This window comes from Kocuria sp. UBA1838 (assembly GCF_002338785.1).
GTDB lineage: Bacteria > Actinomycetota > Actinomycetes > Actinomycetales > Micrococcaceae > Kocuria > Kocuria marina.
In genome coordinates, this window is the sequence record NZ_DDIY01000008.1 from 15,273 (window position 1) to 72,943 (window position 57,671).

Below are 57,671 nucleotides of genomic sequence, written 5' to 3' on the forward strand. Positions count from 1 at the left end.
GCGGCTCATCACGTGCGACCGCTACGACCCCGCCACCGGCACCTTCGACGAGAATTTCGTGGCCTACGCGACCCTCGTCACCAGGGGAACCACCCAGCGGTTCCCGAAGTGCAGTCCGGGCGCGGAGCTCAGAGCCCCACGACCTCCCGCAGCTGTTCACTGATCCGCTCGAGCCGCGCCGCGGCCTCCTCGCGGGGAACGGCACCGCCCTCGGGAACCGGGAGGACGACCTCGAGGTAACACTTGAGCTTGGGCTCGGTCCCGGAGGGCCGCACGATCACGCGGTCATCGGCCTCGGTGCGGATGAGGATCCCCTCGGTGGGCAGCATTTCGGGCCCGCCCTTGGACAGATCCGTGTACTCGACCACGGACGAGCCCGCGATCTCCCGCGGCGGGTTCTCCCGCAACCGGTCCAGCCCGCGGGTGATGAGCGAGAGATCCGCCACCCGGAACGTCAACGGCGCGGTCGCGTAGAGCCCGTGGAGCGTGGCGAGCCGGTCCAGTTCCTGCTGCACCGTGGCGCCCCGGTCCTTGAGAGCGGCCACGTAGGAGGCCACCCGCACGGCCGTGGAGATCCCGTCCTTGTCACGCACGGCGCTGGGATCGGTGCAATAGCCGATGGCTTCCTCGTACCCGAAACGCAGCCCGGGGGTGCGGGCGATCCATTTGAACCCCGTGAGGGTCTGACGGAACGAGAGCCCGTGGTGCTCGGCGATCCGCCCGAGCAACCGCCCGGAGACGATCGAGCACGCGAGGGTGTCCCCCGCGCGATCGGGATCCGCTGCGGCGTTCTCCCCCAGCAACGCGCCGAGCTCGTCGCCGCTCAGTCGCCGCCAGTCACGTGCGGGATCGCCCGTGCCCGCGCCCGTGGGGATGGCGACGGCGCAGCGGTCCGCGTCCGGGTCCAGGGCGATCGCGACGTCCGCGTCCTGGTCCGCTGCGAGTGCCACGAGCAGGTCCATGGCCCCGGGTTCCTCCGGATTGGGAAAGGTCACAGTCGGGAAGTCGGGATCCGGCTCGGCCTGTTCGGCCACCACGGAGACCCGCTCGAAACCGGCGCCACGCAGTACGGCGAGCGCGGTGTCCAGGCCCACGCCGTGCATGGGGGTCAGCGCGATGGAGATCTCGGAACGGGCCTCGGGGTCGCGCAGGCACCCGGCGCGTTCGATGTAGCCGGCGACCAGATCGGCGTCGGCGGCTGAAACACGCGAGGAGTCCCGGGGAACGCGATCCGCGGGAGGGGCGGCGGCCATGTGCTCAGCGATCAGGGCGTCGTCCGGGGGCACGATCTGCACGCCGCGCTCGTCGTCGGAGCCCACCGCGCGACCGCCCAGGTAGACCTTGTACCCGTTGTCCGCGGGCGGATTGTGGGACGCGGTGACCATGACGCCGGCGTCCGCGCCCAGTTGGCGTACGGCGTAGGCCACGAGCGGGGTGGGCAGCCGGGACGGCAACCGCACGGCCCGGCATCCGGCGGCGGAGAAGACCGCAGCGGCGTCGGCGGCGAAGTCCTCGGAACCGTGGCGCGCATCGCACCCGACCACGACCAGGGGCGCGGGCCCCGAGCGCTCCGTGAGGAAGGAGGCGAGCCCGGCGCTCGCGCGGATCACGACCGCGCGGTTCATCCGCGATTCCCCCGCGCCCACGGCCGCGCGCAGCCCGGCGGTGCCGAACACGAGCGGTCCGGAGAAGCGCGAGTCGAGCTCGGCGAGCGCGGGCTCGTCACCGGAGGCGGCGGCGTTCGACAGCTCGGTGAGTTCGTCGCGGGTCGCGGGATCGGGGTCGTGCTCGACCCACTGCCGCACCCGCTCGAGCAGCTGGTCGCTCATCAGGAATCGAGCCCCTCGAGCACCGCGCGGGTCCCGGACAGCCCGAGGCGCGTGGCGCCGGCGTCGATCATGGCCAGCGCGGCCTCGGTCGTGCGGATCCCGCCGGAGGCCTTCACGCCCAGGCGCCCGCCCACGGTCTCGGCCATGAGGCGCACCGCCTCGACCGACGCCCCGCCCGCGGGGTGGAAGCCCGTGGACGTCTTGACGAAGTCCGCGCCGGCGGCCTCGGCCTCGCGGCACGCGGCCACGATCTGATCGTCGGTCAGGGTCGCGGACTCGATGATCACCTTGAGCACCGCGGGCGCGGGGCACGCCGCGCGCACGGCCTCGATGTCGTCGCGCACGCCGTCCCAGTCCCCCGCGACGGCGAGGCCCAGGTTGATGACCATGTCCACCTCGTCCGCGCCGTTCGCCACGGACACGGCTGCCTCCGCGGCCTTGACCTGGGCGGGGTGCGCGCCGGACGGGAAGCCGCACACGGTCGCGAGCTTGACCCCCTCGGGCAGGTCCACGTCCAGCCGGGACGGGGAGACACAGATGGAGTACGTCCCGAGTTCACCCGCCTCCCGGGCGAGCTCGGCGACCTGATCGGCGGTGGACTCGGGCTTGAGCAGGGTGTGGTCGACCATGGCGGCCAGTTCTTCACGGGTGATCATGCGGTTCTCCTCGCGGGGGTGGTGCGGCGCGGTGACAATGCACCACGGTGGGGCGACGACGCCCGGTCCCCGAGCGCCGTCGTTGCGGTCGGACGGTGGGTCAGGCGATGCGGTCCAGCACGACGTCGTCGCGCGCCCCGGTGCCCTCGGCGGCATCGGGGTCGATCGTGGCGCCGCCGTGGAGGGACTCGAGCGCGCGCTCGAAGCGGTCGGGGGTGTCGGTGTGCAGGGTGAACAGCTTCTGGCCCTTACTCACACGCTCGCCGGGCACCGCGTGGATCTCCACGCCGGCGCCGGCCTGGACGGGGTCGCCCTGCCGGGCGCGGCCAGCACCCAGTCGCCAGGACGCCACGCCCACGGACATCGCGTCCATCTCGATGAGCACGCCCGAGGTCTCGGCCAGCACGTCCTGCGTGTGCTCCGCCTGCGGCAGCTGGGCGTCCGGGTCCCCGCCCTGGGCGGCGACCATGCGCTTCCACGTGTCCATCGCGCGGCCGTCGCGCAGGGCCTCCTCGACGTCCGCGTCGTGCACGCCGGCCGCCGCGAGCATCTCGCGGGCCAACGCCACGGTCAGGCGCACGACGTCGCTCGGGCCACCCCCGGCCAGCACCTCGACCGATTCGCGCACCTCCAGGGCGTTGCCCACGGTGCGCCCCAGCGGGCGGGACATGTCGGTGAGCAGGGCCACGGTGTCCACGCCGTGGTCCTTGCCGAGCTCGACCATGGTGCGCGCGAGTTCGCGGGCGTCCTCCTCCGCTTTCATGAACGCGCCCGGGCCGGTCTTGACGTCCAGGACCAGGGCTCCGGTGCCCTCGGCGATCTTCTTGGACATGATCGAGGAGGCGATCAGCGGGATGCACTCCACCGTGGAGGTGGTGTCACGCAGCGCGTAGAGCTTCTTGTCCGCGGGGGCCAGGCCGGTTCCGGCGGCGCAGATCACCGCGCCCACGGTGTCCAGGATGTCCATCATCTCGGCGTTGCTCAGATCCGCACGCCACCCGGGGATGGCCTCCATCTTGTCCAGGGTCCCACCGGTGTGCCCGAGCCCCCGCCCGGACAGCTGCGGGACGGCCACCCCGAAGCTCGCGACGAGCGGGGCGAGCGGCAGCGTGATCTTGTCCCCCACGCCACCCGTAGAGTGCTTGTCCGCCGTGGGGCGGGACAGCTCCCCGAAATTCATGCGCTCGCCCGAATCGATCATGGCCTGGGTCCAGTGCGAGATCTCCGCTCGGTCCATCCCGTTGAGGAAGATCGCCATGGCCAGCGCGGACATCTGCTCGTCCGCGACCACGCCGCGCGTGTAGGCGTCGATCACCCAGTCGATGGCCTCGGGAGACAGCGTCTCGCGGTCCCGTTTCATGCGGATGACGTCGACGGCGTCGAACGCTTCAACCACCGTGATCACTCCCTCGTGTAGCTGCGGCACGGTGTCGTGTCGGCGCCGGGCGTCCCAGGACACGACCTGTCCTGCAATCCTAGGCGGCGTATCGGAAAATTTGTCAATTATAGTTTTGACAAATGTTCGCGCCGCGGCGGATCCCGTCGCGGCGCCGGAAGTCGAAAGCTGGGGTCACCGTGGACCGTTTCCAGGGCCTGGTGGGGATCGTCCTCATCCTGGGCATCATCATTCTCCTATCCCGCCACCGCACCGCGATCAAGTGGCGCACTCTGGCGGTGGGACTGCTGTTGCAGGTGGGTGTGGCGCTGCTGATCCTCAAGTGGGGTCCGGGCTACGAGGCCCTGAAATGGTTCTCCGGCCTGGTCCAGGGACTGATCGGGTTCACGAACGAGGGCACGCAGTTCGTCTTCGGCGGGCTGCTCAGTGACAACAACGGGTTCGTGTTCGCGCTCAGTGTGCTGCCCGTGATCATCTTCCTGGGTGCCGTGATCGGTGCGTTGTACTACCTGCGGGTCATCCAGGTCTTCGTGCACGTGTTGGGCACGACGCTGAACAAGGTCATGGGCACGTCCAAGATCGAGTCCGTGTTCGCGTCCACCGTGATCTTCCTGGGCCAGAGCGAGGCACCGCTCATGATCAAGCCGTACCTGAGCAAGCTCACCCGCTCCGAACTGTTCGCGTGTATGACCGGTGGGTTCGCCGCCGTGGCCGGATCGACCCTCGTGGGGTACTCCCTGCTGGGCGCACCGCTGCCCTATTTGCTCGCCGCGTCTGTGATGAACGCCCCCGGTTCCCTGCTCGTGGCCAAGGCCCTCATGCCCGAGACCGAGACCTCCGTGGCCTCCGTGAACACGCTGAAGGTCCGGGACACCGAGTCCAAGAACCTGATCGACGCGATCGGCAACGGCGCCATCAGCGGCGGCCGGATCGCCGTGATCGTGGGCTGCCTGCTGATCGCGTTCATCGCGCTGATCGCCTTGGTCTCCGCCGTGCTCGGCTGGGTCGGCTCACTCTTCGGTTTCGAGGGCTGGTCCCTCGAGGGGCTGTTCGGGATCATCTTCGCGCCGCTCGCGTGGGCCCTGGGCGTGCCGTGGCAGGACGCCGCACAGGTGGGCAACTTCATCGGCCAGAAGACCATCCTCAACGAGTTCGTGGGCTACACCGCGTTCGGCCCGGAGATCCCCAACCTGGATCCCCAGTCCGTGCTGATCACCACGTTCGCGCTCGCGGGCTTCGCCAACCTGTCCTCGATCGCGATCCAGATCGGTTCCATCGGCGGGCTGGCCCCGGACCGGCGCGCGGACGTGGCCCAGATGGGCTTGTTCGCCCTGTTCGGCGGGTTCCTCACGAACATGCTCAACGCCGCGCTCGTCGGCGTGATCATCGGGCTGTGACGGTGACGGCACTTCCGGTGACCGGAGCGCCGTCGTGGACCTGACCGCGCGGGACGTCCAGTCCCTGGAGGCGGCCCGGCTCTACCACGAACGCGGCCTGTCCCAGGCGGAGGTGGCCCGGACACTGGCCATGTCCCGCCCCACGGTGTCCAAACTGCTGCAGCACGCGCGCGAGCGCGGTTTCGTGAGCATCGAGATCCGGGACCCCCGCACGGTGTCCACGGACGTGGGGCGCGAGCTGTGCTCCGCGTTCGGGCTCGCCCAGGCCACCGTGGTGGCCGATGCGGAGACCGAGCACGAGTTGCTGCACAACCTGGGTGCCGCCGGGGCGCGCATGCTCGAGGAGAATGTGGCCGACGGCGATCTCGTGGGCATCACGTGGGGTCGCACCATGCGCGCCGTGGCCCAGGCGCTGACCCCCCAACCGCGTAGCGGCGTGCACATGGTCCAGCTCAAAGGCGGCAGCAGCCTGGCCTCACCGGCGGCGGGGCACTTCGAGACCGTGCGGATGTTCTGCACCGCGTTCAACGCCTACCCCCACACGCTGCCCCTCCCGGCGCTCTTCGACAGCCCCGAGGTCAAACGCCTCGTGGCGCAGGACCGGCACATCGAGTACGTCCTGGACCTGGGCCGCAGCGCCCGGGTGGCGGTGTTCACCGTGGGCTCCGCCGGACGGGACGCACCCCTGCTCGCACGCGACTACCTGACCACCGAGGAGCGGGAAGGGGTCGCGCAGCGCGCGGTGGGTGACCTGTGTTCGCACTTTATTGACGACGCCGGCAACCCCGCTGTGCCCGAGCTCGACGCCCGCACCGTGGCCATCCCCCTGGACTCCCTGCGGCACAAGGAGATCCGGATCTGCGTGGCCGGCGGAACAGCGAAGACCCCGGTCCTGCGCGCGGCACTGCGGGCCGGGTACGTGTCCCACCTCGTCACCGACGAACGCACCGCCCGCACCCTCCTGGGCTGAGCCGACGGCGCGGTTGTGGTGGGACCCGCATGGTTCGGCGCGATCCCGGCCGGGTCGACGTGATCCCGGCGGCGCCGGCCCGAGCCCACCCGTCCCGGTCCCATGGCGCGCGGTTGCTCCGCGCACGGTCACTCCCCGTATGACGCCGCCCGGACCGGATCACTGCCGGGCGCGCGGCTCCCCCAGGATCTCCCGGGCGATGGCGTCCGCGTCCGCGATGGTCCGGGCACCCAGGTGGGCCGGTGCACCGGCCTCGGCCGCGATCGACACACCCCACTGCACCGAGGACAGTTGTAGACCGATCACGTGGATGCCCGGTTCCACCGCGTCTTTGTCCCCCACGGCGCGGTAGACGAACGAGCCGGCCGCGGCGTCGTCGTCGTGGGCACCCCGCGGACGCTCGCGCGAGACGTCCAGACCCGTGCTTGTCTCGGGGCTCGCGCCGTCGCGCGTCTCCATGAGTTTCGCGCGCACCAGGCCGCGCTCGTGCATGTGCGTGAGCAGCGGGGAGATGTTGCGGTGGACGTCGTTGCTCGGGGACATGGCCTCGATCATCCACCGTGAGCGCACGGGTGCCGCCTCGACCCACGGGGACGCGGCCACGAAGTAACCCTCGGAGCGGTCCACGACGAAGCGCGGTTCGGGGCCCAGGAACCGCACGATCCCCGCGCGGGTCAGCGCGGCGAGCTGCTGGATCCGCAGCACGGGCGGTCCGGAGGCCAGCCCCTCCACGAAGGGTTCGAACTCGCGCTGCAGCTCGTGGACCCAGGACGAGTCCGAGATGCCGATCTCCGCAAGGACGCACTTGAGCACGCTGCGCGCGGCATTGAGGGACGCGATCGCCATCTTGACGGGATCGTCCTCACCCTGCAGGGACCCGTGGACGTCCCGGTCCAGGTAGTGCACCACGGCGGCCGCGTACTCGTCGTGGCTCGCGAAGCTCACGTCCTCGAAGGGCCGAGCGAGCCGGGCCTGCTGCAGTTGCCGCCCGGGGACCACCGAGTCCGAGATCAGCGCATCGCTCTTGCGCGCCCAGTTCACGTCCGTGCGATCCGTGAGGATTTCATCCAGCCGGTCCAGGAACGCCCGGGGGTCCCCCAGGAACGCGTCCGGTGCCGTGCGCGCGAGCACCACGTAGTAGTTCCACACGGCGTCCTTGCGGATCAGGGGTCCGAGTTGCCGGTCGAAGGACAGCTCGCCGGGGCTCGAGGCCGCAACGTGGCGCACCGCGTCCACGGTGAAGAAGCGGGTCTGCAACGACGCCGCGTAGTACCCCCGGAGCCGCGGCTTCGCCCGGTACGGCGTTCCGCGACGCGAGCCCGCCACGATCTTCGGTTCCCGTCCGGAGGGATGGTACACCAACCGTTCGGGGTTGTCCAGATCGGTCGTAAAGCGACCTCCCCGCCCCTCGGTGAGCTGGGCGAGCGCGTCGCAGAAGTTCAGGCCCATGCCCCGCACGAGCACCGTCTCGCCGTGCGGTAGATCGGGCCACGCGGCGTCCGCGGGCACGGTGGGCGGCCAGTACGTCAGTCCGTGTTCGGCGGCGCCGTCCACGAGTTCCTTCTGGGACGGACGCAGGTGCGCGTCCAGGTGGCCCAGCGCGAGCACGACAGCGTCCGCGGGCAGCACCACACCGCCCGCGAGTTCCACGGAGTAGCGATGACGCCCGTCCGTCCTGACCCACGCGTCCACGGCCTCGGCGCGGTGCACCGCGAGCTCCACGGTGCGCGGCAGGTTCTCCCGCAGGGTCGCGAAGACCCACGCGAGGTAGCGCCCGTACGTGGCGCGCGGCGGGTACCCCTGCGGGGTCAGCCGCGCGAGTTGGTCGCGTTGCTCGTCCGTGAGCGGGCTCACCGGGGTGATCTCCCCGGCGACGACGCCGCGGCGCCACCGTTCGAAGCTCACCCCCCGCAGGGGCTCCAGCGCGGGGACTGCCAATGCGCCGTCGGCGGCGATCACGGTGGGGAAAAGAGAAGGGGTGTTCATGAGGAACAGCTCCGACTGGTCGGTGCGCCACACGTGCCCCGGTCCGGGAGGAAAAGGATCCACCAGGTCCACGTGGACGCGGATCCCGTAGGCCGCGGAGTGCGCCGCGAGCCGTTCCACCACGGACAGGCCTCTGGGGCCCGCTCCCACCACCACCACGCGTTGCTGAATCACCACGTCCTTCAGGATAACGAAGGGTGACCGCCCCTTCGGGCCGGGCATGAATCCGACGTGGACGTCCGGCCGGTGTCGCGCTCGAGTGCTCGACGGACCGACCAGCACACCACCCGCGGGCGTGCCGCGGGCCTGGCAGACCGCTCCCGATGCGCATGTGCACGCGCTCGTCTGTGACCGTTACCCTTACAGGGGCCCGGCCCCGGAAGGCCCGCCCGACCCCGTCCGCTCCAACGCTGGGAACCTCTCCATGTCCTCTGCCGCTCCGGCCGAACCACGCACGTTCGCCCCCCAGGGCACCACCGGGACCATTGCGGTGCTGCTCGTGGCCGCGTTCGTGGTGATCCTCAACGAGACCGTCCTGAACGTGGCGCTGCCCCACATCATGGGAGACCTGCACGTGGACGCCGCCACGGTGCAGTGGGTGACCACGTCCTTCATGCTCACGATGGCCGTGGTGATCCCCACCACCGGGTTCCTGCTACAACGCTTCAGTACCCGCGCGGTCTTCGCCCTGGCCATGGGCAGTTTCGCGGCCGGGACCCTGCTGGCCGCGCTGTCCCCGAGTTTCGGGGTGCTGATCGCCGCGCGCGTGATTCAGGCCTTCGGCTCGGCGATCATGCTCCCGCTGCTGATGACCACCATCCTCATGCTCGTCCCCCAGCAGCGTCGCGGGGTGGTGATGGGCAACGTGTCCATCGTGATCTCGGTGGCCCCCGCCCTGGGTCCCACGCTATCCGGGTTGATCCTGGCGCACTTCCCGTGGCGCACGGTGTTCTGGTTCGTACTGCCCATCGTCCTGCTGGCCCTGGTGATCGGCCTGCTGCGGTTGCGGGACGTGAGCGAACGCGGGAGCCTCACACTGGACCTGCTGTCCGTGGTGCTGTCCGTGCTGGGCTTCGGTTCCCTGGTCCAGGGCCTGTCCGTGGTGGGGGCCGCCGGTTCTCACGCCGGCGCCGAGTCCGGCTGGCTTTCCACGACCGCCGGCGGTGCCACCGTGCTCGCGCTGGGCGTGGTCCTCGTGGCCCTGTTCGTGTGGCGGCAGATCCGGTTGCAGCGCAAGGACCAACCGTTCCTGGACCTGCGCACGTTCCGGCACCGGGACTTCACGGTCTCCGTGGCGGTGCTCGCGCTCGGCATGATGGCGTTGTTCGGCGGTGTGATCGTGTTGCCCCTCTACCTGCAGACGGGCCGCGGGCTGGACACCCTGCAGACCGGCCTGATCCTGCTGCCCGGTGGGCTCATCATGGGTCTGCTGGGACCGCTCGTGGGTCGGTTGTTCGACGCGTTCGGCCCCCGTCCCCTGGCTGTTCCCGGTGCCGCACTGCTGACCCTCGCGATGTTCGGCTTCTCCCGGTTGCAGTCCGACACCCCCGTGTGGTGGATCGTGACCCTGCAGATATCCATGTCCGTGGGGCTCGCGCTGATCTTCACGCCCGCGTTCACCTCCGGGCTGAACCCGCTGCCGCCGCAGTTGTACTCGCACGGTTCCGCGACGCTGTCCACGTTGCAACAGGTGGCCGGCGGCGCGGGCACGGCGTTGCTCGTGGGCGTCCTGCAGGCCGGCACCGTGATTCATGGACAGGCCGACGGCACCACCGTGACCGATTCCATCCCCGGCGTCCACGCGGCATTCGTCACCGCCACGGTGATCGCGGCGACCGTCCTCGTGCTCACGTGCTTCATGCGCCGCTCCACCCCCACGGAACTGACCCGCGTGGGGGACGACGCCGCTCGGTAATGTTCGCGCGCGGATGCCGCAGCGCTGTCGTACCCCGCCCACGAACCGCTCGAGAACATCCGAGGCCCGAAAAGGCACGCTGCCAATCGGTGGCGTGCCCTTTCGGGCCAGGAATGCAGCGGGTGGATCACCGCGGGGCGGTCACTTGATGCGGGTGACCTTGACACCCCCGCGCGGGGTCCAGGTGTACTGCGTGCGCTCGCCCGTCTTGATGTTCTGGAACCGCTGGTAGGCGCCGGTGGACGTGCGGACCTCCGGGGAGATCGGGTACCCCGCCTTGGTCTCGTACCCCTTGCGGACCCAGACTCGGCCGATGCCCGAGCTCTCGACGATCGGTTGCGCACCCGTGCGAGCGCTCCACAGGATCTTGGTGGTCTTGCCCGAACGCGGGTCCACGAAGCTCTGGTAGTAGCCTCCCGTGGCGGTGCGCTGCTCGTTGTTGAACGGGATGCCCACCGCGCGGGCACCGCCCAGGCCCTCGTGGCGCGAGCCGATGCCCGTCCACGTGCGGACCTCGCGCACCCCGGTGCGGGAGGACCAGTAGAGCTTGGTGGTGCGCCCGTTCTTCACGAAGTGCTGCACGACGCCGCCCACGCCCGTGTCCCGCTCCCCGGTGGTCGGATTGCCGTAGACGCCCGCCCCGCCGTGGGACTTGTAGTACGTGGCGATCGCCCCGCGCGTGGTGGGCGCCACCGCGCGGGCGGCGCGCACCGCGTCCACCTTGCGGTAACCGTTCACGTTCACGCCGGTGTCCCGCAGGGTCTTGCGGATGGCCTCCACGCCGATGTTCGGGTTGCGTTCCTTCATGAGCGCGATCACCCCGGACACGTGCGGCGCCGCCATGGACGTCCCGCTCAGGTCCCCGTACGAGGGAGCGCCCAGGCTGAACGCCCCCGTGTTGACCGTGGACCAGATCGGCGCGTTGGTGTCCCCGCCCGGGGCTGCGACGTCCACCATGGGCCCCCAGTTGGAGTAGCCGGTAATCCGGTTCTGGGACGACGTCGCGGCGACCACGATCGCGCCGCCACAGTTGGCGGGGGCGGCGAGATTGGCGCTCTTGCCCGCGTTCCCGGCCGCGACCACGAGCGGGACCCCGATCTTGTGCATGCGGTTGACCGCGTTCTGCATGACGGGTGCGCACGTGGGAGCGTCCCACGCCTCGGAGAGGTTCACGACCTTGGCGGGGGTCGTGTTGCGCGGGACCCCGGGGATGGCGATGCCCGCGGACCACATCACACCGTCCGCGATGTCCGAGACGTACCCGCGGCCGTCCGCTCCCAGGACGCGGGCGTGCTGGATCCGGGCGTCCGGGGCCACCCCGGCGATACCCGTGCGGTTGTTGGTGTGGGCCGCGGCGATCCCGGCCACGTGCGAACCGTGCCACCAGTTGGGCCGCCCGGGGCTCCAGTCGCCCTCGTCCTGCGGGTTGCCGTCCCGGCCGTTGCCGTCCCGCGAGTGGTACAGGTCCGAGAGGAAGTCGTACCCGCGCACCGTGCGCTGAGTGAGGTCCGGGTGGTTAATCTGGCCCGTATCCGCGATCCCGATCACCACGCCGTTACCCGTGCCGTGCGACCACGCGGAGGGCACACCGATGTTGCGGGGACCCCACTGGTAGTTCCAGTAGCGGTCGTTCGGGGCGGACGCCGTGTGCGCCGCGAGCCCGTTGACCACGATCAGGTCCGGTTCCGCCGATTCCACGGCGGGGTCCTTCTCGAGGGTCTCGACCACCGCTTGCTGCTCCGCCTTGTCGAGCATCGTGTCGGATTCCACCACCTGCTCGGCGTTGCCCGTGGTCTTGACGATCTCCGGATCCTCGATCTCGGTGGACGTCCCCACCTCGGTCAGGACCTCTTCCTTCTGCGCCTCGGGGACGTGGTCCTTGAACTTCACGACGATCCGGTCGGTTTCCGCCAGGACCTTGCCCTGGGCGCCCGTTCCCCTTCCGAGGGATTCGACGCCGCCCACGGTCGGGGGTTTCGTCTGGGCCTGTTGTTCCGGGGTGGGCCCCTCCGGGGGTGCGGCCGCCGCGGGTGCGGCCGTGGCCAGCAACAGCGCGGAGACGGACAACGTGAGAAGTGTTCGTGCGGAGCGTCGTGGCATGATTTCCCCCTCGGGAATCAGCTCGCGGAGGCGGGATCAGCACCGGATCGAGGTGGCTGACGCCCGTGGGCGGGAGCACTGGACTGCGAATGCCACGAACTTTACCAATGTAAATATTGCGGGGGTACCCCCGATACGAACGAGGGCCCCACATGACATGCAGGGCCCTCGACATTCCGCGGAGACGGGGGGATTTGAACCCCCGGTCCGGTTTAACCCGGACCCTTCATTAGCAGTGAAGTCCATTCGGCCGCTCTGGCACGTCTCCGTGTCGTTCGTGATGCTCTGTTCCATGAGAACGAGTCCATCCCAAAACAACGGACGTCAGCTTATCGGCACGGTGCGCGAGCGGTCAAAGCGGCGGGCGCGTCGTTCCCGCCTGGATGCAGCGGCAGCACACCCCGGCGTGGTAGTCATAGTGCGGGGCGTTGTGCTCCGTCCGCTTCCGCCCGAAAGGTCTTCGTCCCGTGCGATCACTCGTCGTCACCGCGTGGTTCCCCGACGCGGAAACCCCCAGCCGCACCCCCTTCATCGTGGAGCACTGCTGGGCGCTGCAGGACGCGGGCCACGACGTCGCAGTGGTGCACGTGAACATCGGTCGACGCACGCGCACCACGGAGCAAGAGGTCTACCAGCGCATCCCTGTCACCCGCGTGTGGCTCGACGTGACGGATCCGCGCTCCTACGCGCACGTGACCCGCGTTCTCTCCGCCGGGCTGCACGGCGCGGACGTGCTGCACACGATGGCGTTCTCCGCGGTCCTGCTGAGCGCACCGGCCTGGGCCGTGCGACGGCTGCCCTGGGTACACACCGAGCACTGGAACGGAGTGGTCAATCCCGCGAGTGTGAATCCGCTGTGGCAGCGGTTGGCGTGGCTGCGACATGCCTTGCGACTGCCTCACGCGGTCACGGGCGTGACCGCCGAGCTGTGCACCGAGATGGCGCGCTTCTCCCGCCCCGGGGCGACCCACGTGGTGCCGTGCGTCGTGGAGAACCCTCACCCGGCCGCCGAGTTCCCGGCGAGCCCGCCCCTGCGACTGGTGGGCGTGGGGGCACTCATCGATCGCAAACGCCCTGTCCTGGCGTTGGAGACCGTCGCGGAACTGGTGCGCCGCGGAGTGGACGTGCACTACACCCTGGTGGGCAAGGGCCCCCTCATGGAGTCCCTCCCGCAGACCGCCCGTGAGCTGGGCATCGAGGACCGGGTCGAGCTGACCGGGGCGGTCCCCCCGGCGGAGATCGCCCAGCGGCTCTCCGACGCGCACATTTTCTTCCTGCCGAGCGCCCAGGAGAACTTCTTCACCGCCGTCGCCGAGGCCATCGCGGCCGGTCGGCCCGCCGCGGTCCCCCTGAGCGGCGGGTTCGACGAATACTGCACCCCCGAGAACTCGGTACTCACCCACAGCTGGGACGTCCCCGTGCTCGCGGACGCGATCGAGACCGCGCGGGACCGCTTCCGTGAGGCCGATCCGGCCGCCATCGCCGCCACCGTGCGCTCCCGGTTCTCCCGCGCGGAGATCGGTGCGCAGTTCTCCCGCCTCTACCGTGCCGTGACGCGGGATGCGTCCGGTCGACACGCGAGTCGATAAACTCCGGGATGTGACATCCTCCCCCACCTCAGGCTCCCCCTCTCGGCGGTGGCGGGGAATCCTCTTCCCCCCGCCGAATCACGAGAACCGGGACAACCCCATCGGTTCGTCGTTCGCGTTAACCGTGATCGCCGTGTTCGTGCAGGGACTCTCCCGTTTCGGGTACAGCCTGCTGGTGGGCAACATCCTGGGCAGTGAGATCCTGGGGCGGGTCAACCTGGCCATCTCCCTGGCCCTGTTCCTGGTCCTGCTGTGGCCGCAGGCCTCGGGCAACGCGGCGGCCAAGTTCATTGCCATGGCACGCGGTCAGCAACACCGCGAGGAGCAGTTGTCCGTGGCGGTCTACGCGTCACGCACCGCGGCCCTGGCCTCGGCGGTGCTGGCCGTGGTGGCGGTCGTGGTGGCCACGTACTTCCTGCACCTGCCCCCAAGCTACGCGCTGTCCGCGGGCCTGCTGGTGATCGCGCTGTCCGCCTACAACTTCGTACGCGGTGTGCGCACCGGCAACAACCAGTTCGTGACCACGGCCGTGTGGGACTGCATCAGCTCGGGGATCACCCTGACCCTCCTGCTCGTGGTGCTGCTGGGTGGTTTCACACCGCTGCTGCTGGTGCCGCTGAGCCTGGGCTACCTGATCTACGCGATCCCGGGCTGGCCGCACCGTTCCGGCGGCCCGCTGCCCACATCCCTCAAACGGCAGATCAACTCGTTCACGGCGTGGGCGTCCATCAACATCCTCACCGCTTCGGGTCTGCTGCAACTGTCCATGATGCTCGGCAAGCACTACGACACCCCCGCCGCGGTGGGTCAGTACTCCGCCGCGGTGAGCATCGCGACGCCGGCCAGCATGCTCTCCTCCTCCATGCTCGTGGCCCTCGCGCCGGCCGTGGCCCGCATGTTCACCGCCGGGGACATGACCGGCATGAAACAGCAGCTCGATTCCATCCTGCGGGTCATGGTGCTCATGTTCCTACCCGTGTTCGGCGTGGGCATCCTCTGGGCGCCATACGTGATTCACGGGCTCTACAACGCCCGCGCCGAGGAGTTCACCGGGGCCGTCCCCTTGCTCATCGTCCTGTTCTTCGCGGTCTCCGCCACGAGCTTCAACGCCTCCAACTCGCGGCTCAACGGCGGGGAGAACTGGGGGGTCCGCGCGCTCGCGGCGTGCAACGCGCTCGGGCTGATCCTGGGCGTCGCCACCGTCCTGTGGTGGGGTCCGCGGCTCGGTGTCATGGCCGCGGCCATGGGGTACCTGGTTGGCTGCCTCATCAGTGCGGTGGGGCCGCTGATCATTGTGTGGGTCCACGACCGCATGAAATGGTTCGGTCTCATGTTCCGGGTGGTGTTGGGGTACGTGCTGATCCTGGCCGGGCTGTGGCTCGTGTTCACGCACCAGGGCGTGCTCGTGACCGTCCTGGCGACCGTGGCTTTCCTGGCGCTGTGGTGTGCGATCTCATGGCGTGATCTCGCACCGCATGTGGCCATGGTCATGCGCAGGTTCCGTCGCGGCTGACCCATCACGACGGCGGTCGGTTCAGTTCCGCGACCCCGCGGCGAGCGCCCAGCGGTAACGCAGCATCTGGACGGCGCTCGCGGCGATCACCCGTAGGGGTGCCTGCCGGCCCAGCACCCGGGTCCAGCGCTCGGTGAGCAGCGCCCCCGGCGTGGTGTAACGACGTCGCTCGGCCAGGGCCGCGAGCAACTCCCGCTCCCCCGCGCCCGGGGACAACAACCGCGCGACCCGCAGGTCCGCGCGCGAGAGCTGGTCCGTCACGTGCGGCGCGTACTGCGTCAGTTCGCCGAACACGGCGTTCGCCGACCGCGCGTAGTGGGCGTCCCAGGTCCCCGAGCGCACGGCGTGTTCCAGAGCGGGGAAGAAGTTCACGCGGATGTACTTGAGGATGTAGGACCGCTTCAGCTCGTCCGGGACCCCTGCGAACCAGGGTTCGCGACCGAGATCCAGGGCGGCTGCCACGGTTTCTCGGATCGGGAGGAGCTGGCGCGAGACCCGGTCCGTACCATCCGCATGCATCAGCACCCCGGGGAGACCGGGCGCGAGATCGATCCGGTGTGCCCCCGCATAAAGGGCCATGACGAAGGACTGGTCCTCACCCGTTCTCGCAGACTCATCAAAGCGAGCCCCCGTGCGCCTGACCGCGGACATACGGATCAGTCCGAATGCCGTGCTGCGGTACCCCAGGCGGTCCTTCACGGGATCCAGATCCGAACGGCGCAACGGCCTGACGATGGGGGTGATGTCCACCCTCGGGTTCTCGTGGTGCTGGAAGGGCATGACCAGGTCGCTACCGCGCCGCTCGGCGATCCCGAGCCACCGGGTCACCGCGCCGGGATCCAGGGTGTCGTCGCTGTCCAGGAAACTGATGTAGCGCGCGCTGGTCCGCCGCAGCGCCTCGTTGCGCGGCACGGCCGCGGTACTCCCCCGGTCCTCGGACTCGATGACGTCCACCACGGCGCGTTGCTCGACGCTCAACATGGAATGCACTTGCTCGGCGGTGAGGTGATGCGCGACCGCCGTCACCCGGCACTGACCGAGGGCCGCACCGGGGGCCGCACGCAATGCCGAAGACACGGCCCGCTGCAAAGGCCGCGAGGTGGAGTGGACCGGGATCACGATGTCCACGAGCGGCGGTTGCGGGTGTTCGACCATGTCGCAAGGATAATTTACACACGTTTCCCGTCGCCTGGGTGTCCCCTTAAGAGTGCCCGATCCATCCCGCGGCGGCCCGATTCACCCCTGGGCGGCGAGTACGAACGGTAGCACCGCGTCCGCCCCGGCGAGGCGCAACTGCCGGGCCGCGACCGTGAGGCTCCACCGGCTGTCCACGAGGTCGTCCACGAGCAGCACGCTCGCCCGCGGCGCCCGCGCCAACTGTTCCGCGAGGGGCTCCGGGACCAGGAACCGGTCCCACACCTCGGCGAGCCGGTAGGCGCTGTTGCCGCCGTGGGAGCCGCGGGGGACGTCCGGGTTCAGTTCGAGCGAGCCCCAGAACGGCAGGTGCCCCGCGGAGGCGAGCCCGCGGGCCAGCGAGTCCACGAGCTGTGGGCGGGACAGTGACGGCATGGCCACGACCGCGGTGGGCCGTTCCTGCCAGTCCCACTGCGCCAGGACGGTGATGCTCGCGCGTCCCAGGTCCGCCGTGACCACCGAATCCACGGGATCGCCGTGCTCGTCCGAGCGGAAGATTTCCCGCAACCGCTGCCCCCACCCGAGATCGGTGAGCCGGGCCAGGGCGCGGCCGCGTTCGGCGCGTTCCGTTTCCGGGATCTTCCCCTTGGCCTGCAACCCCAATCGATCCATGCCGGTGGGCCACTGCGCGCGGGGTTCCACGGGGACACCGGCCCGGTGCAGGGCGGCGTCCGCTGCGGCGGAGGCGTCGGAATGCACGGTGGTGGGGTACCACGGCCCGGCGCACACGTCGCACCGACCGCACGGCTCCGCGGTGGCGTCGTCGAGCTGACGGGTGAGGAAGCGCATGCGGCACTCGCTCGTGAACTGGTAATCCATCATGGCCTGCTGTTCCGCGATCCTGGCCTTGCGCACCCGCTCGTAACGCGGGGCGTCGTAGGTCCAGGGCCGGCCCGTGCTCTGCCAGCCGCCGGAGACCCGTTCCACCGCGCCGTCCACCGCGAGTACCTTGAGCAACAGCTCGAGCGGGGTGCGTTTGATGTTGACCCGCGGCTCGAGAGCCGCGACCGACAACGGGCCGCCGTTCTCCGCGAGCGCGGTGAGCACCGCGGTGGCCTTCTCCTCGGTGGGCATGGACGCGGTGGCGAAGTACTCCCAGATCTCCCGGTCCTCGCCGCCCGGTAGCAGCAGGACGTCCGCGGTGTCGGTCGCGCGCCCCGCGCGCCCCACCTGCTGGTAGTACGCCACCGGGGACGACGGCGCTCCCAGGTGCACCACGAAACCCAGGTCCGGTTTGTCGAAGCCCATGCCCAGCGCGGACGTGGCCACAAGGGCCTTGACCCGGTTCTCCTTCAGGGCGACCTCGAGTTCCTCGCGTTCCGCCGCGTCCGTGCGACCGGTGTAGGCCGCCACGGGATGGCCCGCCTCCGTCAGCGCTCGGGCAGTGTCCTCCGCCGCCCCGATGGTCAACGCGTAGATGATCCCGCTGCCCGGAAGCTGGTCCAGGTGTTCGAGCAACCAGGCGAGCCGTGTGGCGGTGGAGGGCAGTCGCAGCACGCCGAGCCGCAGGGACGCGCGGGACAGCGGACCGCGCAGGGTGAACACCTCACCGCGGTACCCGGAGCCCACCCCGAGCTGCTCCCGGACGTCCTCGATCACGCGTTCGTTGGCGGTGGCCGTGGTGGCCAGTACGGCCACCGAGTCCGAGAGGTCCGCGAGCAGGTCCTTGATTCGCCGGTAGTCCGGGCGGAAGTCGTGACCCCAGTCCGAGATGCAGTGGGCCTCGTCCACGACGAGCAGTCCGAGCCGGGAGACGAGCTGTGGGAGTTGCTCGTCCCGGAAACGGGGATTGTTGAGGCGTTCCGGGGACACCAACAGGACGTCGATCTCACCGCGATCCAGTGCCGCGGAGATCTCCGCCCACTCGGTGGGGTTGGCGGACGAGATGGCCGCGGCGCGCACACCCGCGCGCTGGGCCGCCGCGACCTGGTCCCGCATGAGTGCGAGCAGCGGGGAGATGATCAGCGTGGGGCCGTAGCCCTGGGCCCGCATCAACAGCGCGGACAGGAAGTACACCGCCGATTTCCCCCACCCGGTGCGCTGCACCACGAGTGCCCGCCGGTGCTCCTGGACGAGTGCGGAGATGGCCTCGAACTGACCGGGGTGGAAATCGGCGTGCGGGTTCCCCGTGAGCTCACGGAGGTGGTGCAGGGCTCGGTCCCGGAGGGGTGCGGTGTTCGCGGGCGCGGTCATGACTCGAGTGTCCCAGCAGGTTCGGACACGCAGAAGCGACCGGAGCGCCTACCACGGCGCGAGGTGCGGCCCTCTGCATCAGGCCCCGTGACGCGCCGGGTCGGGCGTACGACCCCTTAACGCGTTGCGTCCGCTGCGCCAGGACTCATTCCCCCGAAGGAGTCCATGCGGCGCAGCGGACGCATATGCCGGAGAACCGGCGCGGATCAGGTCCGCTCGAAGCACATGCCCCCCGGCATGAACCTCGTACCGTCGCGTCACGGGTGACCCGAACACACCACGCCCCCCAGCGTGGAACGCGTACGAATCCGTCATCGACGTGCGGCCCGTATTCCCCCCGGTCATGACCGCACATCACTGAATGTCCCGTGTTGCGACATGAATATGCTGACACGCCCGCACCAGGATTTCCAGCGGTCACCGCGTCGGGCAAGACCCATCGCAGTTTTGTGGACAAATCAACTCAAGCGCATGTTCTCCCATGTCGGAGGCCGATTCCCCGCTTCCATTGCGCGCAATCGACCGGACGGCGGCGCTGATTCGTAGCGCAAAATGGGGACAGCTCGGACGCCCCAAATGCCCGTCATGGGGACCCGTGTCAGCGGTCGTCGTCCTTCTCGACCCGCTCGGCGTTCCGCTGACCGTGCGTCAACCGCTCGATGTCCGCGTGGCTGTCGAAGTTCGACCCGAGAGCACCGGCGATCGTGCCGAGCGAGGCAGAGAGCCACGCGATGTCCACGTAGTTGCTCAGCGAGGGAGAGACTCCGATCACGGATTGCATGTATCCGACTTCGATCACCACCAGAGCGGCCACGAGGATCCCCGCCATGAGCACGGTGTAGAACGTGAGAACCGTCACGAGCAGCGTGGCGATCGTGGAGGCGTTGTACATCGCGGCCTCCACGCGACTGCCGAGCCGCCGGGGCGGGTCCCACAGGCGGTTGCTGAACATCAGCCACCCCACCATGGCCCCAACCGCCAGGAGCGAGATCAGGGCGAGCCGCCACGGGGGCAACGCCAGGGACATCTGCCAGATGGAGGAGTAGAACACGCCGAACGCGCCGGTGGCCGAGGCCGCCGCCCACATGCGCTTGAGCTTGGTGACGTCCTGGAACGGCTGGTTGGTGCGCACCATGCCCAGGACCAGGCGGATGCGACCTGGCCACCACCACGGCGACGCAATGAACACGGAACGCCCGGTGTCCACGTCCTGCTCGTGGACCACTCCGAAGCGCACACGCCGGTCCTGGACGTCCGGGAGGTCCTGATGGGCCAGGGTGTCCAGGCAGTCGAAGATGGCGCGTTCCAGTTTGGTCGTGAGCCCCCGCCACCCCAGCGCGGGCAGCGAGATGATCACGAGCCCGTCCTCGAAGTGCAGCTCCGCCATCTTGGGCAGCTTGCCCGCCCGCCGGGGGATCTCCGTGATCACGACCTGGAAATCGGCCTCACCCTCGCGGGACCACGCGCGCACGGCGTCCACGTCCAGGCTGTTGTCGGGGCGCAGGGGGATGGTCCTGTCCCGGCGCACGAGCTGGTAGTCCCCGGAGCCGTCCCCGCCGTGGCGGTGCTGCAATCGGCTGAAGATCGCGGAGCACAGCCCGGGATCGGTGAAGACGTCTACGCGATAGGCCGGGTCCATGCGCCCCATGATCCCAGCCCGCCGGCTCGCCCCACAATCGACAGTGGGCTTACCGTTGCGTGACGCCCCCGTCCGCGCGGATCCCGGGCACACTGGTGCCATGGACATGACCGTGACCCGCACCGGCCCCGCTCGCCCGGCGGACGTGTGGCAGCACTACGACCGCCTCGATCTGTGGACCGTGTGGGCTCCCCACCTCACGAACGTCCGCGCCGATTCCACCACCCTGGCCCCCGGCACCTCGGGCGTGGTCACGGCCCTGGGCGTGGTGCCCGCGGCGTTCCGTGTGATGAGCGTCCGCGCCAACCTGCATTCGTGGTCCTGGCGCGTGCGCGTGGGTCCCGTGACGCTGGAGCTCACGCACGATGTCGCTCCCACCCCGAGCGGCGGTTCCCGCGCGGACGTCAGGATCCAGGGCCCCGCCCCCGTCCTGCTGGCCTACCGCCCGCTCATGGGCTGGGCGCTCGCGCGCCTCGTACGGGTCGGCCCGGCGCACTGAGCGCGACTCGGCCAGAGGCGCTGCACGCGGGCAGGTCCGGGGCGCCGAAGGCCGCTCGCCCCGGGCCCCGAATGCGAGCGGACACGGAAATGCCCCGCGCGATCGTGATCGCCACGGGGCACATGGTCTCCGGTTCCGGGAGGTGGTGCGCCCTGTGGGGCTCGAACCCACGACCCATGGATTAAAAGTCCACTGCTCTACCAACTGAGCTAAAGGCGCGTGCCCAGCCGCGAGTTCCCGCCACCGAGCACGGCTACTCTACCGCAGCGCGGTCGCATTTCCAGTTCGGGAAGCGGCCTCCCGCGCGGCACCGACGGCAACCACGGGCGGACCCAGCGGGCCGCACCGCGCGGCGCGACGAGCCACCGCGGCGCGGGCGAGCGCGCGGCGTCGTCGTCGACCGGGCCCGTCCGCAATATGGGACCCTGGGAGGAGACGACACCCGGGGCGTGCGCAGCCCGCCGCGGGGTTCCCGCCGAGCCTTCGAGGAATGACCCATGAGCACCGTCGCGATGTCCAAGCTGGGCCCCTCCCCCGTCACCGAGTACCTGCGCCGCGTGGTGGAGGACCTGCGCCCGCTGACGGACGGCACGGTGAACAATTCCGTCCCGGAGCTCGCGGCCGCGGACGAGAACATCGTGGGGATCGCCGTGGCCACCGTGGACGGCGCGCTCTACCAGGCCGGGGACACCAAGCTCGAATTCTGCATCCAGTCCATCTCCAAGGCCTTCACGTATGCCCAGGCGCTCACGGACCGCGGCCCGGAGGGTGTGTTCGAGAAGATCGACGTGGAACCGAGCGGTGACGCCTTCAACGAGATCTCACTGCAGCCGGAGACGGGACGCCCCGCGAACCCCATGATCAACGCGGGCGCGATCGCGGCGACGTCCCTCGTGCGCAACACGTCCCACGGCACGCGCATGGAACGGATCCTGCGGTTGCATTCCCGATGCGCGGGCCGGCAGCTGCGGATCAACAAGAACATCCAGTCGCAGGAGCACAAGGCCGGGGACCGCAACCGCGCGCTGGGCTGGCTGCTCGCGTCCCGGGGGATCATCGAGGGGGATCCCACCGGCGCGCTCGAGGACTACTTCGGCCAGTGCTCGATCATGCTCAACTGCGTGGACCTGGCCCGCATGGGTGCCACGCTCGCGGCCGGCGGGCGCAACCCCGTGACCGGCGAGCGCGTCCTGGACCCCGAGGTCGTCTCGGACGTGCTGTCCGTGATGAGCACGTGCGGGATGTACGACGACGCCGGGCGCTGGGCCATCCGCGTGGGCCTGCCCGCCAAGTCCGGGGTCAGCGGCGGCGTGATGACCGTGCTCCCGGGGCAGCTCGCAGTCGCGGTGTTCTCCCCGCCCCTGGACCGCCACGGCAACTCCGTGCGCGGCGTGGCCGCATGCGAACGGCTCACCAAGGACCTGGACCTGCACTTCGCCCGCACGGAACGCAACGGGCACTCCACGGTGCGCTCCGAGTACACCCTGGCGGAAGCACCGTCGTTGGTGCGGCGCAACGAGGCCGCCACCGAGGTGCTCGACGCGCACGGCGAGGACGCTCGGATCATCGAGCTGCAGGGCGATCTGCGCTTCGCCGGGGCCGAGACCGCGGTGCGCACGGTGCGCGACGCCGCCCGCAGGTCCAGTTACGTGCTCGTGGACATCCGGCAGGTGGACGATATGGCCCGCTTCGTCCTGCCCATGCTCAGCCGCACCGCCGAACAGATCGAGAAGACGGGCCACCACATGGTGCTCGTCGCGGAGAAGAGCGGTGAGAACACGCGGAACCTCGAACACCCGCTCACGGTCTTCGCCACGCGCGCCGAGGCCCTCACGTGGGCCGAGGACCAGATCCTGGAGCGCTTCGGCGGCCCCGAGTGCACCCCGGACAAGGTGCACTCCACCCGTTCCGAACTGCTGAGCACGCTCGGCGAGGAGGACGTGGAGCGCATCCGCTCACGCACCGAGTCCGTGGATTGGAAGGCCGGGACCACGGTGTTGCGCACGGGCCAGAAGTTCAACGGCGTGTACATGGTCACGTCCGGCAACGTGGAGGTCTCCCGGCGCTCACCGCAGGGTGACCGCGTGGAACTGGAGGTGATCGGCCCGGGGATGAGCTTCGGTGAGATCGCCCTGGGTACCAATATGCGCCACCTGGTGAGCTTCACCGCGCTCACGGACGTCTCCGCGCGCAGGCTCTCCCCGGAGGCGATCCAGGAGATCGAGGAGGAGGACCCCCGGCTGGCCCTGCGGTGGTGGCGCGCGGTGTCCCAGCAGGCCCTGCTGCGCATCGAGGAACGCTGGCGTCAGCAGGCCGGGGAGACGCACACGGTCGACTGATCCGCCGAGCCCCGTGAAAGGTGCGCGGCGTACACTCGGGCGCATGTCCGAACGCCGCACGCATCATTCGCCCGTGAAGTTCTCCCCCGAGAAGTTCGACGCCCACGAGGGCGGCACGGACCCCGCCCGAGTGTCGGAGGCGGCCCACCTGGCCGCGCAGGCGCTCGTGTCGCGGGGCCGGGAATCCGCGGATCCGGTGGTCCACGATCGCCTCGTTCGGCTCACGGACGAGCAGGGTCTCGAGGGGATCGCAGAGATGTGGGCGCAGGCCCCCGCGGTGTCCCTCCCGGGTGCGCTGTGGCGGCTCTACGCGCTGCGCGCCGCCGCCCGCAAGGACCCCTACCGCATGGGCCGCTGGTTCGCCGCGGGCAAGCAGACCGCGCAGGTGTCCAACGTGGTCGCGGGCGTCGCGGACCCGCCCGGCGCGGAGGAGATCTGCGAGGTCGCGGACGCCATCCTCTCCGGCGCGTTCGACGGCGAGTTCGACGTCGCTCTCGAACGCTCCGCCGCGTTCTGCCGCGTGATCGCCACGGGCCAGGAACGCACGCTGGACATCTCTAGCCTCGGCGTGCGCGATCCGTGGCGCCGCATCCCCCGCCTGATCCGCACCGCGGAGGAACTCGAGTCCGCGGCCGCCGCGTGGCGCAGGGGTGCGCTCGAGTAAGGGACTGCCCCCGCGGGGCGTCCTCGTCCGGACGGGCCGCTTTGCGGCGCCCCCGGGGCCGAGGATTATAATGGAGGCAGGTGTCGGGCCGTGGCAGCCCCGGGCTCCATCATTTAGCCGCTACGAGCGGCCTTCCGCCGAGAGGCGCTCCCGGTCCGGCACCGCCCCCCTCAACAAGATCCACATGTCTCCCCGGTTAACTTTCGTTCGGTACAGTGACGGCCGAAAAGTGAACGGTTCGACGGGAGGACGAACGGATGGTCTTTCGGATCTTCCCGGAGGACGAGCGGGTAACCGAGCTCCTGGTCCAGATGTCCCAGTGCGTGGGCACCGCGGTGGATCAGCTCGCCGAACACATCGGGCAGATCGACAAGACCTGGCAGCGCCCCATCACGGACCTCCTGGACACCGAGGACCGCTGCACCAACCTTTACTTCTCCCTGATGACCACCACGCGCTCCTCGTACGTGGTGCCCATCCCGCGTCAGGACGTCTACATCCTGGGGCAGTGGCTGTTGCGAGCCGTCCAGTGCCTCGTGGCGAGTGCCGAGACCCACCAGCTGTACAAGCTGGAGCGGCCCACCTCGCACGCGACCGAGCAGCTCGCGGTGATCCAGCACATGTCGCTCATGACCACCAAGGCCATGGGCCGGCTGACCAGCTTGAACGAGCTGGACGACTACTGGTTCGAGATGATCCGTCTCACACGCCAGGCCGAACGGACCCACCGGGTGTACCGCGCGAGCTTGCTGGAGCAGTTCAAGACGGCCCAGGCCATCCGCCGCATGGACGCCGCCCGCCAGCTCTTCGATGCCGCACGCGCCCTGGGCCAGGTCTCCGCAGAGGTGGGCCGGATCCTCGTGGCAGAGTCCTGACGCGCCGTGACAGAGTTACTGGCCGTCGTAGGCATCCTCCTGACCCTGGTCTTAACGGTCGTCAACGGTTTCCACGACGCCTCCAACGCCGTGGCCCTGCCCGTACGGTTCAACGCCCTGACACCCCGTGTGGCCCTGTGGACCGGAGCGGTGTTCAACCTCATGGGCGCCCTCCTGGTGGGGCTGGTCCTGGACCGGTTGATCTCGTTCGAGATCCCCATCCCCCTCAACGACGCGGGCGTGGTGGCCCTGTTGTGCGCCCTGCTTACGGCCATCGGGTGGGACCTCCTCACGTGGTGGTGGCGCATGCCCACGTCCTCCACCGCCGCGATCGGCGGCGCCGTGGTGGGTGCTCTGCTCGGAGCACGCGCCGCGGGGCTCTACGACGAGCACCTGGCCATGGGCTCCTACTTCTCCTGGAACGTGCTGCTCCCCCTGCTGATCTCCCCCGTGATCGCGTTCGGGCTCGCGTTCCTGCTGGTCGTGCCCATCGTGTACCTGGTACGCCACGAGACCCCGGGACGCGTGAACTTCCGGGCCGGGGTCGTGCAGGCCACGGGTGCCGCGGCCATTCACTTCGGACACGGGATCCAGCACGCCCGGCGCACGCTGTGGATCCTCTTGGTCCTCCTGCTGATCGTGAACCCCAACCTCTCCCGGGACAGCATCCCCGTGTGGCTCACGGTGCTCGTGGGGGCGTGTCTCGCGTTCGGTACCCTGCTGGGCGGCTGGCGGATCTCCTACACCCTCTCCGCACGCATCGTGACGCTGGATCCCCTGCGCGGAGCGGCGGCGCAAACGGTGTCCGGCGCCCTGCTGTTCGTGGGGGGGTTCCTCTCCCCCATTCCGCTCTCTACGTCCCAGACCACCACCGCGGCGATCCTGGGCGCGGGTTCCGCCCAGAAGTTCCGCACCGTGTATCACGCCACCGTGCTGCGGGTCATCGCCTCGTGGGTCGCCACGGTCCCCGTGTGCGGCCTGGTCTCCGCCATCCTGTTCCTGGCGGCCTCCCCGCTGATCCAGGTCCCCGCGGCCTGATCCGTACCCGCGGTTCGCTCGGGGCACGCGTCACGATCGGGGGCACGCGGAGGCTGACGACGTCGCACGGTGCGGATCGCTGCGCGCTCCCGGTGCGTGCGTCGTCGTACCCCCGGGTCCCGCCGGAGCGCCGTCGTGCCCCCGGGCGTGCACGCGAACGGTGCCCTCCGAGACGGAGGGCACCGTTCGCGTGCGCGAGGACGCGGATCAGCCGAAGCGGCCGGACACGTAGTCCTCGGTGTCCTTCTTCTGCGGGTTGTTGAAGATGTCCGTGGTGGGCGCGTACTCAATCAGACGGCCGGGCTTGCCCGTGCCCTCGATGTTGAAGAACGCGGTCTTGTCCGACACACGGGACGCCTGCTGCATGTTGTGGGTCACGATCACCACGGTGTAATCGGTCTTGATCTCGTTGATCAGGTCCTCGATCGCGAGCGTGGAGATGGGGTCCAGCGCGGAGCACGGCTCGTCCATGAGGATCACGTCCGGCTTGACCGCGATTGCGCGGGCGATGCACAGCCGCTGCTGCTGACCACCGGAAAGACCGGAACCGGGCTTGTCCAAACGGTCCTTGACCTCGTTCCAGAGGTTCGCGCCGCGCAGCGAGCTCTCCACGAGCTCGTCCGCGTCCTTGCTCGAGATGCGCTTGTTGTTGAGCTTCACGCCCGCGAGCACGTTGTCGCGGATGGACATCGTGGGGAACGGGTTGGGGCGCTGGAACACCATTCCCACCATGGAGCGCACGGTCACGGGGTCCACGCCCTTGCCGTAGAGATCGTCCCCGTCCAGCAGCACCTTGCCCTGGGCGTAAGCACCCGGGATCACCTCGTGCATGCGGTTGAGGGTGCGCAGGAACGTGGACTTGCCGCAACCGGAGGGACCGATGAACGCGGTGACCGAGCGGGGTTCGATGTTCATGCTGACGTCCTGGACCGCCAGGAAATCGCCGTAGTAGACGTTGAGGTTTTCGACGTCGATTCGTTTCGACATGGGTGTGTTTCCTTAGATCGAATGGTCGGCCAGCACTCAGCGGCCGGCGGTCTTGGGAGCGAAGGCCCTGGCGATCAAGCGTGCCACGAGGTTGAGCAGCATCACGATCACGATCAGGATCAGCGCCGCGGCCCAGGCCCGCTGCAGGGACGGATCGGGGTTCGTGGGCGAGGTGGGCGTCATGATCTGGTAGTAGATGAACGTGGGCAGCGTGGTCATCCAGCCGGAGAACGAGTTCCAGTTGATGGCCGTGGCGAAGCCCGCGGTCACGAGCAGCGGCGCCGTCTCACCGATCACACGGGCGATCGCGAGGGTCACACCCGAGGCGATACCCGAGATGGCCGTGGGGATGACCACCTTGAGGATGGTCCGCCACTTGCGCACACCCAGCGCGTAGGACGCCTCGCGCAGTTCGTTGGGCACGATCCGCAGCATCTCCTCGGTGTTCTTGACCACCGTGGGGATCATCAGCACGGTCAGCGCGACCGCCGCCACGAACCCGGTACGGGTCGAGGGGCCGAAGATCATGCCGAACAGAGCGGCCGCGAACAGACCAGCCACGATGGACGGGATACCGGTCATGACGTCCACGAAGAACGTGATGGCCTTGCCGAGCCAGCCGCCCCGGGAGTACTCCACGAGGTAGATCGCGGTGAGCAACCCCACGGGCACGGACATAAGCGTGGCCCAGAACGTGATGGACACCGTACCGATGATCGCGTGGTAGGCGCCGCCCATCACCTGACTGGGCGCATCGGCCTGGTTGTCGTGGAAGCCCGTGACCCCGTTCATGGAGGTAAACAACATGTTGGAGGTCAGACCGGGGATGCCGTTGGCGAGCACCGTCCAGATCACGGAGATCAGCGGGATCACCGCGAGGATGAAGGCGGCATAGACCAGGAAGGTCATGAGCGAATCGGCCCCGGCGCGGGAACCCTCGATCATGCCCACGGCCAGCGGGCCGACCACCAGGAAGATCACGGTGGCGAACAGGGCCCACAGCGCGATGCTGAACCCCACCAGAGCGGCAAGCGCGGCCCCCGCCACGATCGCGGCCACGCCGATGACGGGGACGAGCCACTTGGGGCGCTGACCGCGGGTGAGCCTTGACTGGCGGACGGGTGAGGTTCCGGGTTGGGTGGACGTGGTCATCAGTTGGCCCCCGAGAATTCCTTGTAGCGAGCGATGATGGCGCGGGCGATCATGTTGACCACGAGGGTGATCAGGAACAGCACGAGACCGGCCGCGATCAGTTCGGACAACCGCAGGCCGTAGGCCTCGGGGAAGTTCAGCGCGATCTCCGCGGCGATCGTCTGGTTACCGGACTTGATCAGGGACGCGATCATGGGCCCGGAGGACAGCACCAGGGCCACCGCCATGGTCTCGCCGAGCGCGCGGCCCAGGGCCAGCATGATCGAGGAGATGATCCCGGGGCGCGCGAACGGCAGCACGGCCATCCGGATCATCTCCCACCGCGTGGCCCCCAGTGCCAGCGCGGCCTCCTCGTGGAGCTTGGGCGTCTGCGTGAAGATCTCGCGGGACATGGACGTGATGATCGGCAGGATCATGATGGCCAGCACGATGCCTGCGGTGAGCATGGTCTTACCCGTCTGGGACGCGGGCCCGTCGAAGATGGGGATGAAGCCCAGGTGCTCGGTGAGCCAGTTGTACAGCGGTACGAGCGCCGGCGCGAGCACCGTGGCACCCCACGCGCCGTAGATCACGGAGGGAATGGCCGCGAGCAGGTCGATCACGTAGCCCACCGGCTTGGAGATCTTGGCCGGTGCGTAGTGGGAGATGTAGAGCGCCACCAGGATGCCCACGGGTGTGGCGATCAGCAGGGCGATCACCGCGGCGATGAGCGTGCCCACGATGAGCGGCCAAATGTAGTGGAAGAAGCCCTGCCCACCGGTGATCTCCTCGGCGGGGGCGGCGAACGTGGGCAGCGCCTGCAGCAACAGGAATAGCGCGACGGCCGCGAGCACCGCGAAGATCAGGATGCCGGCGGCCAGGCTGAGTCCGGAGAAGACGGAGTCACCGGCACGTCCGGCCGAGGACTGCCGGGTCCCCGGTTTCTGGGCGCTGATGGTGGTGGACATGAACCAGTCCCTTCGATCAAGGTGTGGAACGAGCTGAGCGGTGAATTCGGACAGCGTAGGACGTGGCGGTCCGAGATGGCCGCGTGCGTGGCCGCGGCGCCGACGCGCGATGACACGCCGGCGCCGCACTCACACGTCGTCGGGGCGGATCAGCCCTTCGCGGTGATGGAGTCCACGGCCGCCTTGGCCTGGTCGCGCAGGGTCTGGCTCAGCGGGGCGGAACCGGCAGAGTCCGCAGCGGCCTTCTGCCCGTCCTCGGAGATCACGTAGTTCTCGAAGGCCTTGACCAGGTCCGCGGTCTCCTGGGAGTCGTACTGGGAGCACACGATGTGGTAGGAGATCAGCACGAGCGGGTACGCACCGGATTCCTTGGTGTCGCGCCCGATGTTGATCGCGAGGTCGTGCTCGCCGCGGCCCTCGGCCTGGGCGGAGACCTCGACGGCCTTGGCGGCGGCCTCGGGCGAGTGGGTCACGTACTGGTCGCCCACCTTGATCGCGGCGGTGCCGAGATCGCCCACGGCGGAGGAGTCCGCGTAGGTCACGGCGCCCTCGGTGCCGGAGGTCGTGGAGACCACGCCGGAGGTGCCCTTGTTGTTCTCCGCCGCGTACTCGGAGGGCCATGCCTGTGCCGGGTCCTTGGTCCACTCCTGCGGAGCGGCCTTGTGCAGGTAGTCGGTGAAGTTCTCGGTGGTCCCGGAGTCATCGCTGCGGTGCACCACCGTGATCGGGGTGTCCGGGAGATCGGCGTCCGGGTTCTGCTGCTTGATCTGCTCCGCGTTCCAGCGCTTGATCTCACCCTTGAAGATCTTGGCGATGGTGGGGGCGTCCAGGTTCAGGGACTCGATACCGGGCAGGTTGAACGCCACGGAGATCGGGGAGATGTAGACCGGGAGGTCCATGGCGCCGTCGGGGCCGCACTGCTGCTTGGCCTGCTCGACCTCGTCGTCGGAGAGGTAGGCGTCCGAGCCGGCGAAGTTCGCGCCGCCCGCCAGGAAGGCCTTGCGCCCGGCGCCGGAGCCGTCCGGGGAGTACTGCACGGTGGAGCCGCTGTTAGCGGACTGGAAGCCGTTCTGCCACGCGGTCATGGCGGCCTGCTGGGAGGACGCCCCGATGCCGGTCAGCGTTCCGGACACGCCGCTGCTCTCGCCGGAGCCCCCGCCGCTGTTGGTGTTGCCGGTGGCGTTGTCGGAACCGCAAGCGGTCAGAGCGAGGGCACCAATGGCCAGGACTGCGGCCGAACGGCCGACATGCGAAACCTTCACTGTATTTCCCTTCGAAAGCGTGAACCGGGGAGCCCGGTGGGTGCGGACAACCGGATCTTGGAGTCCAACGCCGCTGCGTCCGCAGCGCGCCCGGGAATTACCGTAGGCAGGCGATATTGACAGATGCGGCCGGGAAGGTGAACTGGCGGTTAACAACCCCTGTGACCGGCGCCACCCCTGGCCACGGCGCCGCCCGGTCACGCGTCCCGCGCGGTACGCGTCCGTCCGAGGCGCCCGCCTAGGATGGGAGCCATGACGTCCTCGGAAGCAGCTCAGCACCGCTCCCGATTCCGTCGTGTTCCCGAGGTCGTGGGCAAGCGCGGGCGCTCCGGCTGGGCACGCATGACGTCCGGTTTCTTCCAGGCCGTGCAGATGACCGTGGCGGCCGTTGGCGCGTACGTGATCGCGGAACGGCTGCTGGGCCATCAAGGCCCCATCTTCGCCGCGACCGCCGCGCTCGTGTCCCTGGGGTACGCCAAGGGCGGGCTGCGCTACCGCCGGGTGCTGGAGGTCTCGATCGGGTGCACCCTGGGGATCGTGATGGGCGATCTGCTCATCCAGGTCCTGGGCCATGGTGAGTGGCAAGCGGCCCTCGTGTTGCTCCTGTCCCTCTTGCTCGCCCGGTTCCTTGACAACGGCGCGATCTTCACCACGCAGATGGGGCTGCAGTCCGTGCTGGTGGTGCTCCTCCCGCCGTCGCAGGACGGCGTGTTCGCGCGGTCCTTCGACGCCGTGGTGGGGTGCCTGTGCGCGCTGCTCCTCGCGTACGTGATTCCCCAAGACCCGCGCCGCGAACCGCGCCAGGACCTCAGCAAGCTCATCGTGGAGTTCACCCAGGTGCTCACGGACTGCTCCCGTGCGGTCTCGGACACCGATTCGCGCCTCGCGTGGCACGCCCTCGTGCGGGCTCGTCAGACGCAGCCGCTCGTGGACTCGGTACGCTCGGGGCTCACGGCCTCCCGGGAGATCGCCCACGCATCCCCTCTGCACCGCCGGCACCGCCGCGAGATCGACGACCTGAGCGAGAGCATCCGGTACGTGGACCTCGCCGTGCGCAACTCGCGCGTCTTCGCACGCCGCCTCGCGTCCGTCCTCAACCGCGTCTCCCTGTCCGACGACGCCGTGGCCTCCCTCTCCGAGGCCCTCGCCGATCTCTCCGACGCCATCCTGAGCCTGGATCACACGTTCTCCGCGAGTCACCCCCAGACCCGTGAAAGCTACCTGCGCCAGACGCGCAATGAACTGATCTCCGTGGCCGGTCGCCTGGAACCCGGGCTCATGGGGGTGCGGACCATGGAGGGCGAGGCACTCGTGCTGCTGATCCGTCCGTTGGTCGTGGACCTGTTGGAGTCCACCGGTCTCACCCACGAGGAGGCGGTCCGGTACCTGCCCACGCTGGGCGGTCGGTGACCGAGCCACGGATCCGTGCCGCTTATGCGCGTCAGATCCGCCCCCTACGGTGACAGCATGAGCGCGAAGACCAGAAAGCCGTCCGTCTCCTACCGGTGCACGGAATGCGGCTGGACCACGGCCAAATGGGTGGGCCGGTGCGGTGAGTGCCAGTCCTGGGGCACCGTGCAGGAGATCTCCACGAACCTGGAACACGGGCGCACCCGAGCCGCGGCCAGCGTGGCGGTGCCCGCTCAACCCATCGGCCAGGTGGATTCCTCGGTGGCCCGCTTCACCCCCACGCGCGTCACCGAGTTCGACCGCGTCCTGGGCGGCGGACTCGTGCCCGGTGCGGTCATCCTGATCGCGGGGGAACCCGGCGTGGGTAAGTCCACGCTGCTCCTGGACGCAGCCGCCAAGGTGGCGGGCGGGCCCGATCCCCGCACCGTGTTGTACGTGACCGGGGAGGAGTCCGCGGCGCAGGTCAAACTGCGGGCCGAGCGCATCGATGCCCTCTCGGAAAAGCTGTACCTCACCGCGGAGACCGACCTCTCCGCGGCGCTCGCGCAGGTCAAGGACTTAAAACCGGAACTGTTGATCGTGGACTCGGTGCAGACCCTCGCGAGCCCGGAGATCGAGGGTTCGGCGGGCGGGGTGAGCCAGGTGCGGGAGGTCGCGGCGAGCCTCATCCACGCCGCCAAGACCCGGAACATGACCACCCTGCTCGTGGGCCACGTGACCAAGGAGGGTTCGATCGCCGGTCCCCGGTTGCTCGAACACCTCGTGGACGTCGTGTGTCAGTTCGAGGGGGACAAACACTCGCGCATCCGCCTCTTGCGGGCCGTGAAGAACCGGTTCGGCCCCACGGACGAGGTCGGGTGCTTCGATCTCGAGGAGAACGGTATCCGCTCGGTCTCGGACCCGTCCGGCCTGTTCGTCTCCCGCACCCCCGTCCCGGTCGCGGGAACATGTCTGAGCGTCACCGTGGAGGGGCGCAGGCCGCTGCTCGCGGAGGTCCAGGCCCTGCTGGACAAGTCCAGCACCGCGCAACCCCGACGGGCCACCTCCGGCCTGGACGGTTCCCGGGTGGCCATGCTGCTCGCGGTGTTGCAGCGCCGGGCGGGCGTGGCCCTCGCGACCATGGACTGCTACGTGTCCACCGTGGGCGGTGTGCGGCTCACCGAACCCGCCACGGACCTCGCGGTGTGCATGGCGCTCGCGTCCGCCGCCCAGGATCGACCGCTGCCCCAGCGGCTCGTGTGCTTCGGGGAGATCGGACTGGCCGGTGAGGTCCGCCCCGTACCCGAGATCAACCGCAGGATCCAGGAGGTCGCCCGACTGGGCTTCACCCACGCCGTGGTCCCGGCATCCCCCAACGGACCCGGCAAGATCCCTCCGGGCTTCTCCGTGCGTGAGGTCACCACCGTCTCACAGGCCATGGAGCTGCTCTTCCCGCCGCGGCAGGGCTGAATCCGACGCCGTACGGCCGAGTTCGCCGGGGCAGGGCCGAGTCCGAACACACATGCCACGCGGGGCATGTTGGCCTTCGGGCGGGGCGAGCGCACATAGAATGAGGCCGTGGTGAAATCGCACGAGACTGCCCTGAGACGGACCCTGGCCAGGGTCTCCCCCGGTACCGAACTGAGGACGGGGCTGGAGCGCATCCTCCGGGGCCGCACAGGCGCGCTCATCGTGCTCGGATTCGACCGCTCCGTGGAGTCGCTGTGTTCGGGCGGGTTCGACATCGACACCGAATTCACCCCCACCAAGTTGCGCGAACTCGCCAAGATGGACGGGGCGATCGTGTGCGACAAGGAAGCCACCCGCATCCTCAAGGCCGGGGTCCAGCTCATGCCGGACGCGTCCATCCGCACCCAGGAGTCCGGCACGCGTCACCGCTCCGCCGAGCGCACCGCCAAGCAGACCGGTGTTCCCGTGATCTCGGTCAGCCAGTCCATGAGCGTCATCACGATCTACGTGGCCGATTACCGCTACGCGATCGACGGTTCCCAGGCCATCATGGCCCGCGCGAACCAGGCCCTGCAGACCCTGGAGCACTACAGCAACCGCCTCGAGCAGGTCCTGGGCAGCCTCTCGGCGCTCGAGATCGAAGCCGCCGTGACCGCCCGCGACGTGGCCCTGACGCTGCAGCGGATGGAGATGGTGCGCAGGATCTCGGACGAGATCGGGTGGTACGTCCTGGAACTCGGCTCGGACGGGCGTCTGATCTCCCTGCAGCTCGAGGAGCTCACGGCCGGGACGGGGCCGGGGCCCGGCGTGGTCCTGCGGGACTACCTGCCCGAGGCCACGACGCCCGAGGTGATCGCGGAGTCCCTGGACCGGCTCGCCCGGTTGTCGTCCACCGAACTGATCGATCTGCAGCGGGTCGCGGTGGCCGCGGGTCTCACCGGGCCGCAGGGCAACTTGGAGGTGGACCTGCACCCCCACGGTTACCGGCTGCTCGAGGGCATCAAGTCCATGCCGCGTGCGGTGGCGAAACGGCTCGTGGCCCAGTTCGACGGCCTGCAGTCGCTCATGGCCGCGAACCTCGAGGACCTGATGTCCGTGGAGGGCATCGGCGAGCAGCGTGCCCGCACCGTACGCGAGTCCTTGTCCCGTATGGCCGAGACGAGCCTGCTGGAGCGGTTCATGTAGCAGTCCGGGTGGCCCGGTCGCGGACGCGGCCCGTGCACCGCCCGGGCATCGCCCACCGATGGTCACCTCGAGGGCCGCCAGCCGGCCGCGCGAACCCCGGGCCCGCCGTCGCCGGTGGATCTGCGCGAGCCGTGAGCCGCCCGTCGCCCACTCACTGCAGGCTGAAAACGGCCTGCTGGCTCGCGACGTCCCCGAGCAACGTCGTGAGGTTGTAGTACCCGGCGAGCGCCTCGGACTGGCCGGCCGGGCAGCCCTCCGCGGTGCGCACCCGGTTCCACGTGAGCCGTGCGGTCTCCTTCTGCCCCGTGTCCAGGGTGATCTGACGGTCCTCACCGGCTGCCGCGCAGTGCCGTGAATCAAAGACGGTGTCCGCACCGGAGGTCACCACGAAGGCCATGTGATTGCTACCGGCGTCCACGCGGCACGGATGCTGGCCCTTGTTCTCGAGGGTCAGTTCGAGCACCGGGTTCTGGCCCGCCGCGTAACTCTGTTTGTCGGTCGCGGCACTCACCGCCAGATCCGCGCCGCATTCCGGCGCCGCCGTACTGCTGGCACTCGGGCTGCCGGACGCGCCGGGTGCACCAGACCCGGACGGTGTGGGCCGGGCAGTGAAGTCCGCGAACTTGTTCTGGGGATCCGTGCTCGGCTGCGCCGCGGCGTCGGGCTGCTGCGTGGCATTCGCGTCGTCGGCGTCCGGTGCCGTGAGTGCGCGCACGCCCGAGACCACTGCCCACAGCAGGGCCAGGACCAGGGCGACGATCACGGCGAGCGCGACCATGCGGCGTCGCCGGTAGACGTGCTCCGGGAGCCTGCCCCCGGTGTCCGCGGATTCCGCGGGGGACGTGGGGGGATCGTGCTGTTCGGAACCGGAAGCCATGGTCTCCAGGCTACCGTGGACAGTTATGAACTCGAGCCGCACACCAGCCCGCGACGAGCGACTTCACGGCATTCACGCAGCCGTGATCGAGTGGTACCGGCGGGCGTCCCGCGACCTGCCGTGGCGCGCGCCCGAACGCACACCGTGGCAGGTGCTCGTGAGCGAGATCATGCTGCAGCAGACCCCGGTGGGGCGCGTCCTGCCGGTGTGGCGCCGGTGGCTCGAACAGTGGCCGGAACCGGGCGATCTCGCGGCGGCGTCGCCGGCGGAGGTCCTGCGCGCGTGGGACAGGCTCGGCTACCCGCGCCGCGCGCTGCGGCTGCACGCGGCTGCCCAGAACATTGCCGCGGAGCACGACGGGCGGGTGCCCGAGGACCACGCACAGCTGTTGGCATTGCCCGGGATCGGCGCGTACACCGCGGCGGCAGTGGCCGTGTTCGCGTTCGGTCAGCGCCACACGGTCGTGGACACGAACATCCGCCGGGTCGAGGCCCGGGTGTTCTCCGGGCGGGCCCTGCCGTCCCGTTCCCTCACCGCGGCGGAGACCCGGTTGGCGCAGGACGTCCTGCCGCAGGACGTCGCGGAATCGGTCGCGTGGAACCAGGCCGTGATGGAGCTGGGCGCACTGATCTGCACCGCGCGTTCCCCGCGCTGCGACGAGTGCCCCGTGCGGCGGGACTGCGCGTGGGTCGCGGCTGGCAGCCCTCCCGCGCAGGAGACGCCCAGGGGCCAGTTGTGGCACGGCACGGACCGCCAGGTCCGCGGGGCCATGATGGCGGTGCTGCGCGCCGCGGACGAGCCCGTGCCCGCGCAGTTGCTGCTCACGGACCTCGCGGGCTCGGAACAGATCGCCGGGGAGCACGCGGCCCCGCCCGCTGTGGTGATCGAACGGCTCGGGGCCCTGTGGCGGCTGCCCGCGCCCGCCGAACAACGGGAGCGTGCGTTGAACGGCCTGCTCGCGGACGGTCTGGCCACCTCGGACGTCGGTGCGGTCAGCCTTCCGGGGTGATCGCGCGGATCATCCGCGTGTTGCCCAGCGTGTTGGGTTTGACCCGGGCCAGGTCCAGGAACTCCGCGACGCCCTCGTCGTGGGAACGCAACAGCTCTGCGAAGACCTCGGGCTCGATGGTCTCCTGGTTCTCCATCACGGCGAATCCGTGCCGCGCGAAGAACGCCACCTCGAAGGTCAGGCAGAAAACCCGGCCGACCCCGAGCCGAGCCGCACGGGCCAGCAGTTCCTCGATCATCCGCCCGCCCACGCCATGACCGCGCGCCGCGGGGGACGTGGCCAGGGTGCGCACCTCCGCGAGGTCCTCCCACATCACGTGCAAGGCCCCGCAGCCCACGAGGTTCCCGGCGTCGTCCTCCGCAACCACGAACTCCTGGATACTCTCGAAGTACGTCACCGTGTCCTTGGTGATCAGGATGCGCTCGGCCGCCATGGGCGCCACGAGCTCCTTGATGCCATGGACGTCCGAGGTCCGGGCGGGGCGGATGCGGATCTCTACCATGCCCACGACTGTACGCGTCCGTTCGAACGCGAGCGGGCGGCGTCGCCGACCGTTGTGGTCGACGACGCCGCCCGCTCGCGGAGGCGCCGCGGTGCCGGGCACCGCGCGGGGTGGCTCAGGCCTGCGCCTGGGCCGCTCCCCCGCCGCTGTCGGGCCCCGAGTGGGGCGAGCGCGGCACGTCTTTGCCGGACTGGCTGTCAGCGTCGTCCGAGAACGCCGGGGTGTTCTCGATCTCCCGGATCTCGTCGTCGGAGAGCTCGGACATGGGCGTGGAGGAGAAGGTGAAGGTGGCGTCGTCGCCCTCACCCTCGACGTCCACCGAGATCTTCTCACCCGAGGCGATCTCGCCGAACAGGATCCGCTCGGAGAGCTGGTCCTCGATCTCGCGCTGCATGGTCCGGCGCAGCGGCCGGGCACCCATCGCGGGGTCGTAGCCCTTCTTGGCGAGCAACTGCTTGGCGGCGTCGGACAGCGAGATGGACATGTCCTGCTCACGCAACCGCCGCTGCAGGCGCGCGACGAACAGGTCCACGATCTGCACGATCTCACTCTCGCTCAGCTGCGGGAACACGATGATCTCGTCCACGCGGTTGAGGAACTCGGGACGGAAGTGCTCCTTGAGCTCCTCCTGCACCTTGGCCTGCATGCGGTCGTAGGACGTGGCCGCGTCCCCGCTGGCCTGGAAGCCCACGGGAACCGTGCGGGAGATGTCCCGGGTACCGAGGTTCGTGGTCATGATGATCACGGTGTTCTTGAAGTCCACCACACGGCCCTGCGAGTCGGTCAGGCGACCGTCCTCGAGGATCTGCAGCAGCGAGTTGAAGAGGTCCTGGTGGGCCTTCTCGACCTCGTCGAACAGCACCACGGAGAACGGCTTGCGGCGGACCTTCTCGGTCAACTGACCGCCCTCCTCGTACCCCACGTAGCCCGGAGGGGCACCGAAGAGCCGAGAGACGGTGTGCTTCTCCTGGTACTCGGACATGTCCAGCGTGATCAGGGCGTCCTCGTCACCGAACAGGAACTCCGCGAGCGCCTTGGCCAACTCGGTCTTTCCCACACCAGTGGGCCCGGCGAAGATGAACGAGCCACCCGGGCGGCGCGGGTCCTTCAGACCAGCTCGGGTACGGCGGATGGAGCGGGACAGGGCCTTGATGGCCTCGTTCTGCCCGATGACGCGCTTGTGCAACTCGTCCTCCATGTGCAGCAGCCGCCCGGACTCCTCCTCGGAGAGCTTGTACACGGGCACACCCGTGGAGGCGGACAGGACGTCCGAGATGACCTCCGGGGTCACCTCCGAGATCTGGTCGTCGCCCTCGCGCCACGCGGTGTCCTTCTCGTCACGCTCGGCGATGAGCTTCTGCTCGGTGTCGCGCAGGGACGCGGCCTTCTCGTAGTCCTGGCCCTCGATCGCGGCTTCCTTGGAACGCTTGGTGTCCGCGATCTTCTGGTCCAGGGCCTTGATCTCCGGCGGCGCGGTCATGCGCTTGATGCGCAGACGTGCACCGGCCTCGTCGATCAGGTCGATGGCCTTGTCGGGCAGGAACCGGTCCGAGACGTAGCGCGCGGACATGTGCACCGCGGCCTCCAGCGCGTCGTCCGAGATGGACACGCGGTGGTGCGCCTCGTACTTGTCGCGCAGGCCCTTGAGGATCTCCACGGCGTGGGCCTCGGAGGGCTCGTCCACCTGGATGGGCTGGAAGCGCCGTTCGAGGGCGGCGTCCTTCTCGATGTGCTTGCGGTACTCGTCCAGCGTGGTGGCACCGATGGTCTGCAGCTCGCCGCGCGCCAGCATGGGCTTGAGGATCGACGCGGCGTCGATCGCGCCTTCCGCGGCACCCGCACCCACGAGCGTGTGGATCTCGTCGATGAACAGGATGATGTCCCCGCGCGTGCGGATCTCCTTGAGCACCTTCTTGAGGCGTTCCTCGAAGTCACCGCGGTAGCGGGAACCGGCCACGAGCGATCCCAGGTCCAGCGTGTAGAGCTGCTTGTCCTTGAGCGTCTCGGGGACGTCCCCGCGCACGATCGCCTGGGCCAGGCCCTCCACGACCGCGGTCTTACCGACACCGGGCTCACCGATCAGCACCGGGTTGTTCTTGGTGCGCCGGGAGAGCACCTGCATCACGCGCTCCATCTCGCGGTAGCGCCCGATGACGGGGTCCAGCGTGGACTCGCGCGCGGCGGCGGTGAGGTTGCGACCGAACTGGTCCAGCACGGCCGACCCCGCGGGAGTGCCCTCCGCGCGGCCACCGGTGCCGACGCCGGCGGCTTCCTTCTCCCCGCCGGCGTTGCCGGACTGGTAGCCGGAGATCAGTTCCAGCACCGTGGCGCGGACCTTACCGGGATCCGCACCCAGCTTGACGAGCACCTGGGAGGCCACGCCCTCGCCGGCACGGATGATCCCGAGGAGGATGTGCTCGGTACCGATGTAGTTGTGCCCCAACTGCAGGGCCTCGCGCAGCGAGTGCTCGAGCACCTTCTTGGCGCGGGGCGTGAACGGGATGTGGCCCGAGGGCGCTTGCTGGCCCGGGCCGATGATGTCCTGGACCTGCTCGCGGGCGGCGCTCAGGGTGATGCCCATGGACTCGAGGGCCTTGGCGGCGACGCCCTCACCCTCGTGGATCAGGCCGAGCAGCAGGTGCTCGGTCCCGATGTAGTTGTGGTTGAGCATCCTGGCCTCTTCCTGGGCCAGCACGACGACCCTACGGGCGCGGTCGGTGAAGCGTTCGAACATGGATACTCCTTCATTGATCTCTGCCAACGATGCTAGGCATCCCCCGCGGCGTTTCCGGTACTGTTCGCCACTGGCGCACGGTATCCAGCCCTCAGCAAAATTCCCCCCGCGGGGCTTTCCGCAACTCCCCCGTCCCGTGCTCCCCGGTACCGACGACAACGGCCGGAACACGCCTGTTGCGGCGTGTTCCGGCCGTGATGCCGGGGTGTGCTACGAACTCAGTCGTTGTGAGCGGCGTAGTACTTGTCCTGGATGTCCTGGTGGATGCGGCCGCGGTCCGAGACCTGCAGGCCCTGCTTTTTGGCCCACGCGCGGATCTTGGGGGTCTCGGGGTTGCCCGAGCGGTTCGGGCGCGTGGTGGTGTTCTGGCTGCGCCCGCTCTTGGCGGACGCGCGGCGACCGGCCGCGACGTAGGGACGCAGGGCGTCGCGCAGCTTGGTGGCATTGGCCGAGCTCAGGTCGATCTCGTACTGGCCGCCGTCCAGACCGAAACGCACGGTCTCATTGGCCTCGCCGCCGTCGATATCGTCTTCAAGAATGATTTTCACGGTCTGAGCCATGCTCCAGCTCCTCCAAACGCCCTACGGGCTCGTCGATCAATTATTCGCGCTAGCAAATTCATGCTGTGGGGTGAAACACAGGAATTTGTCCCCCGTGTGATTCCGATCTCCATTCCTCATGGAAACTGTTCGGATTCACCCATGGGAACGTCCCCGGAATGAAATGCAGGAACCGCGGATTCACGGTCCTATCATGGCAGATATTCGAATAATTGTCATCACGGGCTATTGGGATCTTCCGGGGATTCACGAATAGGAATGCTGTTGCGTAAGCCCAGACCCCGTTGTTGCCGGGGCTTATCCTCCTGATATCCGAACGGGACTTTGTCCCCCTCGCGTTCGCGTACCGAGCGGTACCACTGCTCGGCGTCGTCGCGGGCCTGTGCCTGCGCATTGCGCTCGGTCCTGTCCCCGCGCAGCAACCAGCGCATCACGAGGTAGAAGACCACACCCACACCGAGTGAGGGTACGAAGACGGCCAGGTAATCCATGACGGTGATCATCCTCTCCAGGACTGGACAGCGGCTGGACGCGGTACTGCGCCGGGCCGGTTCACTCGGGCTTCATGAGTGGGAAGAGGATGGTGTCCCGGATGCCCAGGTTGGTGAACAGCATGATGAGCCGGTCCAGCCCCAGGCCGAGCCCGCCCATGGGCGGCGCGCCGTATTCGAGGGCCCGCAGGAAGTCCTCGTCCAACTGCATGGCCTCGTCGTCCCCCGCCGCGGCGAGCCGGGACTGCTCCGTGAGCCGGTCGCGCTGCACCACCGGGTCCACGAGCTCGGAGAACGCGGTGCCACGCTCCATCCCCCCGATGATCAGGTCCCACGCCTCGATCAACCCCGGCTTCTCGCGGTGGGGCCGGGCGAGCGGTTGTGCGGCCGGCGGGTAGTCGTACACGAACGTGGGTTGGATCAGGGTGGGCTCCACGATTTCCTCGAAGAGTTCCATGACGAGTTTCTGTGCGTCCCATGCAGGATTCACCTGAATATCGCGCTGAGCGGCGATCTTTCGCAGTTCCGTGACATCCGTGTCCGGGGTGACCTCCCGTCCCACGGCCTCGGACAGTCCCGGATACACGGAAACCCATGCCCACTCCCCGAACAAATCAATGCGGCCGTCCTCGGTGTCCACCCCGTCCACACCGAGCGCGCGGGCACATTCCTGGATGATCTCCTGGATCCGCTGCGCCATCACGAATTGATCGGCATAGGCCTCATACGCCTCGAGCGTGGTGAATTCCGGGCTGTGGGAGGAATCCACACCCTCGTTCCGGAAGACCCGGCCGATCTCGAAAACCCTGTCGATACCGCCCACGACCGCGCGCTTGAGATACAGCTCGGTGGCGATACGCAGCGTCATGTCCTGGTCGAACGCGTTGAGGTGCGTACCGAATGGGCGCGCCGCGGCCCCGCCGTGCACGAGCTGGAGCACGGGGGTCTCGATCTCCACGTACCCCTGTTCCTCCATGACACGGCGTACGGTGCGCGTGATCGTGGAGCGCGTGAGGACGACGTCGCGGGCCTCCTGGCGCACGATCAGGTCCAGGTAGCGCTGGCGCACCCGGGTTTCCTCGTTGAGTTCCTTATGCATGGTGGGCAGGGGGCGCAGGGCCTTGGAGGCCAAGGTCCACGAGTCCGCCATCACGGACAGCTCCCCGCGCCGCGAGCTGATCACGCGACCGGTGATGGCCACGAAGTCGCCAAGGTCCACGAGGGCCTTCCACTGCGCGAGGGGTTCGTCCCCCACGATGACCTTGGAGAGCATGGCCTGCAGCCGGGTGCCGTCCCCCTCCTGGAGGGTCGCGAAGCACAACTTGCCGGTGTTGCGCACGTGGACCACACGACCGGCCACGGTCACGACGTGCTCGGTCTCCTCCCCGGGTTCGAGCTGACCGAACTGCTCACGGACCGCGGCAAGGGTCGTGGTGCGATGCACGTCCACGGGATAGGGCGCCATCCCGGCGTCCTGCGCTGCCTGGCGCTTGGCGGCGCGCACGGCCATCTGATCGTTGAGCTCGTGGGCGCTCAGCTCCGGATCGGTGCTGGCGGTGTCTGCGGGAACGGTGGATTCGGGCTGCTCGGTCACAATGGACCAGGATACCGCCCGCGCTCAGATTCGCATGTTGTCGATCAGGCGGGTGGGGCCCACCCACGCCGCCACGAGCGCGAGGGTCCCGGGGCCGGGTTCCACGAGGGAAAGATCTCCCGGGTCCACGGTCACGAGGTAGTCCAGGCGCACCTCCGGCTCGGCGTCGATGGCGCTGCGCGCCCGCTCGAGCGTGAGCTCCCCTGCCGCGAGCGCGCACAACGTCCGGTGCAGCACGAGCGCGTGGCCGGCCTGCTCGGCGGAGAGGTACTGGTTGCGCGAGGACAGGGCGAGCCCTTGCTCCGAGCGCACGATGGGCACCGCACGGATCTCCACCGGGTGATCGAAATCACGCACCATCCGCTGCATAAGCAGCAGTTGCTGCGCGTCCTTCTCCCCGAAATAGGCCCGCAGTTCGGCGGCGGGGCCCGGTGCCGCGATCGTGAACAGCTTGTTGACCACGGTCAGGGCGCCGTCGAAGTGCCCGGGGCGCGTGGCCCCCTCCAGGATCGACCCTGCCCGCCCGGAGGTCACGGACACCACGGGCGTCCCGTCCGGGTACATCTGCTCGACCGACGGCGCGAAGACGAGGTCCACACCCACCTCGGCGAGCCGCGCAACGTCCCCGTCCAGGTCCCGCGGGTAGCTCTCGAAGTCCTCGCCGGGACCGAACTGCAGCGGGTTGACGAACACGGACACCACCGCGAGGTCGTTCTCCGCACGCGTGCGCTGCGCGATCCGCGCGTGCCCGTCGTGCAGGGCACCCATGGTGGGGAACAACCCCACGGTGCGGGCGCCGCGGGTCACGCGCGCCCCGATCTCCTCGCGCAACTGCGCCACGGTGGTGCACACCACGGGTCCCGTCACGGGCGTTCCTCTCCGTCGAGCGCGGCAAGCACCGCGCGATAGGTCGTCTCGTCGATCCGGCCCGACGACGCCGCGCGGGCCGCGGTCTGCCGCGCCAGTGCGCGGTACCCCGCCAACAACTGTTCCCCGGCGTCCGCCTGGCGCGCTCCCCGCCCGGAGGCGTCGGGTGCCGTGACGCGCTCGGGCGAGCGGGCGGCGTCGGCGGCGGAGACCCCATCTTGGGACAGCTCCCGTAGGGCGGCGACGTGGGCGGCCACCGTGGCGACGTCCCCGCGGGCCACGGGACCGGTCAGGGCATCCTCCCCGGAGGCCAGGGCGTTGTCCACCGTGGCTCGCGCGAGGGGGCCCAGGACGCGTTCCGGGTGGGTGACCCCGATCTGCCCGAGCACTTGCATGGACTCCCCGAGCAGGGTCATCACGTGATTGGAACCGTGGGCGAGCGCCGCGTGGTACAGGGGGCGATCCGCTTCCGCGATCACCACGGGCTCGGCGCCCATCTCCACCACGAGGGCTTGCGCGATGGGCAGGACGGGTGCCGCGGCGGTGACGCCGAAGCTGCAGTCCGCGAGCCGGTGCAGGTCCAGACTGAGCCCCGTGAAAGTCATGGCGGGGTGCACGGCCAGGCCAATCCCCCCGGCGCGGCGCACGGGTTCGAGCACATCCGTGCCGTAGCGCCCCGCGGTGTGCACCACGAGCTGACCGGGTTGCCACGCGCCCGTGGCACCGAGCCCGCTCACCAGGCCTGGTAGTTGGTCGTCCGGGACCGCGAGCAGTACGAGTTCACTGCGTTCCACGATCGTGGGGACGTCCAACACGGGTACGTCCGGCAACAGGGCGCCCGCGCGCTCCCGGCTCTGTTCGGAGGACGCGTGCACACCCACGACGGCGTGTCCCGCAGCCCGCAGCGCGGCGCCCAGCACCGCGCCCACCTTGCCGGCACTGATCACGCCCACGCCCAACCGGCCCGGGCGGTCACTGGGTTGTCTCACGGAAATTCTCCTCGACGGGGACGACGGCACGCACAGAGTAGCGCACGCGCCTCAGCTCCCCCGCGGGTCGGGCGTGCCTGCCAGCGCAGTGGCGTGCTGTTCGCGGCCCCGACCGTTGACGCGGTCGCGCGCCGCGCGGGCAAGGTCCGTGTGGCGTGCCTGCAGCTCGCGGACCTGTGCGGTGTCCAGGTGGTGCACGGACGTGGTCACCGACCCGGGGGTCACGTGCACCGCGAAACCACTCAGCCGCAACCGCCGGTCCACGGGACCCTGGGTCACGGCCACGGACTGCGTCTTGTGGTGCGGGATCACGCTCGCGTGCCGTGCGAGTCTGCCCCACCGCAGCACGAGCGCGGACGTGTTCAAGGCGAAGCCCGTGCGACGCCACGTGAGCGGATCCAACCAGCGGGCCCTCCGGGGGCTCGTGGTGAAGTTCTCCGAGTCGCCGATCCCCGCGAGTCCCTGGTCCACGAGCTCGGTGGGCGCGTGTTCGAGCGGCAGCACGAGGTCGAGGATCTCGTGCACGTTCTCGAGTGTGCCCACGGGCAACACCGTGGAACCGAGCCCCTCGCTGCCCTCGGAGCCGCCTTTACCCGCGGTGATCACCCGGACGTGGTGGCCGTCGAAACCGCGCCACATCAGGGGTTTACCGACCTCCAGGGCCTGCACCCTCCCCGTGGGAATCGTGGAGGAGCGCTCATTGAACAACCCGGATCGGGTGCGCACCCCGGAGGGGACCACGCTGAGCGTGAACCCCCAGCTCTTCTCGAGCCGCGAGTACACCGTGGAGACCACGCCGAGCAGCAGGGGGACGAAACTGGGGATCATGACCCGCATCACCTGGGCGTTCCAGAACGCCGCGATCACCGCCGCCACCGCCATGAGCAGCAGGATCACGGCGGGCGGGGAACATACGAGGCTCAGCAGCACCCGGCTCGTGGGCACCGTGAACACGCGCCGCAGCTCGTCCTGTTCGCCCAACAGGCCGTACTTCCGGGCGGCCCGCACGTCCACGGTGTCGCGCCTGCCGCGCTCGCCCGTACCGGCCGCGGGGTCCCCCGGGTACACGGGGTAGCGGTCGGTCGCGCCGGAGTCCACGGTGGGGACGACGGCGCTCGCCGCCGAACGGTCCCACGGCGCCACGCGCTCGGGACGGGTGACCTGCGGGTCCCGGTACCGGTCGGCAGCCGCCTCCCCCGTTGCTTGGCCGTTATGAGCGGCCGACGCCTCGTGAGTGTCCGGGGCGGTGTGCGGGATCGGCGCGTCCGACGCGTGGTGCGCGGCCACGAGCAGTTGTTGCCGCAGCTGGCGGGCGTGGTCGCGGCGAAGGTAGGACAGCTCAAGGACGCTGGACCCGCCATCTGCGACGTCGAACTTCAAGGACGCGAGACCCAGGATCCGGGGGACGAACTTGCGCTCGATGTCGATGCCCTGGACCCGGTCCAGGCGGGCCTGGCGGTGCGTGCGAAACAGCCACCCCGTGCGCAGGCGCACGTGTTCGTCCGTGATCTGGTAGCGGATGAACCACCACGAGAGTAGACCCAGACCGATGAGCAGGCCGAGCACACCGCACAGGATCGCGATCGCAAGACCCGCGCCCGCGAGCTGCACCGCCCCGCCCACGTCCATCGCGATGGGGTCCCCGTTGAGCACCGCCGTGACGAGGTCGTCCAGGAACACGTTGCCGAAGCTCCACGCGAGAGCCACCACGAGCAGCCAGCTGCGCACGAAGGGCGTGAGCGGGTGCACCCGGTGCCACGCACCGTCGACGTCCGCCCCGGGGCGTGGACCCGTGCCAGTGCGCTGGGTGGGCCCGGGAAGCGGACCGGAGCCCGGGCCCGCCGGCGACCCCGGCTGCGCGTAGCGGTGGGACGGGTCCGGGCTCATCACAACCCCACCATGTGCTCTTCCCCGCGCTCCGTGAGCTGCTCGCGCAACCGGCCCGCCTCCGCGCGGGGTAACCCGGGCAGCACGGCGTCCGTGGCCGCGGACGCGGTGTGGAGCGTGAGCGTGGCCAGCCCGAACGCGTTGAGCACCGGCCCGGTCTTGATGTCCACGTACTGCATCCGCCCGTACGGCACCACGGTCACGCTGCGGAAGAACAGGCCCTTGCGCAGCCACAGTTCGGTGGGTGCCTCCGCGTAGCCGATGGCCCGGACCCGGCGCGGGATCAGGGACAGGTTCACGAGACCCAGCCCGAGCACGATCCCGGACAGCACCCACATCCACCACTGCGGGCGGTCGCCCCAGGTCCCGAGCAGACCCAGGATCAAGGGGATCGAGAAGATCGCGGTCCACACGACGGTGGAGAGGGCGGAGCTGATCAGTCGCACGGAAACGTACTGGGGCGCCACCCGGTGCCAGGTTAGTCCCGGAGGTGACAGTTCATCGGTGGCGGGCATATCCTCCCTCTCCTGGGGCGTACGGGTCCCGCCGTCCACCGTAGGGGGTTTCCTCCTCCGCGTCCGGGTCATCGGGTGGGAGCCGACACGATTTCTCCACGATCCAGCCCACGACCGCCAGCACGATCCCCGCCACGCCTTGGGCGATGCACAGCCACAACGGTTCCTGCGTGGAACGCACCCCGAGCAGGGTGAGCTGGTCCACGCCGATCCCGGCGTGCCACCCGGCGGTCAGCGCTCCGTAGTACGCGATTGCCTGCGCCGCCGCTGCCGTACCCACGGCCCACACGGGATCGTACGGTTTGCGCCGAGCCGGGTCGCGACGTCGCCCGGCACCGCGTTCGGGGTCCCGGTAGGCGCGCAACCGCAGCCCCAGGTACCCCACCACGAGCGCGGCCGCGAGTTCGGCGAGCAAACTGAGCCACGGCAGGATGAGCAGGCTCTGGTGCTGCCCGCTCACCACGTGATTGAGGCTCCACCCCACGGCCGCCGCGACCGCGGCGGCCGCCACGAGGGACAACACGTTCAGGTATCGCACGGGGACCCCACCTCCGGTCGCACGCGGTGCTCGGTCACGGTCAGATCCGCGAAGTCCGAGGCCTCACGGGCCAGCTCGCGGACGGGACGGCCGTCGAGGTGGGCCCGCGGATCCATGAGGGCCCACGGTTCGAGCACGAACGCGCGTTCGTGGGCCCGCGGGTGCGGCAACTGCAAACGCGGATCGTCGCTGTGGACGTCCTCGAACCACACCACGTCCAAGTCCAGGGTGCGCGGCCCCCAGCGCACGTCACGCGTGCGACCGTGCTCGGCCTCGATGCTCTGGCACACCGCGAGCACCTCGAACGGCGTGAGCCGGGTACGCAGTTCCACGACCGCGTTGAGGTAGTCCGGGGAGTCCTGCGGTCCACCCACCGCGCGGGTCTCCACGACCGGTGAGCTCGCCGTGACACTGATCCCGGGTGTCGCGTCCAGCGTCCGCACGGCCTGCCGCAGCACCGTCAACCGCTCCCCCAGGTTCGCCCCCAGGGCCACAACACACCGGGCCGTCATCCGTCCGCGCCCGCCTCGTAGTGTCCTCGGCGGCGGTGGATGCTCACGGCCACGTCCGAGAACGTCACGTCGATCGGCGCCTTGGGTTTGTGGACCGTGACCTCGAGCTCCGCCACCGCGGGGAAATTCTCCACGAGCGCCCGCGCGATCTCCTCCGCGAGTGCCTCGATCAACTGGAACCGGGTCCCGATGATGATCTCCCGCACCATTTCCGCGACCTCCCCGTAGTGTACGGTGCGGGTGAGGTCGTCACTGGTCCCGGCCGGTCGCAGGTCCATGTAGAGCACGAGGTCCACGAAGAACGGCTGACCGCTGCGGCGTTCCTTCTCGAACACGCCGTGGTAGCCCACCGCGCCCAGGCCGGTGAGGGTGATCCGATCGCGATGGTTCTTGTCAGGGGCGGGTGTGTTCATGGCGGGCTCAGTTTCCCATATCCCGGGGGTGCAGTACGGGCGGGGCGACGCCGCGCCACGCGTGAGCCGCGGCCACCGCGTCCACCGTGGTCGGGACGTCGTGAACGCGCACGGCCCAGGCTCCCCCGAACGCGGACAGTGCGCTGATGGCTGCCGTGGCCGTGTCCCGCTCATCCACGGGACGCGGTCCGTCCTGCGTGGCCAGCAGGGCGCCCACGAAGCGTTTACGGGACGCGGCGATCAGGACCTTGCCGAGGCCGGTCAGCCGGGGCAGGGCGCGCAGCAGTTCCCAGTTCTGCTCCCCCGCCTTGGCGAAGCCGAGCCCCGGGTCCACCATCAGGTGCTCCGGGCGGATCCCCGCGGCGAGGCAGCGCTCCCGCAGCTGCTCGAGCTCGGCGAGCACCTCGGTCACGGTGTCGTCGTAGTCCGCGAGGGACGTCATGGTCTGGGGGGTCCCGCGCGAATGCATGAGCACGTACGGCACGCCCCGGTCCCCGGCCAGCTCGATCATGCGGGGGTCCAGGTTCGTCCCGGAGACGTCGTTGATGATGTGCGCCCCGGCGTCCAGGGCGGCCTCGGCCGTGTCCGGGTGCAGGGTGTCCACGCTCACGACGACGCCGCGGTCGCTCAGTTCGCGGATCACGGCCAGCACGCGCCGCTGTTCCTCCCGCGGATCCACACGTTCGGAGTCGGGCCGGGTGGACTCCCCGCCCACGTCCACGATGTCCGCGCCCTGTTCGGCAAGCAGCAGCCCGTGCGCCACCGCCGCGGCCTCGGTGTCGTGGCGACCGCCGTCACTGAACGAATCCGGGGTCACGTTGAGGATGCCCATCACGAGTGTGCGTCCGGTGGGCAGCGCGTCGAACGATCCCCAGCCAAGCGCGTGCCCAGCGGGCCCGGCATGGTGGGTCCGAACGCCGTCGGGCGAGCTCGCGGCGTCGTGCGGCGCGCTCATTGCGCGTGCCCCGCCTGGATCAGGTTCATGGCCTCGGCGCGGGTTGCCGGGTTACGCAGTTGACCGCGCACGGCCGACGTCACGGTCATGGCACCGGGTTTGCGAACCCCCCGCATGGACATGCACAGGTGCTCGCACTCGATCACCACGATCGCGCCGGCCGGGTGCAGGTGCTCGCTCAGGGCCTCAACAACCTGCGTGGTGAGCCGCTCCTGGACCTGGGGACGCTTGGCGTAGAGGTCCACGAGCCGCGCGAGCTTGGACAGGCCCGTGACCTTGCCTTCCGGACCCGGGATGTACCCCACGTGAGCGAGCCCGTGGAACGGCACCAGGTGGTGCTCGCACGTGGAGTAGAACGGGATGTCCCGCACGAGCACCATCTCGGAGTGGCCGATGTCGAAGGACGTGGCCAACAGGTCCGCGGGGTCCTGGTGCAGACCCGCGAAGACCTCGGCGTACGCGCGTGCCACCCGGGCCGGGGTGTCCCGCAGACCATCGCGGTCCGGGTCCTCCCCCACGGCCAACAGGATCTCGCGCACCGCGGCCGCGATCCGAGGTTGGTCGATCGTCGGATCGAGCTGGGGGGCATCGGCGTAGTCCGCGTAGGACCCCGACACCGGTTCGTGCGGATCGTCCTCGTGGGTGCCGTGCATCAGGGGTTCTCCCGCCGCACACCGCCCGGTTCCTGTCCGGACGGCCCGTCCGGGCCCGCGCCGGAGGCGTCGGCCCCCGGCTGTGGGTCCTGGTGCTCGGGCACCTCGAGCGGGTGTTCCGGCTTGGCGGCCACGGCCTGGTCCTGCGGTGCCATGGTGCTGGGGTCCTGGAGGTTCTTGCGGCGGGCCTCCTCCCGTTCGGCGGACGTGACCACCGGCGGGATGTCGGAGACCTCGCGCTCCTCCCCGGAAAGCCACACCGGGCGCAGGTCCCGCTTGGTGACGTCCCGGAAGATCTCCTGGATCTGGGCCTCGTTGAGGGTTTCCTTTTCGAGCAGCTCCAGGGCCAGGCGGTCCAGGACGGGACGGTTCTCGAGCAGGATCTGGTGTGCCTCGGTGTGGGCCTGGTCGAGCAGTGCCCGCACCTCGTCGTCCACGACGGCCAGCGTGTGGTCCGAGTACTCCTTGGAGCCCGAGCCCATCTCGCGGCCCACGAACGGGTCCGAGTTGTCCCCGCCGATCTTGACCGAGCCGATCCGCGAGCTCATCCCGTACTGGGTGACCATCTTGCGCGCGGTGTCCGTGGCCTTCTGGATGTCGTTGGACGCACCCGTGGAGGGGTCGTGGAACACGATCTCCTCCGCCGCGCGACCGCCCATGGCGTAGGCCATCTGGTCCAACAGCTCGTTGCGGGTCGTGGAGTACTTGTCGTCCGAGGGCATCACCATGGTGTAGCCCAGCGCGCGGCCGCGCGGCAAGATCGTGATCTTGGTGACGGGGTCCGTGTTACGCAGTGCCGCGGCGACGAGCGCGTGGCCGCCCTCGTGGTACGCGGTGACCTTGCGCTCGAGTTCCTTCATCACGCGGGAACGCTTCTGCGGGCCGGCGATTACGCGGTCGATCGCCTCGTCCACCGCGCGGTCGTCGATCAGCTGCGCGTGGGAGCGGGCGGTCAACAGCGCGGCCTCGTTCATCACGTTCGCGAGTTCCGCACCCGTGAACCCTGGCGTGCGCTTGGCCACGGAGGCCAGGTCCACGTTGTTCGCGAGCGGCTTGTTCTGGGAGTGCACGCGCAGGATCTGCTCGCGGCCCTTCATGTCGGGGGCATCCACGCCGATCTGGCGGTCGAAACGGCCCGGGCGCAACAGCGCGGGGTCCAGGACGTCCGGGCGGTTGGTCGCGGCGATCAGGATCACGTTCGTGTTGGCGTCGAAGCCGTCCATCTCCACGAGCAACTGGTTCAGGGTCTGCTCGCGTTCGTCGTTGCCGCCGCCCATACCGGCACCGCGCTGGCGGCCCACGGCGTCGATCTCGTCCACGAACACGATGGCCGGGGCGTTTTCCTTGGCCTGCTGGAACAGGTCGCGCACGCGGGACGCACCCACGCCCACGAACATCTCCACGAAGTCGGAACCGGAGATTGAGTAGAACGGAACACCGGCCTCACCCGCCACGGCCTTGGCCAGCAGGGTCTTGCCGGTACCCGGAGGGCCGTAGAGCAGCACACCCTTGGGAACCTTGGCACCCACGGCGGTGAAGCGGTCGTGCTCCACCAGGAACTGCTTGATCTCGTCGAGCTCCTGGACGGCCTCGTCCGCGCCGGCCACATTCGCGAACGTGACCTCGGAGTTCTCCTTGTTGAACATCTTGGCCTTGGACCGGCCGAACTTCATGGCCTGCCCGCCGGTCTGCATGCGGGCGAAGATGAACCAGAAGATACCCAGGATGATCAGGAACGGGAGTAGGAAGCGTACGAGCGACAGGAACCAGTTGTTCTCCACGGGTTGGTCCGTGAAGCCGCTCAACTGGGCGTCGTTCATGGTCCGCACGACGTCTTCCGCGCGGGGCTGGACGTAGAAGAACTCCACGTCCTTACCGAGGTTCTGGCCGTCCCGGTTCAGATCGTCCCTGAGGCTGAGCTCCACCTTCTGCTCGCCGTCGTAGATCTTGGCCTCGTCGACCTTGTGGTCCCTGAGCAGTTCCAGACCCACGTTGGTGTCCACGCGGGACGACGTGGGGCTGAACACGCTGGCGCCCACGGGAACCAGGACCACAATGGCCAGCAGGATCCAGAAGAGTGGACCCTTGAAGAAACTCGTGGGTTTTTTTGCCGTGGCCAAGCCGTTGATCCTCCCATGGACGTGACACGTTTCGTCACGGCCCGCTCGTGCACCTGTCTCCATGGGGCGGAGGGGTGGGGAACGGTGGCCGTGACGTGTATGGCACAATCTATCGCTTCGAATGGCGCTGCGACGCCGTGCGTGCGGTCCGTTCTTTCACAGCGCACACGATTGGGCCACGGTACACGCCTCTGCCCGACATTGGCTGGGCGTGAGGGTCCGTGCGCGACTCACTCGTAAACGTGCGGTGCGAGCGTGGCGATGCAGTCCAGGTTGCGGTACTGCTCCGCGAAGTCCAACCCGTACCCCACCACGAACTCGTTGGGGATGTCCCAGCCCACATAGCGCACGTCGATGTCCGTCTTGGCGGCGTCGGGCTTGCGCAGCAGCGTGCAGATCTCCACCGAGGCGGGTCCGCGCGACTCCAGGTTGGTGCGCAGCCAGGACAGCGTGAGGCCCGAGTCGATGACGTCCTCCACGATCAGCACGTCCTTGCCGTGCAGGTCCGTGTCCAGGTCCTTGAGGATGCGCACCACGCCCGAGGACTTGGTGCCCGAACCGTAGGAGGACACCGCCATCCAGTCCATGGGGTACTGCCCCTCGAGCTCGCGCATGAGGTCCGCCATGACCATCACCGCACCTTTGAGCACCCCCACGAGCAGCACGTCCCGCCCGTCGTAGTCGCGGTCGATCTGCTGGGCGAGTTCACGGACCTTCTGCGCGATCTGTTCCTTGGTGAACAGGACGTTGCTCAGGTCGTCGTGGACGTGTTCGGCCTTCACTGTGCACTCCCGGGGTCGTTCGTGGGTGGACTTGTCTCCAGCGGGCGAGGTCCGCGCTCACCGCGCAGCTCGAGGCACCCTCGCGCATGGGTCGCGTCCGAGCGGTGCCGCCACGCTGCCACCTTACCCGCCATCTGCACCGGCCCGGCCGCCCCGTACCCGAGCGCGAACTGCTCGAGCGCGCTCAACCGTTCGAACGTGGGCGTCTCCCCGCCCGCGAGGACACATGCCTTCGCGAGCATGCGTCGGCGCAGTGCCGCCGGGGTCCCCTGGAGGACGGCACCGTCCAGCACGACTGACGAGCCGGACGACGCCGCGGGCACCAGGGCGGCGTCGAACGCCAGGGACGCCTGTTCGTCCAGGTAGTCGGCATCGGCGCCGAGTACCGACGCCGTGCGGGCCAGCGCCCTGCCCACCCCCGGCCCCAGCTGGGACTCGAGATAGGGCAGGACCTCGTGGCGCACGCGTGCGCGGGTCAGTGCAGTGTCCGCGTTGGTGGGATCGTGCCATGGCGACAGCCCCTCGGCCGCGCACACCGTCTCGGTCTCGGCGCGCGTGACGTTGAGGAACGGACGCAGGTAGAGCACGTCATCGACATGATGCCGCTCGGGCATCCCGGACAGCGAGCGCGTTCCCGAGCCCCGGGCGAGGCCCAGCAGCACGGTCTCCGCCTGGTCGTCCCGTGTGTGTCCGAGCAGGACGGCGGCAGCGCCGGTTCGGCGCGCGACGTCGCTGAGGGCGCCGTAGCGGGCGAGGCGCGCGGCCATCTCGGGGCCGTGGTGCTCACGCACCACCGTGACCCGCTCGACCGCGACGGGTTCGAGGCCGAGCTCCCGCACGGTGCGCGCCGCGTCACGGGCCACCTCGGCCGAGCCCTCCTGAAGTCCGTGGTCCACCACGACGGCGCCCACCCGCACGCGGCCGCGCCGCGCGAGGTGCGCAGTCGCTGCGGCGAGCGCGAGGGAATCGGCGCCACCGCTGCATGCCACGAGCACGAGGGGCGGGCGGGGATCAGTGCCCGCCCCCGCGTGCTCGGTAGTTGTTTCCCGCGGGGTCGTCGAGGGGTCCGGACGCATCGGATCACGTGCGTCCGCTCCCCCGGCCGACGTCTCACGGGGTAGGTGGTCGACGGCGCGGGCCACCGCACGCCGGGCGCGGGCGACCACGGGATGGAGGCGACCGGCCCGTCCGTGCTGCACCCCGTCAGTCCTGGGCGGACCTGGCGCGCTGCGCCGTTTCCTCGGCCATCCCCAGGACCTTGCTCAGCACAGGGGTGGTGTCACCGAGCATGACCAGGGCGCGTTCCAGTTCCCCCACCGGAACCACCGAGGCGAGCGCGGACACGGCATCCGTGTCCGTGGTGATCCGCGTGCGGATCTGTGACGTGGACAGCACCGGTTGGGATGCCTCCACCCTGTTCAGGACAGCCTCCTGGTCTGAGGACCCTGCGCTGTCCTCGAGCATGACCAAGCGTTCGTAGACCGCAGGGTTACCGATCTTGATGCGTCTGCCGCTGATGAGTTGGGAGAGCATGGGCGCGGACAGGCCCAGGACCTGGGCCAGCCTGCGCTGCGTAATACCGTAGACCCCCACCACGGCGCCAAAACGCTCTGATAGCGGCTGACCGTACAGCCGGATCTGTTGATTGATGTTTTCAGAGCTCACACGGTCATCTTGGCACAGACAACCGGGGGAAAACCCGAGAGCACGTCCCGGACTCAGCCCAGGACGCGATCCATCCAGGCCTGCGGGTCGTGGATCTCCACCTCGGTGGGCAGGGTCTCGGGTGAGGTCCACACCGTGTTGAAGCGCTCCATGCCCGCACGCTCCACGATGTACTCCACGAACTTCTGGCCGTTGCTGTACTGGCGCATCTTGGCGTCCATGCCCAGCAGGGAACGAATGAACCGGTCCAGGGCGCCGTGGGTCGCGGAGCGGTCGTCGAAGCGGCGGCGGATGGTCTTCACGGAGGGCACGATGGACGAGTCCACGGCGTCCATGACGGCGTTGGCGTGACCCTCGAGCAGGGACATCACCGCCGTCACGTGGGAGACCGTGTCACGTTCGGCGTCCGTGAGCAGATGGGTCATGGGACCCAGACCCGCGTCCAGGCGGCCGGCGGAGCGGCCCGTGATCGACGCCGCGGCGGCGCGCAGGCGATCCCACGCGGAGGCATCCAACGAACCCAGGCGGGAGATCTGCTCGAGCATGTGATCGCGCAGCCACGGGGCCGCCGCGAACTGCACACGGTGGGTCTGTTCGTGCAGGCACACCCACAACCGGAAGTCCTCGGGGGCCACGTTGAGTTCGTGCTCGGTCCACAACACGTTGGGTGCCACGAACATGAGCCGGCCCCCGGGGTGGGAACGGGCCGCCTGTTCGGAGACGAGCCCGGCGTAGGGGTCGTACTGCCCCAGGACCTTGGCGGACAGGAAACCCACCAGGGCCCCCATCTCCGCGGCGATGGCCGTGGGCGCCACGCCCCGCAGGGCGGCGTCGAACGTGCCGGGGTCCTTGGCGTGCAACCGGTCGAAGACGGGCTGGACGAGCACGGAGAACGTCTGCGTGTTGGCCTTGGCCCAGCCCGCGCGATCCACCACGAGCACGGTGGAATCCCGCAGGTTCTCCGCAGCGTCCAAACGCGTGATCGCGTGGACGTGGTGCACCGATTCATGTGCGAAGTAGCGCAGGGACTCCACGGCGCGGGACATCTCACGCGGCCCGGGCGTGGGGCCCGGCGGGGTCAGTTTGGCAGCGATCTGGGCGGCTGCGTCCCAGTCCACGAGCGAACGACGTGTCAGTTCTTGGCTCATGCGCTCACTCAATCACACCCGGGCGGTCACGCGAATGGGCGGAGGCTGGAAACTCCCGGGGCACGGCGCGTTCCGCGAGTGGTCGGCTCACGCAGATCTCGCGAGCGCGGCCACCGTGCGATCCACGGTGTCCTTGGCCCGGGTGGCGTCCCCGCTGACCCCGTTGAGCACCAGGGAGTACACGAGCACGCTGCCGTCGGCGCGTTGCACGTACCCGGACAGCGCCACGACGTCCAGCAGGGTCCCGGTCTTGGCCCGGGTGACACCGCGCGCCGCGGCCTCCGCCGGGTCGTCGAAGCGCTCCGAGAGCGTTCCCTGGGCTCCCGCCAGGGGCAGCCCCCGGCCGTACGGACCGTAGCGGGGATCCGTGACCAGGGTGTCCACCGCGCGGGCGAGTGTGGTGGCGCTGACCCTGTCCTGCTGCGCCATCCCGCTCGCGTCCGCGGCCCGCAGGCCCTCGGTGTCGATCCCGTGCTCGGCCAGGGCGGCCGGGATCAGCTCCTGCACACCCGTCACACTGCCCTCACGTCCGGAGGCCACCGCGGCGACCCGCGCGAGGCTCTCGGCGAGGGAATTGTCCGAGTGCGCGAGCATGTAGGCACTCTGTTCGGACACGGGCGCGGATGCCACGCGCGCGAGCCCCACGGCGTCCTCCGGGGCACTCGCGGCGCCTCCCGCGGTGACGCTCGCCCCGGCACCCAGGCGCTGTTCGAGCTGGCGCGCGAATTCTCGCGCGACCGCGGCCGCGGGGTCCTGGGGCCGTTCGCCGCGGGAGCCCGGGTCCGCGCCGTCCGCGGTGGGCACCCGGTGGGAATACAGGGCCACGGGCGCCACACGGGTGATCTCCCCGGCGGCGACGTCCTCCCCCTCCCACGCGGGGTTCAGCTCCGGTCCGGCGAACAGGTCCGTGTCCAGTTCCACGGTCCACTGCCCGGAGGCCGCGGCATCGGGACCGTCCTGTCGCAGGGCCTGCGCGGTGCGTTCCGCGAGCGTCCCCAGTCCCGCATGACCGTTGACCGCATCCGCCCGCCCCTCGCCCGGAGCGAGCAGGGTGTCACCACCGGCCACCAGGACGAGTTTCCGCGGCTGATCCCCCCGGACCACGGTGGTCTCCAGTCGTTCGTACGGGTCCACGGTCGCGGCCAGCGCCAGGGCGGTCAGCACCTTCTGGTTCGACGCCGGCACCATGGGCCGCTCCGGCGACCGCCCCGCGACCACGGAGTCCTCCCCCGCCACCGCCACGGCGGCTGCCACGGTTCCCGGGGCCCCGGTCAGACCCGCGTCCAGGGCCTCCGCCACGCCCTCGGCATCCACCGTCCTGGACGCTGCCGCCAGACCGGCCGCAGCGGGATCGGGCGACGCCGCGGCGTCGTCCGCGTCCTGCGCGTGCTGCCATGCCGGCCGTAGCTCCGCGACGACCGCGGGCACGGCGAATGTTGCCGCGACGAGCACCGCGAGCGCGAGCAGTGCACACGCGAGGGGCCAGGAGCGGCGACGCGCGGAGGTACTCGGTGGGGGTGCGGGCATGGCCCTCATTCTCCCGTACCCGCCCGACACGGACAACGCACCGAGCGCCGTCGTACGCCGAACACCGGACCGCTGCGGGCGGGCGCTGCCCTACGGCGCGGCCACGGCCGGTATCGTGGGAGCATCCGATCGAACGCGCGGCGGCTCGGCGCTGTCCCGCGCGGTACCCGGGTGCGCGAACCGCCCGGCACACAGCACTACGACCCGAGGAGTTTCACCATGGAGCTTGACGTCACCATCGAGATCCCGCGGTATTCCCGCGTGAAGTACGAGATCGACCACGAGACCGGTCGACTCCGCCTGGACCGCGTACTCTTCACCTCCATGCAGTACCCCACGCACTACGGCTACTTCGAGAACACCCTGGGCGAGGACGGCGACCCGCTGGACGCCATGGTCATCCTGGACGTGGACGTGGTCCCCGGTGTGATCGTGGAGGCCCGGCCCATCGCCGTGTTCAACATGACGGACGAGGCCGGCGGGGACGCCAAGATTCTGTGCGTGTCCACGGACAAGCGCTACGACGAGATCCAGGGTCTCGAGGACGTCAACGAGTTCAAGCAGAAGGAGATCCAGCACTTCTTCGAGCGCTACAAGGACCTGGAGCCCAACAAGTGGGTCAAGGGCGAGGGCTGGGACGGCAAGGAGGCCGCGGAGCGGCTCATCGTGGAGGCCCAGCAGCGCTTCGAGCAGTCCCACTACGACAGCGCCGCGGAGGCCGAGCAGGACGACTGAGTCCGTCCCCCTCCATTCGGGGTCCCCGTGGTCGGTGTGCGCACCGAGCACGGGGACCTCACCCGTGCACACCGGCTCGGTGACGGTCACGCTCGGTGACTCCCACGCCCGGTGACTCCGCATCCCGCGCCCCTCGGAACCGCGGGCGCTTATGCCTGTCGGCGGGCCGTGGTGGGATGATCCTGCGGGACGCGGCCGCGAGAACCCGGTGGTCCCCTGCGCTTCGGAAAGGTGGTACCCGTGTTCGATCCGCACGCACGTGAACACGGGCACGTCTACGTCTTCCACGGCACCGAGTCCACGCAGGTCCTGGGCCCCGAGCACCTCATGGGTCAGGTGCGCACGCTGCTGTCGGCGGCCGGAACCGATCCGGCGCCCGAGCCGTCCTTGCACTCGGACATCGTCCCGCGCCCC

The 57,671-nt window shown here is 69.4% G+C and carries 49 protein-coding genes and 2 tRNA genes (1 of these 51 only partly in view); 16 read left to right on the top strand and 35 right to left on the bottom strand.

Features of this window, described 5'->3' with window-relative positions; all coding sequences use genetic code 11:
- Positions 1-128: 128 nt before the first annotated feature.
- The 3 genes from B3I25_RS04545 to B3I25_RS04555 all read right to left on the bottom strand — a co-directional run bounded on the left by B3I25_RS04545 (position 129) and on the right by B3I25_RS04555 (position 3,881).
- A complete protein-coding gene (locus B3I25_RS04545) occupies positions 129-1,829 on the bottom strand; it encodes a phospho-sugar mutase (protein ID WP_286737986.1) in 1,701 nt (566 codons plus the stop codon).
- Positions 1,829-2,485 carry a deoxyribose-phosphate aldolase gene (gene deoC, locus B3I25_RS04550; protein WP_193520043.1) on the bottom strand — a complete coding sequence of 219 codons (657 nt, stop codon included), beginning with the start codon at positions 2,483-2,485 and terminating at the stop codon, positions 1,829-1,831. Before deoC ends, B3I25_RS04545 begins: the two co-directional genes overlap by 1 nt.
- 100 nt (positions 2,486-2,585) lie before the next feature.
- The gene (locus tag B3I25_RS04555) at positions 2,586-3,881 is read right to left on the bottom strand and encodes a thymidine phosphorylase (protein ID WP_064846320.1); all 1,296 of its coding nucleotides are present in this window, start codon (positions 3,879-3,881) and stop codon (positions 2,586-2,588) included.
- 179 nt (positions 3,882-4,060) lie between these two features.
- Here B3I25_RS04555 and B3I25_RS04560 point away from each other — a divergent pair, with 179 nt between their 5' ends.
- Together B3I25_RS04560 and B3I25_RS04565 are read left to right on the top strand one after the other, a co-directional pair.
- Positions 4,061-5,278 (top strand): NupC/NupG family nucleoside CNT transporter, encoded by a 1,218-nt coding sequence (locus B3I25_RS04560; protein ID WP_064846321.1) that lies wholly within the window; start codon positions 4,061-4,063, stop codon positions 5,276-5,278.
- 34 nt (positions 5,279-5,312) lie between these two features.
- A complete protein-coding gene (locus tag B3I25_RS04565) occupies positions 5,313-6,248 on the top strand; it encodes a sugar-binding transcriptional regulator (RefSeq protein WP_098054289.1) in 936 nt (311 codons plus the stop codon).
- A gap of 159 nt (positions 6,249-6,407) precedes the next feature.
- On the opposite strand, the gene B3I25_RS04570 is transcribed toward B3I25_RS04565, so the two are convergent.
- On the bottom strand, positions 6,408-8,411 hold the full coding sequence (locus B3I25_RS04570; protein WP_193520046.1) for an FAD/NAD(P)-binding protein: 2,004 nt from the start codon (positions 8,409-8,411) through the stop codon (positions 6,408-6,410).
- A 247-nt stretch (positions 8,412-8,658) separates the two neighbouring features.
- On the opposite strand from B3I25_RS04570, the gene B3I25_RS04575 reads away from it, so the two are divergent.
- Entirely contained in the window at positions 8,659-10,149 is a 1,491-nt protein-coding gene (locus tag B3I25_RS04575; RefSeq protein WP_286737989.1) for an MDR family MFS transporter, read from the top strand.
- A gap of 141 nt (positions 10,150-10,290) precedes the next feature.
- On the opposite strand, the gene B3I25_RS04580 is transcribed toward B3I25_RS04575, so the two are convergent.
- Positions 10,291-12,249, bottom strand: a complete 1,959-nt coding sequence (locus B3I25_RS04580; RefSeq protein WP_286737990.1) for a S8 family serine peptidase — start codon at positions 12,247-12,249, stop codon at positions 10,291-10,293.
- A gap of 179 nt (positions 12,250-12,428) precedes the next feature.
- Positions 12,429-12,517: transfer RNA gene (locus tag B3I25_RS04585), tRNA-Ser, on the bottom strand.
- Between the two features lie 199 nt (positions 12,518-12,716).
- On the opposite strand from B3I25_RS04585, the gene B3I25_RS04590 reads away from it, so the two are divergent.
- Positions 12,717-13,838, top strand: a complete 1,122-nt coding sequence (locus tag B3I25_RS04590) for a glycosyltransferase (RefSeq protein WP_286737992.1) — start codon at positions 12,717-12,719, stop codon at positions 13,836-13,838.
- Positions 13,839-13,848: 10 nt separating this feature from the next.
- Positions 13,849-15,351, top strand: coding sequence for a lipopolysaccharide biosynthesis protein (locus tag B3I25_RS04595; RefSeq protein ID WP_286737994.1), 1,503 nt, complete (start codon positions 13,849-13,851; stop codon positions 15,349-15,351).
- Between the two features lie 21 nt (positions 15,352-15,372).
- Here the strand turns inward: B3I25_RS04595 and B3I25_RS04600 are convergent, their stop codons facing one another.
- The 3 genes from B3I25_RS04600 to B3I25_RS04610 form a co-directional block, all read right to left on the bottom strand.
- Positions 15,373-16,506 carry a glycosyltransferase gene (locus tag B3I25_RS04600; RefSeq protein WP_286737996.1) on the bottom strand — a complete coding sequence of 378 codons (1,134 nt, stop codon included), beginning with the start codon at positions 16,504-16,506 and terminating at the stop codon, positions 15,373-15,375.
- Positions 16,507-16,587: 81 nt separating this feature from the next.
- Positions 16,588-18,738, bottom strand: coding sequence for a RecQ family ATP-dependent DNA helicase (locus B3I25_RS04605; RefSeq protein WP_286737997.1), 2,151 nt, complete (start codon positions 18,736-18,738; stop codon positions 16,588-16,590).
- A gap of 598 nt (positions 18,739-19,336) precedes the next feature.
- Entirely contained in the window at positions 19,337-20,377 is a 1,041-nt protein-coding gene (locus B3I25_RS04610) for a hypothetical protein (RefSeq protein ID WP_286737998.1), read from the bottom strand.
- Between the two features lie 100 nt (positions 20,378-20,477).
- On the opposite strand from B3I25_RS04610, the gene B3I25_RS04615 reads away from it, so the two are divergent.
- Positions 20,478-20,876: an SRPBCC family protein gene (locus B3I25_RS04615; protein WP_286738001.1), complete on the top strand. Its 399-nt coding sequence runs from the start codon at positions 20,478-20,480 to the stop codon at positions 20,874-20,876.
- A 143-nt stretch (positions 20,877-21,019) separates the two neighbouring features.
- Here the strand turns inward: B3I25_RS04615 and B3I25_RS04620 are convergent.
- Positions 21,020-21,095, bottom strand: a tRNA-Lys gene (locus tag B3I25_RS04620).
- 278 nt (positions 21,096-21,373) lie between these two features.
- On the opposite strand from B3I25_RS04620, the gene glsA reads away from it, so the two are divergent.
- The 4 genes from glsA (at position 21,374) to B3I25_RS04640 (ending at position 25,792) form a co-directional block, all read left to right on the top strand.
- Positions 21,374-23,215: a glutaminase A gene (gene glsA / locus B3I25_RS04625; RefSeq protein ID WP_064846302.1), complete on the top strand. Its 1,842-nt coding sequence runs from the start codon at positions 21,374-21,376 to the stop codon at positions 23,213-23,215.
- Positions 23,216-23,258: 43 nt separating this feature from the next.
- Positions 23,259-23,879 (top strand): hypothetical protein, encoded by a 621-nt coding sequence (locus tag B3I25_RS04630; RefSeq protein WP_035959140.1) that lies wholly within the window; start codon positions 23,259-23,261, stop codon positions 23,877-23,879.
- A 257-nt stretch (positions 23,880-24,136) separates the two neighbouring features.
- Positions 24,137-24,754 carry a hypothetical protein gene (locus B3I25_RS04635; protein ID WP_064846303.1) on the top strand — a complete coding sequence of 206 codons (618 nt, stop codon included), beginning with the start codon at positions 24,137-24,139 and terminating at the stop codon, positions 24,752-24,754.
- 6 nt (positions 24,755-24,760) lie between these two features.
- Positions 24,761-25,792, top strand: coding sequence for an inorganic phosphate transporter (locus tag B3I25_RS04640; RefSeq protein WP_286738003.1), 1,032 nt, complete (start codon positions 24,761-24,763; stop codon positions 25,790-25,792).
- Between the two features lie 207 nt (positions 25,793-25,999).
- On the opposite strand, the gene pstB is transcribed toward B3I25_RS04640, so the two are convergent.
- The 4 genes from pstB to pstS all read right to left on the bottom strand — a co-directional run bounded on the left by pstB (position 26,000) and on the right by pstS (position 30,140).
- Positions 26,000-26,779, bottom strand: coding sequence for a phosphate ABC transporter ATP-binding protein PstB (pstB, locus tag B3I25_RS04645; RefSeq protein WP_064846305.1), 780 nt, complete (start codon positions 26,777-26,779; stop codon positions 26,000-26,002).
- Positions 26,780-26,815: 36 nt separating this feature from the next.
- Positions 26,816-27,931, bottom strand: a complete 1,116-nt coding sequence (gene pstA / locus B3I25_RS04650; protein WP_085108135.1) for a phosphate ABC transporter permease PstA — start codon at positions 27,929-27,931, stop codon at positions 26,816-26,818.
- A complete protein-coding gene (pstC, locus tag B3I25_RS04655; protein ID WP_064846307.1) occupies positions 27,931-28,878 on the bottom strand; it encodes a phosphate ABC transporter permease subunit PstC in 948 nt (315 codons plus the stop codon). The genes pstA and pstC overlap by 1 nt, the downstream gene beginning before the upstream one ends.
- Positions 28,879-29,027: 149 nt before the next feature.
- Positions 29,028-30,140 carry a phosphate ABC transporter substrate-binding protein PstS gene (gene pstS / locus B3I25_RS04660; RefSeq protein WP_064846308.1) on the bottom strand — a complete coding sequence of 371 codons (1,113 nt, stop codon included), beginning with the start codon at positions 30,138-30,140 and terminating at the stop codon, positions 29,028-29,030.
- Positions 30,141-30,392: 252 nt separating this feature from the next.
- Between pstS and B3I25_RS04665 the strand changes: the two genes are divergently transcribed.
- From B3I25_RS04665 to disA, 3 genes are all read left to right on the top strand, one after another.
- Entirely contained in the window at positions 30,393-31,550 is a 1,158-nt protein-coding gene (locus B3I25_RS04665) for an FUSC family protein (RefSeq protein WP_286738006.1), read from the top strand.
- 57 nt (positions 31,551-31,607) lie between these two features.
- Positions 31,608-32,999 carry a DNA repair protein RadA gene (gene radA, locus B3I25_RS04670; protein WP_064846324.1) on the top strand — a complete coding sequence of 464 codons (1,392 nt, stop codon included), beginning with the start codon at positions 31,608-31,610 and terminating at the stop codon, positions 32,997-32,999.
- A gap of 108 nt (positions 33,000-33,107) precedes the next feature.
- Positions 33,108-34,184, top strand: coding sequence for a DNA integrity scanning diadenylate cyclase DisA (gene disA, locus B3I25_RS04675; RefSeq protein ID WP_085108129.1), 1,077 nt, complete (start codon positions 33,108-33,110; stop codon positions 34,182-34,184).
- A gap of 151 nt (positions 34,185-34,335) precedes the next feature.
- On the opposite strand, the gene B3I25_RS04680 is transcribed toward disA, so the two are convergent.
- Positions 34,336-35,061, bottom strand: coding sequence for a hypothetical protein (locus B3I25_RS04680; protein WP_286738008.1), 726 nt, complete (start codon positions 35,059-35,061; stop codon positions 34,336-34,338).
- Here B3I25_RS04680 and B3I25_RS04685 point away from each other — a divergent pair.
- Positions 35,060-36,070 carry an A/G-specific adenine glycosylase gene (locus B3I25_RS04685; RefSeq protein ID WP_286738009.1) on the top strand — a complete coding sequence of 337 codons (1,011 nt, stop codon included), beginning with the start codon at positions 35,060-35,062 and terminating at the stop codon, positions 36,068-36,070. The two genes, B3I25_RS04680 and B3I25_RS04685, sit on opposite strands and share 2 nt — an antisense overlap.
- Here the strand turns inward: B3I25_RS04685 and B3I25_RS04690 are convergent.
- The 20 genes from B3I25_RS04690 to dacB all read right to left on the bottom strand — a co-directional run bounded on the left by B3I25_RS04690 (position 36,054) and on the right by dacB (position 56,522).
- Positions 36,054-36,572 carry an amino-acid N-acetyltransferase gene (locus tag B3I25_RS04690; RefSeq protein WP_179861259.1) on the bottom strand — a complete coding sequence of 173 codons (519 nt, stop codon included), beginning with the start codon at positions 36,570-36,572 and terminating at the stop codon, positions 36,054-36,056. The genes B3I25_RS04685 and B3I25_RS04690 overlap by 17 nt on opposite strands.
- 115 nt (positions 36,573-36,687) lie before the next feature.
- Entirely contained in the window at positions 36,688-39,306 is a 2,619-nt protein-coding gene (locus B3I25_RS04695; protein ID WP_064846313.1) for an ATP-dependent Clp protease ATP-binding subunit, read from the bottom strand.
- Positions 39,307-39,524: 218 nt separating this feature from the next.
- Entirely contained in the window at positions 39,525-39,866 is a 342-nt protein-coding gene (locus tag B3I25_RS04700; protein WP_035959173.1) for a histone-like nucleoid-structuring protein Lsr2, read from the bottom strand.
- Positions 39,867-40,084: 218 nt separating this feature from the next.
- Positions 40,085-40,369, bottom strand: a complete 285-nt coding sequence (locus tag B3I25_RS04705) for a hypothetical protein (RefSeq protein ID WP_064846314.1) — start codon at positions 40,367-40,369, stop codon at positions 40,085-40,087.
- Between the two features lie 49 nt (positions 40,370-40,418).
- Complete coding sequence (gene lysS, locus B3I25_RS04710) at positions 40,419-41,867, bottom strand: lysine--tRNA ligase (RefSeq protein WP_414672690.1); 1,449 nt, start codon at positions 41,865-41,867, stop codon at positions 40,419-40,421.
- Between the two features lie 108 nt (positions 41,868-41,975).
- On the bottom strand, positions 41,976-42,818 hold the full coding sequence (gene panC / locus B3I25_RS04715) for a pantoate--beta-alanine ligase (RefSeq protein WP_286738012.1): 843 nt from the start codon (positions 42,816-42,818) through the stop codon (positions 41,976-41,978).
- Positions 42,815-43,807 carry a Rossmann-like and DUF2520 domain-containing protein gene (locus tag B3I25_RS04720; protein WP_098054262.1) on the bottom strand — a complete coding sequence of 331 codons (993 nt, stop codon included), beginning with the start codon at positions 43,805-43,807 and terminating at the stop codon, positions 42,815-42,817. Before B3I25_RS04720 ends, panC begins: the two co-directional genes overlap by 4 nt.
- A gap of 51 nt (positions 43,808-43,858) precedes the next feature.
- Positions 43,859-45,694, bottom strand: a complete 1,836-nt coding sequence (locus tag B3I25_RS04725; RefSeq protein ID WP_286738013.1) for a PH domain-containing protein — start codon at positions 45,692-45,694, stop codon at positions 43,859-43,861.
- The gene (locus tag B3I25_RS04730) at positions 45,694-46,209 is read right to left on the bottom strand and encodes a PH domain-containing protein (protein ID WP_286738015.1); all 516 of its coding nucleotides are present in this window, start codon (positions 46,207-46,209) and stop codon (positions 45,694-45,696) included. Before B3I25_RS04730 ends, B3I25_RS04725 begins: the two co-directional genes overlap by 1 nt.
- Positions 46,193-46,747, bottom strand: a complete 555-nt coding sequence (locus B3I25_RS04735; RefSeq protein ID WP_131333415.1) for a DUF3180 domain-containing protein — start codon at positions 46,745-46,747, stop codon at positions 46,193-46,195. Before B3I25_RS04735 ends, B3I25_RS04730 begins: the two co-directional genes overlap by 17 nt.
- On the bottom strand, positions 46,735-47,259 hold the full coding sequence (gene folK / locus B3I25_RS04740) for a 2-amino-4-hydroxy-6-hydroxymethyldihydropteridine diphosphokinase (protein ID WP_098054258.1): 525 nt from the start codon (positions 47,257-47,259) through the stop codon (positions 46,735-46,737). Before folK ends, B3I25_RS04735 begins: the two co-directional genes overlap by 13 nt.
- Entirely contained in the window at positions 47,256-47,672 is a 417-nt protein-coding gene (gene folB / locus B3I25_RS04745) for a dihydroneopterin aldolase (protein ID WP_098054256.1), read from the bottom strand. The genes folK and folB overlap by 4 nt, the downstream gene beginning before the upstream one ends.
- A 7-nt stretch (positions 47,673-47,679) precedes the next feature.
- Positions 47,680-48,627, bottom strand: a complete 948-nt coding sequence (gene folP, locus B3I25_RS04750; protein ID WP_286738019.1) for a dihydropteroate synthase — start codon at positions 48,625-48,627, stop codon at positions 47,680-47,682.
- Positions 48,624-49,280: a GTP cyclohydrolase I FolE gene (folE, locus tag B3I25_RS04755; protein WP_131333418.1), complete on the bottom strand. Its 657-nt coding sequence runs from the start codon at positions 49,278-49,280 to the stop codon at positions 48,624-48,626. The genes folP and folE overlap by 4 nt, the downstream gene beginning before the upstream one ends.
- Complete coding sequence (gene ftsH, locus B3I25_RS04760) at positions 49,280-51,400, bottom strand: ATP-dependent zinc metalloprotease FtsH (protein WP_064847374.1); 2,121 nt, start codon at positions 51,398-51,400, stop codon at positions 49,280-49,282. Before ftsH ends, folE begins: the two co-directional genes overlap by 1 nt.
- Positions 51,401-51,630: 230 nt before the next feature.
- Positions 51,631-52,182 carry a hypoxanthine phosphoribosyltransferase gene (gene hpt, locus B3I25_RS04765; protein ID WP_098054248.1) on the bottom strand — a complete coding sequence of 184 codons (552 nt, stop codon included), beginning with the start codon at positions 52,180-52,182 and terminating at the stop codon, positions 51,631-51,633.
- Positions 52,179-53,381, bottom strand: a complete 1,203-nt coding sequence (gene tilS / locus B3I25_RS04770; RefSeq protein WP_396415872.1) for a tRNA lysidine(34) synthetase TilS — start codon at positions 53,379-53,381, stop codon at positions 52,179-52,181. The genes hpt and tilS overlap by 4 nt, the downstream gene beginning before the upstream one ends.
- A 4-nt stretch (positions 53,382-53,385) precedes the next feature.
- Positions 53,386-53,847 (bottom strand): hypothetical protein, encoded by a 462-nt coding sequence (locus tag B3I25_RS04775; protein ID WP_064847371.1) that lies wholly within the window; start codon positions 53,845-53,847, stop codon positions 53,386-53,388.
- Between the two features lie 53 nt (positions 53,848-53,900).
- Complete coding sequence (locus B3I25_RS04780; protein WP_064847370.1) at positions 53,901-54,995, bottom strand: zinc-dependent metalloprotease; 1,095 nt, start codon at positions 54,993-54,995, stop codon at positions 53,901-53,903.
- A gap of 87 nt (positions 54,996-55,082) precedes the next feature.
- On the bottom strand, positions 55,083-56,522 hold the full coding sequence (gene dacB, locus B3I25_RS04785) for a D-alanyl-D-alanine carboxypeptidase/D-alanyl-D-alanine endopeptidase (protein ID WP_286738024.1): 1,440 nt from the start codon (positions 56,520-56,522) through the stop codon (positions 55,083-55,085).
- 219 nt (positions 56,523-56,741) lie between these two features.
- On the opposite strand from dacB, the gene B3I25_RS04790 reads away from it, so the two are divergent.
- Together B3I25_RS04790 and B3I25_RS04795 are read left to right on the top strand one after the other, a co-directional pair.
- The gene (locus tag B3I25_RS04790) at positions 56,742-57,257 is read left to right on the top strand and encodes an inorganic diphosphatase (protein ID WP_035959224.1); all 516 of its coding nucleotides are present in this window, start codon (positions 56,742-56,744) and stop codon (positions 57,255-57,257) included.
- Positions 57,258-57,497: 240 nt separating this feature from the next.
- Positions 57,498-57,671: the 5' portion of a hypothetical protein gene (locus tag B3I25_RS04795; protein WP_286738025.1), read on the top strand. It continues 621 nt past the right edge of the window; 174 of the gene's 795 nt are visible here — the first part of the coding sequence; its start codon is at positions 57,498-57,500; its stop codon lies off the right edge, out of view.

What these genes read in the sequence shown, in the direction of transcription:
- B3I25_RS04705 (WP_064846314.1), bottom strand. Translation starts at nt 40,369, where the DNA reads ATGATCACCGTCATGGATTACCTGGCCGTCTTCGTACCCTCACTCGGT.
- B3I25_RS04725 (WP_286738013.1), bottom strand. Translation starts at nt 45,694, where the DNA reads ATGAGCCCGGACCCGTCCCACCGCTACGCGCAGCCGGGGTCGCCGGCG.
- B3I25_RS04600 (WP_286737996.1), bottom strand. Translation starts at nt 16,506, where the DNA reads ATGGTCGAACACCCGCAACCGCCGCTCGTGGACATCGTGATCCCGGTC.
- dacB (WP_286738024.1), bottom strand. Translation starts at nt 56,522, where the DNA reads ATGCCCGCACCCCCACCGAGTACCTCCGCGCGTCGCCGCTCCTGGCCC.
- B3I25_RS04685 (WP_286738009.1), top strand. Translation starts at nt 35,060, where the DNA reads ATGGTCTCCAGGCTACCGTGGACAGTTATGAACTCGAGCCGCACACCA.
- B3I25_RS04575 (WP_286737989.1), top strand. Translation starts at nt 8,659, where the DNA reads ATGTCCTCTGCCGCTCCGGCCGAACCACGCACGTTCGCCCCCCAGGGC.
- B3I25_RS04610 (WP_286737998.1), bottom strand. Translation starts at nt 20,377, where the DNA reads ATGGACCCGGCCTATCGCGTAGACGTCTTCACCGATCCCGGGCTGTGC.
- B3I25_RS04730 (WP_286738015.1), bottom strand. Translation starts at nt 46,209, where the DNA reads ATGCCCGCCACCGATGAACTGTCACCTCCGGGACTAACCTGGCACCGG.
- folB (WP_098054256.1), bottom strand. Translation starts at nt 47,672, where the DNA reads ATGAACACACCCGCCCCTGACAAGAACCATCGCGATCGGATCACCCTC.
- B3I25_RS04680 (WP_286738008.1), bottom strand. Translation starts at nt 35,061, where the DNA reads ATGGCTTCCGGTTCCGAACAGCACGATCCCCCCACGTCCCCCGCGGAA.
- B3I25_RS04605 (WP_286737997.1), bottom strand. Translation starts at nt 18,738, where the DNA reads ATGACCGCGCCCGCGAACACCGCACCCCTCCGGGACCGAGCCCTGCAC.
- deoC (WP_193520043.1), bottom strand. Translation starts at nt 2,485, where the DNA reads ATGATCACCCGTGAAGAACTGGCCGCCATGGTCGACCACACCCTGCTC.
- B3I25_RS04700 (WP_035959173.1), bottom strand. Translation starts at nt 39,866, where the DNA reads ATGGCTCAGACCGTGAAAATCATTCTTGAAGACGATATCGACGGCGGC.
- B3I25_RS04780 (WP_064847370.1), bottom strand. Translation starts at nt 54,995, where the DNA reads ATGAGCCAAGAACTGACACGTCGTTCGCTCGTGGACTGGGACGCAGCC.
- pstA (WP_085108135.1), bottom strand. Translation starts at nt 27,931, where the DNA reads ATGACCACGTCCACCCAACCCGGAACCTCACCCGTCCGCCAGTCAAGG.
- pstC (WP_064846307.1), bottom strand. Translation starts at nt 28,878, where the DNA reads ATGTCCACCACCATCAGCGCCCAGAAACCGGGGACCCGGCAGTCCTCG.
- B3I25_RS04790 (WP_035959224.1), top strand. Translation starts at nt 56,742, where the DNA reads ATGGAGCTTGACGTCACCATCGAGATCCCGCGGTATTCCCGCGTGAAG.
- pstB (WP_064846305.1), bottom strand. Translation starts at nt 26,779, where the DNA reads ATGTCGAAACGAATCGACGTCGAAAACCTCAACGTCTACTACGGCGAT.
- B3I25_RS04615 (WP_286738001.1), top strand. Translation starts at nt 20,478, where the DNA reads ATGGACATGACCGTGACCCGCACCGGCCCCGCTCGCCCGGCGGACGTG.
- B3I25_RS04690 (WP_179861259.1), bottom strand. Translation starts at nt 36,572, where the DNA reads ATGGTAGAGATCCGCATCCGCCCCGCCCGGACCTCGGACGTCCATGGC.
- B3I25_RS04665 (WP_286738006.1), top strand. Translation starts at nt 30,393, where the DNA reads ATGACGTCCTCGGAAGCAGCTCAGCACCGCTCCCGATTCCGTCGTGTT.
- glsA (WP_064846302.1), top strand. Translation starts at nt 21,374, where the DNA reads ATGAGCACCGTCGCGATGTCCAAGCTGGGCCCCTCCCCCGTCACCGAG.
- B3I25_RS04580 (WP_286737990.1), bottom strand. Translation starts at nt 12,249, where the DNA reads ATGCCACGACGCTCCGCACGAACACTTCTCACGTTGTCCGTCTCCGCG.
- B3I25_RS04630 (WP_035959140.1), top strand. Translation starts at nt 23,259, where the DNA reads ATGTCCGAACGCCGCACGCATCATTCGCCCGTGAAGTTCTCCCCCGAG.
- folK (WP_098054258.1), bottom strand. Translation starts at nt 47,259, where the DNA reads ATGACGGCCCGGTGTGTTGTGGCCCTGGGGGCGAACCTGGGGGAGCGG.
- B3I25_RS04635 (WP_064846303.1), top strand. Translation starts at nt 24,137, where the DNA reads ATGGTCTTTCGGATCTTCCCGGAGGACGAGCGGGTAACCGAGCTCCTG.
- radA (WP_064846324.1), top strand. Translation starts at nt 31,608, where the DNA reads ATGAGCGCGAAGACCAGAAAGCCGTCCGTCTCCTACCGGTGCACGGAA.
- lysS (WP_414672690.1), bottom strand. Translation starts at nt 41,867, where the DNA reads ATGGCCGTGCGCGCCGCCAAGCGCCAGGCAGCGCAGGACGCCGGGATG.
- folP (WP_286738019.1), bottom strand. Translation starts at nt 48,627, where the DNA reads ATGAGCGCGCCGCACGACGCCGCGAGCTCGCCCGACGGCGTTCGGACC.
- B3I25_RS04695 (WP_064846313.1), bottom strand. Translation starts at nt 39,306, where the DNA reads ATGTTCGAACGCTTCACCGACCGCGCCCGTAGGGTCGTCGTGCTGGCC.
- folE (WP_131333418.1), bottom strand. Translation starts at nt 49,280, where the DNA reads ATGCACGGCACCCACGAGGACGATCCGCACGAACCGGTGTCGGGGTCC.
- B3I25_RS04545 (WP_286737986.1), bottom strand. Translation starts at nt 1,829, where the DNA reads ATGAGCGACCAGCTGCTCGAGCGGGTGCGGCAGTGGGTCGAGCACGAC.